The following is a 57,671-nucleotide window of genomic DNA, read 5'->3' as shown; positions in this document are numbered from 1 at the left end:
TGCCTGATCGGGCGTCAGACGGGCGATCGGCGGCATGACGCCGAAGGCATCGGCGGTCAGCATAATGATCGTCTTTGGATGCCCGGCGCGGCCGGTTTCCGAGGCGTTCGGGATGAAATCCATCGGATAGGCGCAGCGGGTGTTTTCGGTCAGCGATCCATCATCGAAATTCGGCTCGCGGCGGTCGTTGAGCACGACGTTTTCGAGCACGGTGCCGAAGCGCTGCGTCGTCGCATAGATTTCCGGCTCGGCCTCGGCCGAGAGGCGGATGGTCTTGGCGTAGCAGCCGCCTTCGAAGTTGAAGATGCCGTTTTCGCTCCAGCCATGTTCGTCATCGCCGATCAGCGTCCGGGCCGGATCGGCCGAAAGCGTCGTCTTGCCCGTGCCGGAAAGGCCGAAGAAGACGGCCGCGTCACCATCCGGGCCGACATTGGCCGAGCAGTGCATCGGCATCACGCCCTTGGCCGGCAGGAGGTAGTTGAGCACGGTGAAGACCGATTTCTTCATTTCGCCGGCATAGGAGGTGCCGCCGATGAGGACGAGGCCGTTGGTAAGGTCGCAGGCGATCACCGTTTCCGTACGGCAGCCGTGGCGGGCCGGATCGGCCTTGAAGCTCGGCAGATCGATGATCGTCAGCTTCGGCACGAAAGTCGGCAGCGCTGCCGCCTCGGGGCGGATCAGCAGATTGCGGATGAACAGCGAATGCCAGGCGAATTCGGTGACGACGCGGGTCGGCAGGGCGTGGCCTTCCTCGGCACCGCCGACGAGGTCCTGGACGAACAGCTCCTTGCCCGCGGCATGCGCCAGCATATCCTCGCGCAGCAGGGCGAAATGTTCCGGCGAGATCGGCTTGTTGTTGTCCCACCAGATTTCGCCATCGGTATTGGCGTCGCGAACGACGAACTTATCGCGCGGCGAACGGCCCGTGTGCTGGCCGGTGAGAGCCCGAAGCGCGCCCTGAGCGGTCAGTTCGGCTTCACCCCGGCGGATCGCTTCCTCATAGAGCGCTGCGGCGGAAAAGTTGTAGCGGACGCTGACTGCGCCGCCCAATCCGACCGTTGCCAGCTCTGTTGCCGGGTTATGAACTCCGAACTTTTCCATGGCTAGTTCCTTTTGCTCAGGCTCGTTGCCGTTAAAACTAAGCGCGAAAATACGGGGAGAAATTTTAAAACACAAGACGCAAAACTTGAGAAAATGCAGTAATATCAAATATTTAATCGATTTAAATTTATTGCCTCAATTTTAAATCGTTTTAGGTGGGCGCGTTGAAACATTTTACCGCACCACTTATGATTGCCGGAAAATTTTACGACAATCTTTCCCTTTATCTTTGCCACAATTTGTTCCACCTTTATCCTCCATAAGCGCATCCGGTCACTGAGACCGCCTGGGGAGAGCAAAATCCGGGAGATTGCGCACTGATGACGGAGACCAACACCATGCCGACAATCGCGCTCGTTGATGACGACCGCAACATCCTCACCTCCGTGTCGATCGCACTGGAGGCAGAAGGATATAAGGTCGAGACCTATACGGACGGTGCTTCGGCGCTCGACGGCCTGCTGGCGCGACCGCCGCAGCTGGCGATCTTCGACATCAAGATGCCGCGCATGGACGGCATGGAACTGCTGCGCCGCCTGCGGCAGAAGTCGGATATTCCCGTCATCTTCCTCACCTCCAAGGACGAGGAGATCGATGAGCTGTTCGGCCTGAAGATGGGCGCCGACGATTTCATCACCAAGCCTTTTTCGCAGCGCCTGCTGGTCGAGCGCGTCCGCGCTGTCCTGCGCCGCGCATCCAGCCGTGAAGCCGCCGCCGCCGGCACCAGCCCCGCCGGTGCGCCGAAGGCCGGCGCCGTGCAGCAGGCCCGCTCGCTGGAACGCGGCCAGCTGGTCATGGACCAGGAACGCCATACCTGCACCTGGAAGGGTGAGGCCGTGACCCTGACGGTGACCGAGTTCCTGATCCTGCATTCGCTGGCGCAGCGCCCCGGCGTCGTCAAAAGCCGCGACGCGCTGATGGACGCAGCCTATGACGAACAGGTCTATGTCGACGACCGGACCATCGACAGCCACATCAAGCGGCTGCGCAAGAAATTCAAGATGGTCGACACCGACTTTGATATGATTGAAACGCTCTACGGAGTGGGATACCGCTTCCGCGAAGCGGCCTGAGCCAAACGGCTCAGCCTTGGGAAATTAGGGGTTGCGGGCCGGTCCATCCGGCCCCACCCTTCGAAAGGGCCTGTCATTGGCACAGTTGGTGCAGGAAAGGGATCTGGACGACGCGGAGGGCGTGAGCACCCGTCGCGTCCGAGGCCGCCGTTGGTCGCATCCCTTCACCCTGATCCGCCGGATCTTCGGCAATGCCGTGTTTTCGAGCCTGACGCGGCGGATCCTGTTCTTCAATCTGGTCGCGCTGGTGGTGCTCGTCGGCGGCATCCTCTACCTCAACCAGTTTCGCGAGGGGCTGATCGACGCCCGCGCCGAAAGCCTGTTGACGCAGGGCGAGATTATCGCCGGCGCCGTTTCGGCCTCCGCCTCGGTCGATACCAACTCGATCACCATCGATCCGCAAAAACTGCTCGAGCTTCAGGCCGGCCAGAGCATCACCCCAGTGCCGAACGACGAAGACCTCGAATTCCCGATCGATCCCGAGAAGGTGGCCCCGGTGCTGCGCCGGCTGATCTCGCCGACGCGCACACGCGCCCGCATCTTCGATGCCGACGCCAATCTGCTGCTCGATTCGCGCCATCTATATTCGCGCGGCCAGGTGCTGCGCTTCGATCTGCCGCCGGTCGAGGAGGAGAAACAGACCTGGAGCGAATGGTTCGCCACCCTGTTCAACAAGGCGCTGCAGCCCGGCAATCTGCCGCTTTACAAGGAAGCGCCGGGTGGTGACGGCTCGATCTATCCCGAAGTGATGAACGCCCTCACCGGCGTGCGCGGCGCGGTGGTGCGCACCACCGAAAAGGGCGAACTCATCGTTTCCGTCGCCGTGCCGATCCAGCGCTTCCGCGCCGTGCTCGGTGTGCTGCTGCTGTCGACCCAGGCGGGCGACATCGACAATATCGTTCATGCCGAGCGGCTTGCCATCATGCGTGTCTTCGGTGTCGCGACGCTCGTCAACGTGCTGCTTTCCCTGGTGCTGTCGTCGACGATCGCCAATCCGCTGCGCCGCCTCTCGGCCGCCGCCATCCGGGTGCGGCGCGGGGCCAAGGCGCGTGAGGAGATTCCCGACTTTTCCGCCCGCCAGGATGAAATCGGCAATCTTTCCATCGCATTGCGCGAGATGACGACGGCCCTCTACGACCGCATCGACGCAATCGAAAGTTTCGCGGCCGATGTCAGCCACGAGCTCAAGAACCCGCTGACGTCGCTGCGCAGCGCCGTCGAAACGCTGCCGCTTGCCCGATCAGACGATTCCAAGAAGCGGCTGATGGACGTCATCCAGCATGATGTCCGCCGCCTCGATCGGCTGATCAGCGATATCTCCGACGCCTCGCGCCTCGATGCCGAACTCGCTCGTGTCGATGCCGGTTCCGTCGACATGGAGGTGCTGTTGCGCGACCTTATCGAGGTTTCACGCCAGGTCAGGAGCAGCAAGAAGCAGGTGGAGATCGAATACGCGATCGAACGCAAGCCGAACGTCAAGACGCGTTTCGTCGTCAACGGCCACGATCTGCGCATCGGTCAGATCATCGCCAACCTGATCGAGAACGCCCGCTCCTTCGTGCCTGAGAAGGGTGGCAAGATCACCGTGCGGCTGGTGCGGACACGTTCGCGCTGCGTTACCACGATCGAAGACAACGGCCCCGGCATCCAGGCGGAAAATATCGATCGCATCTTCGAGCGTTTCTATACGGACCGGCCGGAATCGGAGGGATTCGGACAGAATTCGGGGCTCGGCCTGTCGATCAGCCGGCAGATCGCCGAAGCCCATGGCGGTTCGCTGCGCGCAGAGAACATCACCGATGCCGAAGGCGGACAGGTGCTCGGCGCCCGCTTCATCCTCGCTTTGCCCGTCGATGCCGCGGCATGACGGCGGCTCTGAACATCCATGCGACGGCGATCGTCGTCGGCAGGACGGGGCTGTTGTTCAGCGGCCCCTCCGGCTGGGGAAAATCGATGCTGGCCTTTACCTGCATGACCGAGGCACGCCGGCTCGGGCTGTTCACGGCGCTGGTCGCCGACGACCAGGTGCTGTTGTCGGGAGAGGCCGGCACGGTAATCGCCGCATGCCCGCCGCCGATCGCCGGGCTGATCGAACTTCGCGGCACCGGCATCGTCCGGCTGGATCATATTGGCCGGGCGCCCATGCATTATGCCGTGCTTCCGGGCAGCGCCAGCGGTGAAAACCGCCTCCCCCCTGAAGGCGAAATCGTCAGCCTTGCCGCCGGTTTTTCGCTTCCCGCATTGCGGTTGCTCACAGGCGTGCCTTCACCCCTTGCAATCCTTATGGCAAAAGCACCTGATATCGGGCATTGACGCCTTCCGGATTGATCAATCTGCCTTATATAGTCGCATTTTTATCTTGCACTTCGGCTTTTCATAGCCAAGATGTGCCGCCACCGGTGGACGTAATTGCTGCATTGCGATATTGGGGCCACCGTTCGCGTATATGGGAGCAGTAATATCATGATCGGACTTGTGCTTGTCACTCATGGCAAGCTGGCTGAAGAGTTTCGTCATGCTGTCGAGCACGTCGTCGGTCCTCAGAAATTCATCGAGACGGTCTGTATTGGCCCCGAAGACGACATGGATCAAAGACGGCAGGACATTCTGCAAGCTGTTTCCGGTGCCGACGACGGCCATGGCGTCGTCATTCTGACCGACATGTTCGGCGGCACGCCGTCCAATCTCGCCATTTCAGTCATGAGCAGCGGCCATACCGAAGTCATTGCCGGCGTCAACCTGCCGATGCTGATCAAGCTTGCCGGCGTGCGCGGCGAGAACAACATGGAGAAGGCGCTGGTGGAGGCTTCCGAAGCCGGGCGGAAATATATCAATGTCGCGAGCCGAGTGCTCAGCGGAAAATAACGGCCCTTCATGACATCGCTCTCCCGGGAACTCCTCATCATCAACAAGCGCGGTCTTCACGCGCGCGCCTCCGCCAAATTCGTGCAGATGGTCGAGACCTTCGACGCCGCCATCACCGTTTCCAAGGACGGAATGACGGTCGGCGGCACCTCGATCATGGGCCTGATGATGCTTGCGGCAAGCCCCGGCTCGAGCGTCGTCGTCTCGGCGAGCGGCAGCCAGGCGCACGAAGCGCTGGAAGCTTTGGATCAGCTGATCCAGAACAAGTTCGGCGAAGAGATGTGAGCTCGGCCGAGCTCATATAAACATATAAAGACTTCTTTATATCCTTATTGCCTTCGCATGCGAAGCCTGCTAAACGGCGGGCATGCCGTGCGCTACTGCGCGTTCGCAGCGAACTTGCTTCATGTGACGCGTCTTAGCTCTCTGTTTTTGTGCATGTCGTCATTCCGGAACCGCTGCACACCTCCGGGCGACACGCATCAGCAGGCGGCCCATCCATCGCGCGGCATCTCGCGCCTGCGCCAATTTTGAGACGTTTTTCAGCCTGGAGACCTCTATGAGCACTGAAAAAGATTATGTCGTCGCCGATATCGGGCTTGCGGATTTCGGCCGCAAGGAAATTACGATCGCCGAAACCGAAATGCCGGGGCTGATGTCCTGCCGCGCCGAATTCGGCGACGCAAAGCCGCTCAAGGGCGCGCGCATCACCGGCTCGCTGCATATGACCATCCAGACGGCCGTGCTCATCGAGACGCTGGTGGCGCTCGGCGCCGAAGTTCGCTGGGCTTCGTGCAACATCTTCTCGACGCAGGATCATGCCGCTGCCGCGATCGCCGCCGCCGGCGTGCCGGTCTTCGCCATCAAGGGCGAGTCGCTCGAAGATTATTGGGTCTACACCGACAAGATCTTCCAGTGGGCCGATGGCGGTCTTTCCAACATGATCCTCGATGACGGCGGCGACGCCACCATGTACATCCTGCTCGGCGCCCGCGCCGAAGCCGGCGAGGACGTGCTGTCCCATCCGCATTCCGAGGAAGAGGAAATCCTCTTCGCACAGATCAAGAAGCGCCTTGCCGCATCTCCGGGCTGGTTCACCAAGCAGCGCGACGCGATCAAGGGCGTCACCGAGGAAACGACGACCGGCGTCAACCGCCTCTATCAGCTCAGCCAGAAGGGCCTGCTGCCCTTCCCGGCGATCAACGTCAACGACTCCGTTACCAAGTCGAAGTTCGACAACAAGTACGGCTGCAAGGAATCGCTGGTCGACGGCATCCGCCGCGGCACGGACGTGATGATGGCCGGCAAGGTTGCCGTGGTCTGCGGCTACGGCGACGTCGGCAAGGGTTCTGCCGCTTCGCTGTCGGGCGCCGGCGCCCGCGTCAAGGTCACCGAAGCCGATCCGATCTGCGCCCTGCAGGCTGCCATGGACGGTTATGAAGTGGTGCTGCTCGAGGACGTCGTTTCCTCGGCCGATATCTTCATCACCACGACCGGCAATAAGGACGTCATCCGCATCGACCATATGCGGGAGATGAAGGACATGGCGATCGTCGGCAATATCGGCCACTTCGACAACGAAATCGAAGTCGCGGCACTGCGCAATCTCAAGTGGACCAACGTCAAGCCGCAGGTCGACCTGATCGAATTCCCCAAGGGCAACCGCATCATCCTTCTCTCCGAAGGCCGCCTGCTCAACCTCGGCAATGCGACGGGCCATCCGTCCTTCGTGATGTCGGCCTCCTTCACCAACCAGACGCTGGCGCAGATCGAGCTCTTCACCAAGCCCGGCCAGTATTCCAACCAGGTCTATATCCTGCCGAAGCATCTCGACGAAAAGGTCGCACGCCTGCATCTCGACAAGCTCGGCGTGAAGCTCACTCAGCTTTCTGAGGAACAGGCTGCCTATATCGGCGTCTCGCCGAAGGGCCCGTTCAAGTCCGACCACTACAGATATTGATCTGATCATCAATATCCACAAGATGTAGAAGCCGCGGCATTGACAAATGTCGCGGCTTATTTTTTGGGCGCTCCCTTCCCGCCGATTCCCTTCCGAAGTATTGTTTTAAGACTTGATTCGTGGCGCCGGACCCCGTCCGACCGCTGCGAAAATGGGATGTCTTGTCGTAATGCGGCACATTGAAGGACGGAGACATACCGCGGATGTCGGAAATGAAACACAGCCTGCCCGGTCAGGCGGATGATGGCGCTCGCGCCGGTCGCCGCCTGATCATGGCAGGTCAAGGATATCAATCTGCAACGGCACACGAGGCCGCAAAGCAAGAGCATGGATCATTGGCGCGCTTTCTGAAAGCCTGCGCGGCCGGGACGGCGCTTGCCGCGCTGGCGCGGCCGGTTCTGGCACAGGGCGAGCAGCAGGCGGCGGCCTCGGCTCACCTCTTCACATCCTCGCAGGTCGTCGGCGTTTCCGTCGTCATCGGCGTCATATCGGCAGCACTGCTTTCGACCTTGTGGCTGGTGCGCCAGCGCGGCAATCTGGAAAACGAGAGCCGGGAAATCCGCTCGGCACTCTCCGATGCCCAGCAGCGCATTTCGCAATACCAGGCGCTGATCGCCGACAAGAACCGACGGATCGTCATCTGGGACGGCACTGCGCGCCCCGAGCTGCTCGGCCAGCTTCCGCCGGAAACCGGCGCGCCGCAGGACGGCGAATTCCTGGCCTTCGGCCTCTGGCTGAAGTCACGCTCGGCTGCCGATCTGGAAAAAGCGATCGACCGGTTGCGCGACGACGCGCAGAGCTTCGACATGGTGGTCGAAACCATCCGTGACGAAATCCTCGAGGCGCAGGGCCGGGTTTCGGGCGGACGCGCCTTCGTCCGCTTCGTGGCGCTCAATAATCTGCGCGCCGAACTCGCAGAACTCAGGATCGAGCGCGACCGGCTGATGACCTCGATCTCGGCCTTCCAGACCATGCTCGACGCGATCGACATGCCGGCCTGGCAGCGCGACCCGGCGGGTCGCCTCACCTGGGTCAACCAGGCTTACGGCGAGGCGGTCGAAGCGCGATCGCCGCAGCAGGCGATTAATGAAGGCCGCGAGATGCTGACGACCGTGGCGCGCGAACGCATTCGCGCGACGACGACGCCAGAATCACCCTTCCATGACACGATCTCGACGGTCGTACACGGCAACCGCACGTTCTTCGATGTCGTCGACGTCAGGCTTCCCGGCGGCTCGGCCGGCATCGCCATCGATGTATCCGACACAGAGGCTGTGCGCGCCGAGCTGGAACGGACGCTGAAGAGCCATGCCGAAACGCTCGACCATCTCGCCACACCTGTTGCTATCTTCGACGGCGACCGCCGGCTGCAATTCTACAACCAGGCCTTCGTCGCGCTCTGGGAGCTGGATATCGCCTTCCTTGAAGGCCGGCCCGATAATAGCGAGTTGCTCGAGCGGCTGCGGGCAGCCAAGAAGCTGCCGGACCAGCTCAACTGGAAAAGCTGGAAGGAAGCCGCCCTCTCCGTCTATCGGGCGCTCGACACGCAATCCGATCTCTGGCACTTGCCGAACGGCCAGACGCTGCGGGTCTTTGCGACCGCGCATCCGCAGGGCGGCGCCACCTGGGTGTTCGAAAACCTGACCGAGCAGGTCGATCTCGAAACGCGCTACAACACGCTGGTCAAGGTGCAGGGCGAAACGATTGACCATCTGTCCGAAGGTGTGGCAGTGTTCGGCCCTGACGGACGCATCCGCCTGTCGAACCCGGCCTTCCGCGCGCTCTGGGGGATCACTGAAACCGAAGCCAAGCCCGGCACCCATATCCGTGCGCTGGGCGAAGCCTGCGCGCCGTCCTATGACCGGCCGGACGGCTGGAAAGCTTTCGCCGAACTGATCACCAGTTTCGACGACGAACGTCGCTCGGGCCAGGGGACGCTGGAACTCTTCTCCGGCCTGGTGCTCGACTACGCCGTCATCCCGCTGCCGAACGCCCAGACCATGCTGACCTTCGTCAACATGACGGACAGCGTGCGGGCCGAGCGGGCGCTGACCGAGAAGAACGAAGCGCTTCGCAAGGCCGACGAGCTGAAGAACGATTTCGTCCAGCACGTTTCTTATGAATTGCGCTCGCCGCTGACCAATATCATCGGCTTTACCGATCTGCTGCGCACGCAGGGCGTCGGGCCGCTGAACGAGCGGCAGGCCGAATATATCGAGCACATCTCGACCTCATCCTCGGTTCTGCTGACGCTCGTCAACGATATTCTCGACCTTGCGACCGTCGATGCCGGCATCATGCGCTTGAATTACGCGGATATCGATCTCAACGACCTGCTCGACGACGTCTCGATGCAGATCGCCGATCGCCTGCACGAGAGCGGCGTAGCGCTTGAAATCACCGCCCCGGCCTATCTCGGCTCGATCGTCGCCGATCCGCAGCGGCTGAAACAGATCCTGCTGAAGCTGCTTTCCAACGCGGCGAACTTCTCGCCCGAGGGCAGCTCGATCTCGCTCGAATGCCGCCGCGAAGGCACGGATTTCGTCTTCGCCGTCAGCGACCGTGGCCCTGGCATCTCGCCTGACATGGTCGCCACCGTCTTCGACCGTTTTGCGACAGGGGCGAAAAGCGGCAAGCGCGGCGGCGCCGGCCTCGGCCTGTCGATCGTCGACAGCTTCGTCAGCCTGCACCATGGTGACGTGACGATCGACAGCGAGCCAGGCAAGGGAACCACCGTCGTCTGCCGTATCCCCTCGGTCAACGTCCCGCATACCGCGGCCGCCGAATGACGACCAGCGATGCAATCTCGCTTTTCCTGAAAGACGAGGCGGCCACCATTCGACTCGGCGAAGACCTGGCGCTGGCCTTGAAGGCCGGTGACTGTCTCGCCCTTTCCGGTGACCTCGGCGCGGGCAAATCCTCGCTCGCCCGGGCGATCCTGCGTGCCATCGCCGATGACGAGGGGCTCGAGGTCCCGAGCCCGACCTTCACGCTGGTGCAATCCTACGATCTGCGCTTGCCCGTTTCGCATTTCGATCTCTACCGACTGGGCAATCCCGCCGAACTGACGGAACTCGGCTTCGACGAAGCTCTGGAGAACGGCATCTGTCTCGTCGAATGGCCAGAGATGGCTGAGGGCGAACTGCCGGCCGAGCGCATTGCACTGACGCTGCAACACGAAGGCAGCGGCCGGCGGGCAACGATCAGGGCCTCGGGCCCGCAGGCATCGCGTATCCGCAGGGTCCTGGCCATCCGCGCTTTCCTCGACGCCGCCGGCTATCCCGGTGTCAAACGCCGGTTCCTGACCGGCGATGCGTCACTGCGCGCCTATGAAGCAATCTATCCGGACGCTGCTCCACGAAAAATACTGATGGATTGGCGCCCGCATCCCGAGGGACCGCCGGTCTATGACGGCAAGCCCTATCCCAAGGTCGCGCATCTGGCACAGGACGCCTATCCTTTCGTCGCGATCGCCGATGCATTGCGCGAACGGGGGTTTGCGACGCCGGAGATCTATAAGGTCGATTATAACAACGGCATTCTGCTGATCGAAGATCTCGGTACCGAAGGCGTGCTCGATGACGACGGGCAACCAATTGCCGAACGCTACCGGCAAAGCGTCGCCTGCCTTGCGCATCTTCATTCGATGCAGATTCCGCAGGATATCCCGGTTTCTCCAACGCATACGCATCACATTCCGGACTTCGATCGCACGGCGATGAAGATGGAAGTGCAGCTTGTGCTCGACTGGCATATTGCCTGGAAGCGCGGCACGGCCCCCACGGATGCCGAGCGCAAGGAGTATCTGGCGATCTGGGACCACTTGATCGACGAGCTGCAATCGGCTGAAACGAACCTCCTGCTGCGCGACTTCCATTCGCCGAATATCATCTGGCGCGAACATGAAAGCGGTATTGGCAAGATCGGCATCATCGACTTCCAGGACGCCATGATCGGCCCGACCGCCTATGACCTTGCTTCCATCGTGCAAGATGCCCGCGCGACAATCGAACCGAACCTCTTCCGGCAACTGATGGATGATTATCTCGGCCTTCGCCGCGCGCAAGGCGGCTTCGACGAAGCCGGATTCATGAAGGCCTGGGCGATCATGTCGGCGCAGCGCAACTGTAAGCTCGCCGGCCTCTGGGTGCGGTTGTTGCAGCGCGACGGCAAGCCCGGCTATCTCAAACACATGCCGCGCACACTCACCTATCTCAGGGTCGCGCTCGAGCACGAAGCGCTTGCCCCCTTGCGCGATTGGTGCGCAAGGGCTGGAATAGGCCTAAGCGAATCATAAGTTCCGGATCAGAATGACGATCAGACAAGCCATGGTACTGGCCGCGGGTCTCGGAACCCGCATGCGCCCGATCACCGACACGATCCCGAAGCCGCTGGTGAAAATCGACGGCAAGCCGATGATCGACTACGCGCTGGATTCGCTGGTGGCGGCCGGCGTCGAACGCGCCGTTGTCAATGTTCACCACCATGCCGGCCAGATGCTCGATCATCTCAGGAATTATCAAGGCCTCGACATCGCCATTTCCGATGAGCGGGAGGCGCTGATGAATTCCGGCGGCGGCCTGGCCAAGGGGCTGACGCTGCTGACCCGCGACAACATCTTCGTCATGAATGCCGATCTCTTCTGGATCGGCGAACAACCGGGACGGCCGACGAACCTGCAGCGTTTAGCCGGATTCTTCGATGCCGAGCGCATGGATATGGCGCTGCTTTGTGTTAGGATTGAAGATACGACGGGTCATAACGGCCGCAATGATTTCGGCATGGCGGCCGATGGCCGGCTGACGCGGTATCGCGACGATCCCTCCAATCCCGTCGTCTACGCCGGAGCGATCGTCATGAAGCCGTCACTGCTCGACGATGCGCCAAAGGATGCCTTCAACCTCAATATCTATTTCGACAAGGCGATCGCGCGCGGGCGACTGTTCGGCATGGTGCTCGAAGGCCACTGGCTGACGGTGGGAACGCCGGAGGCGATCGGCGAGGCGGAGGAAACGATCCGACGGCTGCGGGCGTTCGCGTGAGCCATGGCGGAGCGGCACCAGCCACGCATCCTGACAATCCCGGCGGGCCTCTCCTTCCTGAAAACGCTGGCGACGACGCTTTGCGACGGCCGATTGACGCCGCTTTTCCGGCATGAGGCCGATGATCCGCTGTCGCTTGCCAGGGTGACGATCTATCTGCCGACCCGGCGCGCCGTACGCGTGCTGCGTTCGGAATTCGTCGACCTGCTCGGCGGCCGTTCGGCGATCCTCCCCGTCATCCGTCCGCTCGGAGAAACCGACGACGACAGCGGTTATTTCGACGAAGCGCTGCCGGCAACGATCGATCTCGCCCAGCCGCTGTCGAATACCGCCCGACTGCTGGAGCTGGCGCGCCTCATCCTCGCCTGGCGAAACAAGCTGCCGGAGATCGTCCGCCACATTCATTCGGACTCGCCGCTCGTCGCACCGGCAAGCCCCGCGGATGCGATCTGGCTCGCCCGCAACCTGGCGGAACTGATCGATTCGATCGAAACCGAGGATCTCGACTGGTCGGAGCTGTCGAAACTCGACACCGGTGACTATGCCGCCTGGTGGCAGCTGACGGCGGAGTTCCTGCAGATCGCCAGCGCCTTCTGGCCGGAGCGGCTTTCCGAACTCGGCAAATCCTCGCCGGCGCGGCACAGAAACGCCATTCTCCGGGCGGAAGCAGGCCGGCTTTCGGCGACGCAACCCGCAGGTCCGATCATCATCGCCGGCTCGACGGGTTCGGTTCCCGCCACGGCCGATCTCATCGCCGCCGTCGCCAATCTGCCCGAAGGGGTGATCGTGCTGCCGGGCCTCGATCTCTCCATGCCTGAGAAACACTGGCAGATGGTGGCGCCGGAACCGGCACCCGGCCAACATGCCAATCCCGCAAGCCGCAGCCATCCGCAATATGGCCTGTCGTCGCTGCTCAAGCGGCTGAAGCTGACGCGTGCCGACGTGACGCTCCTCGGCGGACCGGAGGCCGATCTTGACCGGCGGGCGGAGATCCTGTCTCGGGCCCTCACCCCATCGGAGGCGACCAGCGATTGGGGGGCATGGAAGGGCGATCTGCCCGAGGGCGCTCTGTCTTCAGCCTTCGCCGATGTGTCGCTGATCGAAGCCGCCAATGAGCGGGAGGAAGCAACGGCGATCGCCATCGCGCTCCGGCTTGCCTTGGAGAGGCCGGGGCAGGACGGCGACAGCCGGGCAGCCCTCATCACGCCGGACCGCAATCTCGCCCGGCGGGTGATGGCCGAGCTGTCCCGCTTCGGCATCCTCGCCGACGATTCGGCCGGCACACCGCTTGCGGCCACGCCGCAGGGCACGCTGATGCAATTGCTGCTGGAGGCAGCGTTGCGGCCCGGCGATCCGGTGGCGATCGTCTCGCTGCTCAAACATCCGCTCGCCCGCTTCGGCCTGGAACGCCACGCATTGATTTCGGCGACCGAGGCGCTCGAACTGCTGGCACTGCGCGGCGGCGTGGCCGAGGTGGATATCAGCATGCTCGAGCCGCTGCTCACCCACCAACTTGCCGAGCAGGCGCTGGACAGGTACCCGCCGCAATGGCGAAAAGCGCTTTCATCAGATGCAGCCGACGCCGCATACGACCTTGCCCGGCGGGTCACGCAGGCGACCGAGCCGCTGGCTTCGGCCCTGAAGCGGCACCGGCCGGAAGATCGCGGAAAGACGGCAAGCTTCACATTGTCCGAATGGGCGGAGCGCACCGGCCGTTCGCTGGAAGCCGTCGCGGCCGATCCGCGCGGCAATCTCGCCGATCTCTGGTCAGGCGAAGCGGGAGATGCACTCGCCGCCCTGCTCAGCGAAGTGATCGACACGGACGGCCAGATGGAGGCCGATGGGCCGCAATGGATCGATATCATGGCGGCCCTTGCCGCCGGTCATGCGGTAAAGCCACGGGCGCTCAGCCATCCCCGCCTCTTCATCTTCGGTACGCTGGAAGCCCGTCTGCAGAGCGTCGATACCCTGATCCTCGGCGGCCTCAACGAGGGCACCTGGCCAGGGCAGACCGCCAACAATCCCTTCATTCCGCGCATGATGAAGACGGAAATCGGCCTCGAACCGCCGGAACGGCGCATCGGCCAGCTGGCGCATGATTTCGAGATGGCAAACGGCACACGCCATCTGATCTATTCCCGCGCGCTGCGCCAGGGCTCGACGCCGACCGTCGCCTCGCGCTGGCTGCAACGGCTGCTGGCGCTCGGCGGCGAGGCGTTCGAAGCGGAATTGAAGGGCCGCGGCAACCGGTTCCTGCAGTGGGCCGGTCTCATCGATCGCGGAGAGGCCCAAGCGCCGGCGCAGCGACCCTCGCCGAAGCCGCCGCTGGCACTCCAGCCGAAATCCTATTCCTTCAGCGAAGTGGGCCGGTTGCGCCGCGACCCCTATGCCATCTATGCCCGTCGTGTCCTGCGACTCGATCCCGTCGACGCATTCAACCGCGATCCGGGTGCGGCCGAACGCGGAACGCTCTACCACAAGATCATCGACCGGTTCATCCGCGAGGCCCATATCATCGGCACGCCGGATGCTGCAGGGGCGATGGAGCGTATCCTTTGCGAACTTTTCGACATGGAGAAGCTGCCGCCGCATATCGATGCCGTGTGGCGGCCGCGCTTTCGCGCCGTGGCCCGCGCCTTCCTCGAATGGGAGGCCGGACGGCGGCCGGGCATCCGCAAAACGCTAACCGAAGTGCGGGGCGGCATGGAGCTGGAGCCGATCAATATCCGGCTCACGGGTGTCGCAGACCGGATCGATGTCACCGGACCGAACGCTGCGGATATCATCGATTACAAGACCGGCTACAACCCCTCGCCGGCGCAGGCGCGCGTGCTTCTAGATCCGCAGCTTGCGCTCGAAGCAGCGGCTCTGAGTGCCGGCGCCTTCCGTGATGCCGGCAGCCTCGTGCCGCAGGACCTGCTTTATGTGCGTCTGCGGCCGGGAAGCCGCTTCCAGGTCGATACCGTCAACAATGAGAGCTCGGCGCGCAGCGACAAGGCGAAATCGGCGATGGATCTCGCCGAGGAATCGATCGATCAGCTGGTCAAGTTCGTGAGGTTGTTGCAGTCCGGCGAGAAAGGCTTCACCTCGCGGCTGATCCCGGCGCAGCAATTCGATTTCGGCGGCGACTACGATCATCTCGCCCGCGTCTCCGAATGGTCGACGGCCGAAACCGAAGAGGGCGGCGGCGATGAGTGACGTGACCGCGCTACCCACCGACGAGGATCCGGGCGCCTGGATCGGCTGGACCACGATCCAGCAGGCAATTGCCTCCGATCCCGAGCGTTCGGCATGGGTCTCGGCCAATGCCGGTTCCGGCAAGACGCATGTTCTGACCCAGCGCGTCATCCGGTTGCTGCTGGCCGGGGCGCGGCCTTCCGCCATTCTATGTCTCACCTATACCAAGGCTGCGGCCTCCGAAATGTCGAACCGCGTCTTCGAGCGGCTGGCGGACTGGGTGGTGCTCGATGATGAAGACCTGAGCCGGCGGATCATGCAGATCGAGGGGACGGCACCCGACGGACTAAAGCTTGCCGAGGCCCGGCGGCTGTTTGCCAAGGCGCTGGAGACCCCCGGCGGGTTGAAGATCCAGACGATCCACGCCTTTTGCGAGGCATTGCTGCATCAGTTCCCGCTGGAGGCCAACGTCGCCGGCCATTTCTCGGTTCTCGACGACCGCGCGGCCGCAGCGCTGCTTTCCGATGCGCGCCGGGTGCTGCTGACGGCGACCGCGCCGGAGAAAGACAGCACCCTCGCCGAGGCATTCGCCTACGTGCTCAATCTCGGCGACGAGTCCGGACTGGAGAACCTGCTCGGCGATATCGTCGCCAACCGCAACGCCATCCGTCGTTTCACCGCAACGGCCGAACAGCAGGGCGGCGTGGAGAAGGTCCTGCGCCAAAAGCTCGGCCTTGCCGCCGGCGACACGGAAAGCCGGATCGCGGCGCAATATTGGCCTTTGCCGGAGCTTTCGGGCGGCATGCTGGAGCTCTATCTCTCGCTTGCCGACCAGAAGGGTGGCGCCAAGGCGCAGGAGGTTGCCTACGGCCTCAGGCTAGCCGGGCGGGAACGCGATGACGCAAGGCGCGCTCAGTTTCTCGAGAAAATCTTTCTGACAGCGAAAGGCGAGCCGAAGGCGGACTCGCAATTCTCAGTCAAGGCCATGCTTGCCGAGGCACCGCAGTTGGCGGCCGCTATTGCCACTGCCCGCACGCATGTCGCCGCCAGCCGTGACCGGCTGAAACTGATGCGGATGTATGGCGCGACACATGCGGCACTCGTGCTCGCCGACCGGCTGGACCGCGACTATGAGGAACTGAAGAAGCAGCGCAGCCAGCTCGATTTCGAGGATCTGATCACCCGTACCGCCGACCTTTTGACGAAAAGCGGCGTCGGCCCCTGGATCCACTACAAGCTCGATCGCGGCATCGACCATATCCTCGTCGACGAGGCGCAGGACACCAGCCCGATCCAGTGGAGCGTCATCCAGTCGCTCGCCGAGGATTTCTTCTCCGGCGAAAGCGCCCGGCCGATCGTGCGCACGCTGTTTGCCGTCGGCGACGAGAAACAGTCGATCTATTCCTTCCAGGGCGCCCGGCCCGAGCGTTTTTCCGAGGAGAGCGATCGGACGCGGCGGCGTGTCTCCGACAGCGGCCAGAGCTTTTCCTCGGTCCGGCTGCCGCTCTCCTTCCGCTCGACCGCCGACGTGCTCGAAGCCGTCGACGAGATCTTCAGGACATCGGACAATGCGCGCGGTCTCAGCGCTGTCGGCGAACCGGTCGTGCATCGTTCCAGCCGCATCGGACATCCCGGCGCCGTCGATCTCTGGGACATGGTCGCGCCGGAAGCGGTGGTGAAGGAGGAGGACTGGACGGCGCCCTTCGATGCGACGCCGGAAAGCGCGCCGGCGGCAATCCTGGCACGACGGATCGCCCATTCGATCGGTACCCTCGTCGGGCGTGAAACGATCGTCGACAAGGGCAAGGAGCGCCTGATCGAAGCCGGCGACATCCTGGTGCTGGTGCGCAAGCGCGACGCCTTCGTCAATGCTTTGACGCGCGCCTTGAAGCGCCGCGGCGACATTCCGGTCGCCGGCGCCGACAGGCTGTTGCTGACCAGCCATATCGCCGTGCAGGATCTGCTGGCGCTGGGCCGTTTCCTGCTGCTGCCGGAAGACGATCTTTCGCTCGCCGCCGTGCTGAAGAGCCCGCTTTTCGATCTCTCCGAGGACGACATCTTTGCGATTGCCGGCCTGCGCGGCGACAATGAGAGCGTCTGGAGCCACCTCAAAAGCTTCGCCGCCGACGGCACCGAACGCTTCCGCGCTGCTGTCGAGAAGCTAGAGCTGTTCCTTCGGCAATCCAGGAGCCTGTCGGTTCATGATTTCTTTGCGCGTGTTCTGGGCAGCCAGGGCGGGCGACGGCAATTCCTTGCCCGGCTCGGCACAGAGGTCAGCGATATCCTCGACGAATTCCTGACCTTCACGCTCGACCACGAGAGTTCCAGTCTTCCCGGGCTGCAATCCTTCATCTCGACGCTGGAGCTCGAAGCGCCCGTGGTGAAGCGCGAGCAGGACAAGGGACGCAACGAAGTGCGGATCATGACGGTGCATGCCTCCAAGGGCCTGGAAGCACCGATCGTTTTCCTGGTCGACGGCGGTTCGAAGGCCTTCACCCATACCCATCTGCCCAAGCTTCGCCTTATCGAGACCGATGCCGACGAGCCGCCGATGCCCGCCTGGGTTCCAGTCTCGGATCTTTCCAATTCGCTGACGCAGGACGATGCGGCGCGGATCCAGATCCTGGCGGAGGAAGAATACCGCCGATTGCTCTATGTCGCCATGACGCGTGCTGCCGACCGGCTAGTCGTCTGCGGCTATCGTGGCGTGCGGGTGAACAACGACACCTGGCATATGATGATTTCGGCGGCACTCAGCCACGACCATCCGCATGTGGAAGCGACTACATTCTCCGGTCCCGACGGCGAATGGCCAGGTATCAAATGGCGCGTGCCACGGGTGGAACGGAGTTTCGAGCGGACCGACCGCAGCGAGCAGCGTGACAGCGAGGAGACGCTGCCGGACGGCCTGCTGCGGCCGTTGCCGCCGCAGGCTGAGCTGCCCCGGCCGCTCAGCCCCTCCGGCGCCGGGACGATCATCGATGAAGACGAGGGCGGCCTGCTCGTCGTCTCACCGCTGTTTACCGAGAAGGAGCGCAGCGATCGTTCGCTGGAGAAGGGCAGGCTGATCCATCGCATGCTGCAGGCGCTTCCCGAAATTCCACCTGGCGAGCGGCCCTATGCGGCGAGCCGCTATGCCGAGCGGGCGGCTCGGTTCTGGCCGGAAGCCGAACGGCGCAAACTTGTCGATTCGGTTCTGAAACTATTGGACGAGGAGGGCCTGCAGGCCGTGCTCGGGGCGCAGGCCCAGCCCGAAGTCTCGATCATGGGAACCCTGACGCTCGAAGACCGGCGCTATGCCGTCTCCGGCCGCATCGACCGGCTTGCCGTTCTTGCCGATCGCGTCGTCATTCTCGACTACAAGACCAACCGGGTACCGCCGGCAACGGAAGAGGCCATCCCCTTCGCGCACCGGGCGCAGCTGGCGATCTATCGCGAAATCCTGACGCCGCTCTATCCCGACAAGCGGATCGATTGCATGCTTGTCTATACGGAAAATGGCTCGCTCTACACGCTGAGCGAAGCAGCGCTCGGTTTGGCGCTTGCAGCAGTCAAGACAAAGTGAAATACCGGACATTGAAAATTCGGCACCGCACCATCACATGTGGTTCAACACCCGAGGTAAAGGAGCAGCCCATGGCTACCGTGAAAGTCGATATCAATAACTTCCAGTCGGAAGTTCTGGAATCCGCAGAACCCGTCGTCGTCGATTTCTGGGCTGAATGGTGCGGCCCGTGCAAGATGATTGCTCCGAGCCTGGAAGAAATCGCCGTCGAGCTGGAAGGCAAGGTCAAGGTTGCCAAGCTGAATATCGATGAGAACCCGGAACTCGCCGCCCAGTTCGGTGTTCGTTCCATCCCGACGCTTGCAATCTTCAAGGGTGGCGAAGTGGCCGATATTTCGGTCGGCGCCAAGCCGAAGACCGCTCTTTCGAACTGGATTTCGAACGCTGCCTGATTGATATCGCCCTTGCTGATATCCCATTGATGAAAAAGCCCGGCTTCGACCGGGCTTTTTTCATTTCGCAGCCTTCATTTCGGGGGCGTGCCGTTGTCGGACAGCACATCGCCGACGAGATAGAGCGAGCCGCCGACGAGGATGCGCGGCGGCAATGCCTCCGGATCGAGGACGGCTTTGATGGCTTCCAGCGCGTCGCCGACCGTCGACATCGGTTCGGCAACGAGGCCGGCATCATAGGCGGCATTCGACAATATCACCGGGTCGATCGTCGCTTCGCTGCCGCGGATCGGCACGCAGAAGACCTTCTCGACCAGACCGGCAAAGGCCTTGAAATAGCCGACCGGATCCTTGGTGTTGATCATACCGATGATCAGGAAAAGCGGCCGCGGCTGGCGTTCCTCGAAATTGGCCATGGCTTCGGCGATCACCTCGCCGGCGCCGGGATTATGCCCGCCATCGATCCAGATTTCAGCGCCGGCTGGCGCATGCGAGAGCAGCCGGCCTTCGCTCAGCCGCTGCAGCCGGCCCGGCCACTCCACAGAACTCATCGCCTTTTCCATCATCGTCTCGGTGACGGTGAAACCCGCCGCCTTGACGGCCCGAATGGCGGCGGCGGCATTGGCATATTGGTGGCGGCCGGGAAGGCGCGGCAGCGGCAGGTCGGCAAGGCCGAATTCGTCCTGATAGACGAGCCGGCCATATTCCTCATGCGCCATGAAATCCTGCCCGAAGACGGCGCTCGGGCAATGCAGCCGCTCGGCTGTCGACATCAGGACGTCGAGGGCTGCATCATATTCCTGATGGCCGATGACGACGGGAAATCCCGGCTTCATGATGCCGGCCTTTTCGGCGGCGATCAGTTCGACCCTGTCGCCGAGATAGGGCTGGTGATCCAGCGAGATCGGCATGATCACCGAGACGGCCGGATCGGAAATGACATTGGTGGCATCGAACCGGCCACCGAGACCGACTTCGATGATGGCGGCATCGGCCGGATGTTCGGAAAACAGGATGAAGGTGACCGCCGTCAGGATTTCGAAGACAGTGATATGCTGTCCGGCATTGGCATCGGCCACACGACGCAGGGCCTCGGCAAAGACGGCGTCATCGACAAGCTGCCCGCGCCCGCCCGCCACACCGATGCGATAACGCTCGTGCCAATTGACGAGATGCGGCGAGGTATGGACGTGAGCGCTGTAGCCGCCGGCTTCGAGCAGTGCGCGGCAGAAAGCGGTGACCGACCCCTTGCCGTTGGTGCCGGCGACATGGATCACCGGCGGCAATCTCCTGTGCGGATTGCCGAGTTGATCGAGAAGACGGGTGATGCGATCGAGAGACAGGTCGAAGCCCTTGGGATGCAATCCCATGAGCTTGTCGATCTCCTGTGCTGCCTCACTCACCGCGGTTTGGCCCCTGGGTATCAATTCGGCACCCCGCCTGCTTGTCGGTTATCAGGCGCTCGCCGCCAGAGCGATCGCGCCGCTATTCATATCATTCGCCGCCGAAACCGGCTTCTTCGTCAGGATCTTCAGCAGACGCGCCAGCGTTTCCGGAATGTCGTGCCGTTTGACGACCATGTCGACCATACCATGCTCCAGCAGATATTCGGAGGTCTGGAAGCCTTCAGGCAGTTTTTCACGCAGCGTCTGCTCGATCACCCGCTTGCCGGCAAAGCCGATTTCAGCGCCCGGTTCGGCCAGGTGAATATCGCCGAGCATGGCGTAGGAGGCGGTGACGCCGCCCGTCGTCGGGTTGGTCAGGACGACGATATAGGGCTGGCCGGATTCTTTGAGCAAGTCGACGGCAACGGTCGTGCGCGGCAGCTGCATCAGCGACAGGATGCCTTCCTGCATGCGCGCGCCGCCGGACGCCGGGAACATCACCAGCGGGCACTTTTCGGACGTCGCACGTTCGAAAGCTTTGACGATCGCCTCGCCGGCGGCCATGCCGAGCGAACCGCCGATGAAGTTGAATTCATGCACGACCGCCACGAGCTTCAGACCCTGCACCTTTCCGAGCCCGGCGAGGATCGTATCCTCCTGTTCGGTCTTCAGGCGGCTGTCGCGCAGGCGATCGCTATATTTCTTCGAATCGCGGAATTTCAGCGGGTCCTGGGCGACCTTCGGCTGCGGCAGCGATTCGAACTCGCCATTGTCGAAAAGATCGGCCAGGCGGGCCTTCGCCGGCATCTTCATGTGATAACCGGAGGCCGGGATGACCCATTTGTTGCCTTCCAGGTCCTTATGGAAGACCATCTCGCCGGTCTCCGGGCACTTGATCCAGAGGTTCTCCGGCACTTCGCGACGGCCCAGCATGGAATTGATCCGCGGGCGAACGTAGTTGGTGATCCAGTTCAACTCGAATACTCCTGATTGACTAAGCGCTTCCCGAGCCTTCAGATTCGCGTACCACGCTTGAGGTCTTTGTTTCCCGCATGTCGTTGCCGCAAAACCGCTGCACGCCTTTGGGCGACATGCTCCAATGCCAATGTGGGCAAACTATTCGGCAGCAACAAGGCGCGCCGAACGGGTTCCCGAGGAAAGGCCGCGCACCAGCGTTGCAACCGCCTGAACCGTGTCCGCCGTTGCCTTGCCGTCGGCCGTCAGACTGGTTGCGACCTGATTGACGATCGCCGTGCCGACGACGACGCCATCAGCCGAAGCGCCGATGACCTTCGCATGTTCCGCCGTCTTGACGCCGAAGCCGACGCAGACGGGCAGTTTAGTATGCTGCTTGATGCGTTCGACCGCGCCGGACACCAGCGACGGATCGGGCAGTGCCGAACCGGTGATGCCGTTCATGGAGACGTAATAGACGAAACCGGAGGTGTTCTTCAAAACCTTCGGCAGGCGCTTCTCATCCGTCGTCGGTGTCGCCAGGCGGATGAAATTGATGCCCTTGCGGATCGCCGGGATGCAGAGTTCGTCATCCATCTCGGGTGGCAGATCCACAACGATCAGGCCGTCGATGCCGGCCGCAATCGCATCGTCGAGGAATTTCTCAACGCCATAAATATAGATCGGGTTGTAGTAGCCCATCATCACGATCGGCGTCGCGTCATTCGTCTGGCGGAAATCGGCCGCCAGCTGCAGCGTCTTCTTCAGCGTCTGGCCGCCTTTCAGCGCACGCTGACCGGCGAGTTGGATCGCCGGGCCGTCGGCCATCGGATCGGAAAAAGGCATGCCGAGCTCGATGATGTCGGAGCCCGCCTCCGGCAGCGCCTTCATGATGCCGAGCGAGGTATCGTAATCAGGATCGCCGCCCATGAAATAGGTCACAAGCGCCGGACGGCCCTCGGCCTTCAGCTCGGCAAAGCGTTTGTCCATGCGTGCGGTCATGTCTTACAGTCCCATTCCCAGAATCTTGCCGACGGTAAAGATATCCTTGTCGCCGCGGCCGGAGAGGTTCATCAGGATAATCTCGTCCTTGCCCATCTTCGGGGCGCGCTTGATCACCTCGGCAATCGCGTGCGAGGGCTCGAGCGCCGGGATGATGCCTTCCAGACGGGTCAGGATCTGGAACGCCTCGAGCGCTTCGTGATCCATGATCGGCACATAGTCGACGCGGCCGGTATCGTTCAGCCAGGAATGTTCCGGGCCGATGCCGGGATAATCGAGACCGGCCGAAATCGAATGGCCTTCCTTGATCTGGCCGTCGCCATCCTGCAGCAGATAAGTGCGGTTGCCGTGCAGCACACCCGGCGAGCCGGCGGTGATCGAAGCGCAATGTTCGTCGCCCTGCAGGCCCTTGCCGCCGGCTTCGACGCCGACAATCTTGACGGTGGGATCATCGAGGAAGGGATGGAAAATGCCGATCGCGTTCGAACCGCCGCCGACGGCAGCAATGACGAGATCCGGCAGGCGGCCCTCGGCTGCCAGCATCTGCTGTTTCGCTTCGGTTCCGATCACCGATTGGAAATCGCGGACCATTTCCGGATAGGGATGCGGACCAGCCGCCGTGCCGATCAGGTAATAGGTATCCTCGACATTGGTGACCCAGTCGCGAAGCGCCTCGTTCATGGCGTCCTTCAGCGTGCCGCTGCCGGCCGTGATCGGTTTGACTTCCGCGCCGAGCAGCTTCATGCGGAAAACATTCGGCGCCTGACGCTCGACGTCGGTGGCGCCCATATAGACGACGCAGGGAAGGCCGAAGCGGGCGGCAACGGTGGCGGAGGCGACGCCATGCTGGCCGGCGCCGGTTTCGGCAATGATGCGGGTCTTGCCCATACGCTTGGCGAGCAGGATCTGGCCGATGCAATTGTTGATCTTGTGCGAGCCGGTGTGGTTCAGCTCCTCGCGCTTGAAATAGATCTTCGCGCCGCCGAGTTCGGCCGTCAGCCGCTCGGCGAAATAGAGCGGACTCGGGCGACCGATATAATGCGCGCCGAGATGCTTCAATTCGGCCTGGAATGCCGGGTCGTTCTTCGCCTTGTTCCACTCGTCCTGAAGATCGAGAATCAAAGGCATCAACGTTTCGGCAACGAAACGACCGCCATAGATGCCGAAACGGCCGTCTTCATCAGGCCCGGAACGGAAGGAATTCGGTTTAGGCGTTTCGTTCACTCTCAACTCCCTGAGGCCATGACAGGCGCATCCGCCTCTTCGACCGCATCGAAAAATTCATCGATCATTGCGACGCTCTTCACGCCAGGCGCGCTTTCGACTCCCGAGGAGACGTCGATACCACGTGCCTTGGTGTTCGCCAGCGCATCCGCGACATTGTCCTTGTTCAGCCCGCCGGAAAGCATGTAGTCGATGCTGCCGTCAAGCCAGCTGAGGAGGCTCCAATCGAAAGAAATGCCGTTGCCGCCCGGCAATTCGGAGCCCTTCGGCGCTTTTGCATCGAAGAGGAAGCGATCGGCGATACCGATATAGGCCTCTACGCGCTTCAGATCATCGGCCGTGCGCACCGAAAAAACCTTCATGACAGGCAGACCATAGAGCGCCTTTATGGTCAGCACATGTTCGGGGCTCTCATTACCGTGGAGCTGCAGAATATCGGGCTTCAGCAGCGAGACGATCTCATCCAGTTCGTCATTGGTGGGATCGACGACGACGGCGACGATCTTTGCCTTGCCGCGCGCGGGCTCGGCAAGTTTACCCGCCAGGTCCGGCTCGATGTAGCGCGGGCTCTTTTCGAAAAAGATAAAACCGATGTGGGTCGCGCCGCGTTTCAGCGCGCGATCGACAGCTTCAGGCGTCTTCAAGCCACAGATCTTGATATCCGGTTTCATGGCAGCGAAGTGACACGAAATGCGGCAAGAGTCGAGCCAATTTGCATGGAAAGCTGTATTTAGAGCGGCTTTCGTTTTGCCTATAACCGCGAAAATCGGTTCCGATTTTCGCGGTTATAGGCAGACTTGAAATGATAGAGCGTCCTTGGCGCGTCCATGGGACACGCGGCGCTCTAATCGAAATCGATGGCATGCAGCTGGCTGCCATGCCGCTTCAGCCAGGACTTTGCCTCGTCCATACCGGGGCAAAGCTTCCGGCAAAGCGCCCAGAAGTGCGGACCATGGTTCATTTCCTTGAGATGGGCAACTTCGTGGGCGGCGAGATAATCGATCACCGAGGGCGGCGCCATGACGATGCGCCAGGAAAAACTCAGATTTCCCTCCGACGAGCAAGAGCCCCAGCGGCTGCGGGTATCCTTCATCGCGATCGAGCGGATCGGCGCTCGGATCGTTCCGGCATGCATGGTTGCCAGTCTTGCGAGGTCGGCGCGCGCTTCCTTCTTGAGAAAGGCCGCGATGCGCCGTCCGACATGTTCCGGCATGCCGCTGACCCGCAGCACCGGCCTGCCGTCTATCAAAACCGCCTCCGTCAGGCCGCGCAGGCTGCCGCTATGCTGGATCCGATGGGAAACGCCGCGAAAAAGGATTTCGCCGCCGTCGCGCAGGCCGGCATCGGTCGAAAACTTGGCGAGTTTGGTGAGCAGCCAGCCCTGGTGGCGATCGAGAAATGCATTGACCTCGCGCGCAGCAAGACCTTTCGGCACCGTCATCTTCAAGGCCCGGCCGCCCGGCTCGATGCGCAAGGTGATGCGCGTCGCCCGGTCGTGCTGCTTGATGGTCAGCGGCATGAGCCGGCCGGCCACGTCAAGCGTCCGCGTTTCGGGCGGAGCCGGTTTGCGGGCTTTCGGCCGTGTTTTCAGAAGCGAGAACATGGGTGTTTTCTATCCGATTCGCGGGGGGAACGGACATAGAAAAACCGGCATCGGAAGATGCCGGTGATTTTCAGCGTTCAGGCCTTCACGGCGTCTGGTATTCAGCGACCGGGCCATTGTCGTCACGCTTGGCGTTCCTGCGGTCACGCATGAAGCGATCGAACTCTTCCTGGTCCTTGGCGCGGCGAAGTTCGCGCATGTAAGCGTCGAATTCCTCGCGCATTTCGTCGAGCTTGCGGCGCTCTTCCTCGATCCGATCGATCTCGGCCTTGCGCCAGTCGTCGAAGGCGACGTTGCCGGTCGAGAAGTGCGGGCGGTGACGGCCGTTCGAACGGCGGCAGGAGGCAAAGAAGCCATCGGTCGCCTCATTGACGTCACGCTTGAAGCCGCGCAGACGGTCGCCGAAGATGATGTAGGCAAGCATGGCAAGACCCAGAGGCCAGAAAACCATGAAGCCGAGAATCATCAGGGCAATGGTAGCCGGAGTCCAATCCGGTCGAAGCAATGCTGACTGGTTCATCGTGCGGGTATCCCTCGCTTTCCGCGCCCGGCAGAATACCGAACGCTGAAATCGATGTGGTTACCGCAACAACCGCCTTCAAGACGATTGCCCGCGAAATCGGACAAAGCCTTGAATCCGTTTTGCTAATTCAGATACCCCTAAATCAGGCGGTGCGACCGCCCTTGATGACACGCGGCACCCGAGGCTTGACGGCGGAACGGGAATGCTCTCGGACAAAATTGATGATGCGCGGCGCGATCTCGCGGCGGAACCGCGAGCCGTTGAAAACACCATAATGGCCGACATCCGGCTGAAGATAGTGCATGCGCATATCTTCAGGAATGTTCACGCAGATGGTCTGCGCCGCCTTTGTCTGGCCGACGCCGGAGATGTCGTCATTCTCGCCCTCGACGGTCAGCAGCGCCACCTTGCGGATCGCTGCCGGGTCGACGCGTTTGCCGCGATGCATCAACTCGCCCTTCGGCAGCGCATGCTTGATGAAGACCTGCTCCACCGTCTGCAGGTAGAATTCGGCGGTCAGATCCATGACGGCGAGATATTCGTCGTAGAAATCGCGATGTTTTTCCGGTTCGCCGTCGTTCTTCACGAGATGCATGAAGAATTCCTTGTGGGCGACGACATGGCGATCGAGATTCATCGACATGAAGCCCGAAAGCTGCAGGAATCCCGGATAGACAGGGCGCATGAAGCCCGGCTGCGGCCAGGGCACGTTCATGATGACATTGTCGGAGAACCACTGCAGCGAGCGCTCCTGGGCAAGCTTGTTGACCGCCGTCGGATTGATGCGCGTATCGATCGGACCACCCATCAGCGTCATCGACGACGGTGAAAGCGGATCATTGGCTTCCTCCATCACCGCGGCGGCGGCCAGCACCGGAACGGAGGGCTGGCAGACGGCGATGACATGCGTGTCCTGACCGAGGAAATGCAGCATCTCGATGACATAGTCGACGTAATCGTCGAAATCGAACCTGCCTTCCGTCATCGGCACCATACGAGCGTCGATCCAGTCGGTGATGTAGACATCGGCATTCGGCAGCAGCGCCTCCACCGTGCCGCGCAGCAGCGTGGCATAGTGGCCGGACATCGGCGCGACGATCAGGATGCGCGGGTCATTACCGCGGGCGGGCGGAACATTGCGGGAGAAATGCAGGAGGTTGCAGAAGGGGCGCGACCAGACGACCTCTTCACGGACAGACACCGGCTGGTCACCGATCGTCGTCTGATTCAGTCCGAATTCGGGCTTGCCGTAGCGGCGCGTCGTGCGTTCGAACATTTCGAGACTTGCCGTCATCGTCCGGCCGAACGGCGTATGGGAAAACGGGTTCAGCGGATTGGCATAGGCAAATCGCATGATATCGGCCGCGGCGCGAAACGGCGCCATGGCGGCATGGTTCAATTCATAAAGCTGATAAAACATGGACGGCGCCACCTTTCTCCATCGAAAAGATGACGCCGATTGAAAGGCATCGCCTCTTTCCGTTACGCGGGCACGTCACGCAGACTAACAGTTTTTTGTTGCACAGCAACATGGACGAACCAGACCCGCACAAGAAATGCCGGAGAAGTGACTCTCCGGCATCATTATCGACTGGAAAACCTAAGTTTCTCAGCAGAAAGCGTCGTTAACGATCCGCTACGAAGCTCTGCTTCTGCGTGCCGAGACCTTCGATGCCGAGTTCGACGACGTCGCCATCCTTGAGATATTGTGGCGGTTTCATGCCCATGCCGACGCCGGGCGGCGTTCCGGTGGAGATCACGTCGCCTGGATGCAGCGACATGAACTGGCTGAGATAGGAAACGATGTGGGCGACACCATAGACCATGGTCTTGGACGAACCGTTCTGCATCGTCTGGCCGTTGACCTTCAGCCACATTCCGAGGTTTTGCGGATCGGCGATCTCGTCCTTCGTGACCAGCCAGGGACCGATCGGTCCGAAAGTGTCGCAGGATTTGCCCTTGGTCCACTGACCGGCGCGTTCCGTCTGGAAGGCGCGCTCGGAAACATCGTGAGAAACACAGTAGCCGGCGACGTAGTCGAGCGCGTCGGCCTCGCTGACATATTTCGCGGTCTTGCCGATGACGACGCCGAGTTCGACTTCCCAATCAGTCTTTTCCGAACCGCGCGGAATCCGCACGGTGTCGTTCGGGCCAACGATGGCCGAGGTCGCCTTCATGAAGATCACCGGCTCGGGCGGCACGGTGGCGCCGGTTTCGGCGGCGTGGTCGGAGAAATTGAGGCCGATGCAGATGAATTTGCCGGTGCCGGCAACGCAGGCGCCGATGCGGCCGGGGGCAAGCTCCGGAAGGCTCTGTGGATCGATCGCCGCAATCTTTGCAAGACCTGCCGGCGTGATGGCTTCACCGCCGATATCGGCGACATGGCCGGAGAGATCGCGGATCTTGCCATCGGCATCGAGAAGCGCGGGTTTTTCATTGCCTGCTTCGCCAACACGCATCAGCTTCATGGAATTTCCTCCTCATCGAAAACGGATTTGCAGCCACCTATGAACGAATTATTCACCGGTGTCATTACGGCTTTGCCGCCAAGCGGTACGGCTTTCTGCGATTCGGATGATTTTCTGCCAAAGCTGCCACCATCCCTTCGGCGTCACGCTTCAAAAAACCTCCGCCAGTTCAGGGCCGGCAGGAACGATCTTTGTCGGGTTGAGGCTTTCGATCGAATAATAACCGCGCTTGATGTGGTCGAGATTTACCGTTTCCGCGATGCCCGGCCAATCCAGCATGCGGCGGCAAAAGGCGCGCAGGCTGGCATAGTCGGAAAGCCGGCGCAGATTGCATTTGAAGAGGCCGTGATAGGCGACGTCGAAGCGCACAAGGGTTACGAAGAGCCGGATATCACTTTCGGTGGGATGATCGGCGAAGAGAAAGGACCGATCCTCCAGCTGCGGCTCGACCCAGTCGAGGCAGGCAAAGACATCGGCGAAAGCTTCTTCGTAGGCAAGCTGCGTGGTGGCGAAACCGGCGCGGTAGACGCCATTGTTCAGGGCCGAATAGATGCGGTCGTTGAAAGCATCGATCTCGATGCGTTTTTCCGCCGGGTAAAGATCAATCGGGTTTTTTGCCAGGTCGCCGAAGCCGCCGTTCAGCATGCGCAGGATATCGGCGGATTCATTGTTGACGATGGTCTTTCGCTGCTTGTCCCAGAGAACCGGTACGGTGGCCCGGCCGGTAAAATCGACGCACGCTCTCGTATAGATTTCATGCAGATAGGTCGTGCCGTTGACGTGATCCTCGGTTGCGCCGGGATAATCGCCGAAGCGCCAACCCTCTCTGCTCAGCAGCGGTTCGACGACGGAGACGGAAATGACATCGTCGAGGCCCTTGAGCTTGCGGCCGATCAGGGTGCGTGACGCCCAGGGGCAGATATAGGCGACATAGAGATGATAACGGCCGGCGCCGGCTTCGAAGCCGCCCTCGCCCGTCGGCCCGGCGCTGCCATCCGGGGTCACCCAGTTGCGGAAACTCGAGGTCTGCCTGATAAAGCCGCCCTTTTCATCCTTGGCCTGAACGGGCTGCCAGTCTTCCGTCCATTTTCCATTCACCAGCATGCGCAACTCTCCGATCGATTGACTGAAGCGCTCATTATCCTGCTTCGGCGCCGGCGTAAGGCCGCTTTTAGGAAGACACTCTGTACACCCAAACTGCGACGATGCCGCGCTTGCCAAGCCGAGGACGCAGGAAATATGACTCCGGGATACAAGATGAAGTGGAGTTCGTCGAAAATGCATCTCTCCAAAGCCGTCGTGCGGACCGAACATGCGAGCCGCTACCTGCAGCAACTCTGCAAACACTGGAGCCACAAGTTCAGCGTCGATTTCGATCCCGTGAAGGGCCGGGTGCCGTTCAGCGATACAGCCGAGGTGACGTTTTCCGCCGACGATGCGGCGCTGACCATGACACTTTCCGTCACCGATCCCTCGCAACAGCGAAGAATGCATGATGTCATCGACGATCATCTGAAGCGCTTCGCCTTTCGCGAGGAACTCGACATCACCTGGACGAACTGACCCGCACCCCGATTCGAATTTCTGCCCCCAACCTCCGGAACAGCCATGACGAAGAGCAATAACCGCGAATCTCAATATCCGATCGATCCGATGTTTCTCGACCGTTGGTCACCGCGCGCCTTCACCGGCGAAATCATCGAGGAGGCACAGTTGCTCAGCCTGCTCGACGCTGCCCATTGGGCGCCGTCTTCGTCCAATCAACAGCCCTGGCGCTTCATCTATGCCCTGAAAGGCTCGAAGCATTGGGAGAAATTCGTCGCATTGCTCGTCGATGCCAACCAAGAGTGGGCTAAGAATGCGTCAGCACTGATCTTCGTCGTGTCGCGCGCCTTTACCGGGGTCGCCGGTTCCGGCGAGGAAAAGCCGAGCTATACCCATTCCTTCGACGCCGGCACGGCCTGGGGATATTTGGCGCTTCAAGCCCGCCTCTCCGGGTTCTATGCCCATGGCATGGGCGGCATCAAACACGAGGAAATCAGTAAGACGTTCGCCATTCCCGAGGGTTATCGGGTCGAAGCCGGCATTGCCCTCGGCCGTCTCGCCGACAAGAGTGTCCTGTCCGAACGCAATCAGGCGCGCGAATTCCCCAGTCAGCGCAAACCGCTCTCCGAGGTCGCCTTCAACGGCCGTTTCGTTGCGAACTGAGCGAAGCCGAATTCAAGCCAATCGCGCAAACAAAAGCCCCGCCATCCAGGGATGGCGGGGCTTTTGTTTCGAAACATCAATCAGATGTCGAGGTTTGCGACGCTCAGCGCGTTGTCCTGGATGAATTCGCGCCGCGGTTCGACTTCGTCACCCATCAGCCGGGCGAAGAGGCCGTCGGCATCGGTGGCGTCGTTGACCTTGACCTGCAGCAGCGAGCGCACATTCGGATCGAGCGTCGTTTCCCAGAGCTGCTCGGCATTCATCTCGCCGAGGCCCTTGTATCGCTGCATGGTCAGGCCCTTGCGGCCGGTGGCAAAGATTGCGTCGAGCAAGGCCCGCGGGCCTGCGATCTCGACATCGCCTTCACGGCGATGCAGCGACGGCGGCGTCTGATAGATTTCCTTGAGGCGCGCGGTCAGCTGGTCGATGTGACGGGCATCCGAAGAGCCGATCAACGCCATGTCGAGCACGACGATTTCCCTGACGCCGCGGACCATGCGTTCGAGGCGCAGGCCGCCGTCGCTGGTCAGATCGCCCTGCCAGCCGCGCTCGGTCTCCTCGGCAATAATATCGAGACGGCTTGCGACCTCTGTCGTCAATGCCTGCGCTCTTGCCGGATCGCTGACGAGATCGGCATTGAGGGCACCGGCGATTGCCGCCTGTTCGACGACGGCACGGTTGTAGCGCGAATGAAGATTGTCGAGCAAAGCGCGCATGCGCAGTGCATCCAGGATGACCTCACGCAGATCCTGGCCGGTGCGAACCTCGCCGCTGCCGAGCTTCAGCGCGGCATCTTCCAGGCCCTGGCTGATGAGATATTCCTCAAGCGCCTTTTCGTCCTTCAGATACTGCACCGACTTGCCGCGCGACACCTTATAGAGCGGCGGCTGAGCGATGTAGAGGTGGCCGCGCTCGATCAGTTCCGGCATCTGCCGGAAGAAGAAAGTGAGCAGCAGTGTGCGGATGTGGGCGCCGTCGACGTCGGCATCCGTCATGATGATGATCTTGTGATAGCGCAGCTTTTCGACATTGAACTCGTCCTTGCCGATGCCGGTGCCGAGCGCGGTGATCAGCGTGCCGATTTCCTGGCTCGACAGCATCTTGTCGAAACGGGCGCGTTCGACGTTCAGGATCTTGCCGCGCAGGGGCAGGATCGCCTGATTTTCGCGCGAGCGGCCCTGCTTGGCCGAGCCGCCGGCCGAATCACCCTCGACGAGAAAGACTTCGGATTTTGCCGGGTCGCGCTCGGAGCAGTCGGCGAGCTTGCCCGGCAGCGAAGCGATATCGAGTGCGCCCTTGCGGCGGGTCAATTCACGCGCCTTGCGGGCCGCTTCGCGAGCGGCCGCTGCCTCGACGACCTTGCCGACGAGAATCTTGGCTTCGCTCGGATGTTCTTCGAACCAGGTGTTCAGCGCCTCGTTGACGAGGCTTTCGACGACGGGGCGGACTTCCGAGGAAACCAGCTTATCCTTGGTCTGCGAGGAGAATTTCGGATCGGGCACCTTGACCGACAGCACCGCCGTCAGGCCTTCGCGGCAATCTTCGCCCTGCAGCGTCACTTTTTCCTTTTTGGTAATGCCGGAATTGTCGGCATAGGACACCACCTGGCGCGTCAACGCCGCGCGGAAGCCGGCCATATGCGTGCCGCCGTCGCGCTGGGGAATGTTGTTGGTGAAGCAGAGCACGTTCTCATGATAGCTGTCGTTCCACCACATCGCCACTTCGACGGTGATGCCGTCCTTTTCGCCGCGGATGGCGACCGGCTTGTCGACGAGCGACTTCTTGGCACGGTCGAGATAGGCGACGAAAGCCTCGAGGCCGCCGTCATAACGCAGCTCTTCCTGCTTGATATCGGAATGGCGCTTGTCGGTCAGCAGGATGCGGACGCCGGAGTTCAGGAAGGCGAGTTCGCGCAGGCGATGCTCCAGCGTGCCGTAATCGAACTCCGTCATGGTGAAAGTGTCGGTGCTCGGCATGAAGCTCACTTCCGTGCCGGTCTCATTCGGCGCGTCGCCGGTGACCTTCAGCGGCGCATCGGCCACGCCGTGGGTGAAGCTCATTTCATGGATCTTGCCCTGGCGGCGGATCTTCAACTTCAGCCAGACGGACAGCGCGTTGACGACGGAGACGCCGACGCCGTGCAGGCCGCCAGAAACCTTGTAGGAATTCTGGTCGAACTTACCGCCGGCATGAAGCTGGGTCATGATGACTTCGGCCGCCGACACGCCTTCGCCGGTGTGGATGTCCGTCGGGATGCCGCGGCCGTTGTCGGTGACCGTCACCGAGCCATCCGGATTGAGGGTGACGGTGACGATGTCGGCATGGCCGGCGAGCGCTTCGTCGATCGCGTTGTCGACGACTTCATAAACCATGTGATGAAGGCCGGAACCATCGTCGGTATCGCCGATATACATGCCGGGACGCTTGCGCACGGCATCGAGGCCCTTCAGAACCTTGATGGAATCTGCGCCATATTCGGTGCTTACGCCGTTTTCCGTCGCGGATGTATCGCTCATTCTGTCGAGATTTTCCCTGTTGCCGTAAAGCTGCGGCGCGCCTTGCGAATCACCGGCTTTCTTCACTCTCGTATATAGGTTTTTTGAACCCGGTTCCCAATGGCAAGTCCCCTGAACAAGGCATAAAACAGGGGATTATGACGCTTTTCCGTCGCCTTTGCCGTCATTTTCGAGAAGAGCGGATAACCGGCCGATCTCGGCGCTGTCAAGGTTGCGAATCTGGCGCGCCAGCCGATTGGCAAATTCGGTATATTCGGGGGGCAGGCCGGAGGTGTCGATCACGACTCGCGGGTCGGACGAGCGGGCGAGCAGGAACAGTTCCTCGGCCTCATCCCAGATGATGTTGAAATAACCGGCGATGCGCTGCAGCAGATCGAATGTCGGCACGCCGCGCTTGCCATGTTCGAGCGCCGAGAGATAGGCGGGAGAGACGTTCAGCGCTTCCGCCATCTCCTTCTGCGACACACCTTTGCGCGCTCTCAGCCGGCGAACCGCCTCTCCGAACGGAGTCATGACCTCTCCCCATGCCGCCGCGACAGACGGATATAGAGAGCGCCCTCACCGCCATGATGCTGTGCGGCCGCTTCATAGGAGGAGATCAGGTAGCGAAATTCCGGCTTCGAGAACCAGAGGGGCACGGCCCGCTTCAGCGCGCCGTCGCTGCCCATCGAGCTGCCTTTGCCGGTTATCACAAGCACATGGCGCATGCCGCGCTCGTGGGCGCGGATCAGGAAATCGAGAAGGATCGCGTGAGCCTCGCTCTGCACCAGCCCGTGCAGGTCGATCCGCGCTTCGAGCGCCAGCCGGCCCTTGGCGATCTTCCGCTTGACCGGTTTTTCCAGCGGATGATGCACCCCGGCGGACGGTTTCGCCGTCGCCGGTGCTGTCGGCTGCAGCGGCATGGGTGATACCGGCGCCTGTTTTTCGGCCTTCTCCTGCTCGGCCGCCGCTTCGGCGAGAAAAGCGTCCAGTTCGGTCAACTCACCCGCCTTGCCGGGCATCGGCCGCGTGCTGCGGGCAACCTTGCCCCAGAGGATCCTCTCATCCGCACTGAGTTTGCGATCCCTAGCCATCAGTCGAATCTTCCGGCGGCGGCCTTGGGAATGAGAATGGTGAAATCGGCGTCGTTGCGGACGGTGCCGGCACTTTCTCCGGCCATATCCCCCGAGCCGGTAAAGATATCACCCCGCGCCGGGCCGACGATTGCCGAGCCGGTATCGAGCGCCAGCATCAGCCGGCGAAAGGGCCGGCCGTGATCGAGATGGACAAGACTTTCGGCGCGGATGAAAAAGGGAAAGCCGAACGTATGGATCATCCGGTCGACCGCAAGGGAACGGCCGGCGAGAAGCGGCACCTTGGCCGCGGCGATCGGACCTGCCTCAGGATCGTCGGTTCGCAGGCTGAAAGCCTGCGAGGGCGCTTCACGGAAGAAAATATAAGAGCGGTTATGCCATAGCACGTCGTCCACCCGCTCGGGATTGCGCGCCAGCCAGGCACGGATCGTCTGCATCGAGATGTCGGCACGATCAATCTCGCCTCGGTCGATCAGCAGCTTGCCGATCGCCGAAAAAGCGTGGCCGGCTTTCGCCGCATAGGTGATGCGGCCGATGCGGCCATCGCTGTAACGCAGGCGGGCCGCACCCTGCACATGCACGAAGAAGACATCGACCTTCGATTTCGCCCAGGCGATTTCGAGGCCCCGGCCTTCGAGAAAGCCCTGATCGATGGCGCGGCGATCCGGATAGGCGCCGATGCGGCCGTCATGCAGACGCCCGAAAGCATAGGACCCATCGAGCCCGGCGGGACGATTGTCGTCGTCGAGATCGATCAGATCGTCCGGGCGACGGTAGAAAGGGAAACGGAAAGTTTCGTCCGGCCGCTCCGACACCTCGATATCAGGTTCGTAGAAAGCGGTGACGAAGCCGGAATTGCCATCCTTGCGGCGGATCAGGAAGGGCCGACAATGCGTCTCGAAAAAGGCGCGCGCCAATGCCGGAGATGACGGCGTGAAATCTTCGGCGGCCGTGAGAAGCGGCAGCAGATCTTCCGCGCTCAGGCCAAGCGATCCGGTGCGGTAGGGTTTGACATCGGTGATCTGCCGCCGGCAGCGCCGCATGACCTCAAAAAGGCCGGAGGGATCATCATCCTTCCAGCCTTCCAAATTGTCAAAGCTTATGGCCTGCAGGACGAAGTCCGATGCGTGGTCACTCATGTTCCGATTCGGTCGCCACGAGTTTCCAGTTCGGATCGCGCGAGCGGGTGTCGCGGGCGAAGGTCCAGAGATCGTTGACCTCGGCGACGTTTTCGGCGTCGCCTTCGATCAGCACATCCGCTTTGTCGTAGGTGGCCGAAATCAGCTGGCTGATGATGCGCACGGTGATCTGCGCTTCGCTGCCCTTCGTCTCGGCGTGGGTGATTTCGGCCTTGTCGATGCCGACGAAGGTGGACTTCACCTTCTCGCCCCGGGCTTCGCGCTCGCCGATCGCCGCATCGAAGCCGTCATAGACTTCGCGGGACAGCAAGTTCTTCAGGGTTTTCCGGTCGCCATCGGCATAGGCCATCACGATCATCTCGTAAGCCATGCGGGCGCCGTTCAGAAACTCCTTCGGGCTGAAGGCGGGATCAGCCTTGTTCAGCGCGCGCAGCGATTCATTGAGGGGCGTTCCCGGCGCGGCGACGGCATCGATGGCGGCGAAGCGATCCTCGTCCTCCGTCGTCGCATCGCGGCGCGGCAGCGTCACGACCTTGCCGCCATCGGCGGCCTCGGCCGGTGCTGCGTCCCGTGGCGTATAGAGATCGCGCGGCGGCTTCTCATTTCCTGTGCGACGCCCGAGCACGGAGCGCAACTGAAAGAAAATCAGCACAGCCGCCACCAGGAAGAATAATGTGATGAAGTCGTTCGAACTCATATCGTATCGCAGCCGCCGTTAACATCTCTGATTTGTACTCCCATATAGTCTGCCTATACAGATGATTCAAATGATGGCTGGCATCTTCGCCGGCGCCCAAGAGGAGACCGGCAAGCCCGGGACATGACGACCATGCGTTTTTCGATCCTGCCAGCTTTCATTCTGCTGCTGCCGCTCGCCGAAATCGCCGGTTTCGTCGTCGTCGGCCGGGCAATCGGATTGGGGCTGACGCTTGCTCTCGTCATGCTGGGCTTCGTTGCCGGGGTGGTTCTGCTGCGCCGGCAGGGCATCGGTATTTTGCGCCGCATGTCGAGTGAAGGACGAAACGGGGTGATGCCGGGCCGCGACCTGTTGCGGCCGGCGATGAACGTCATCGCCTCGCTGCTCCTGATCATTCCCGGCTTCCTCACCGATCTGATCGCGATCCTCATTCTCATTCCACCGGTGCGCGATCTCGTCTGGCGGGCAATCGCCAAACGCTTCGTCGTCGTCAATGCCAAGGGCGGCTTTTCCTCCGGCCCGCAACCCGATTTCCGCGACCGCAAACCAAACTCGAAGGTGGTGGATCTCGACGACGAGGACTATCATAGGGAACCGGACCGCAACTCGCCGTGGTCCGGCAAACATCTCGGCGATTGAGGCGCTTCGACCGATCAACCGCGCCAAGCCCCGGTCAGGCGCTCAGACCAAGCGCTCAGGCCAAGCGCCCAGGGTTGTAAGCCCTTCCCTGAAATGTTAGATGGCGGCACCATTCCCATGCCCCTCGAGGAAAAGCCAATGGCAGACGATAACAACAGCAACGGTGCGGCCAGCCCCACCCTTTCGATCCTTGCGCAATATACCAAGGATCTCTCCTTCGAAAATCCGGGTGCGCCGCGTTCGCTGCAGGCCCGCGACAAGGCGCCGACGATCAATATCAATGTGAACGTCAACGCCAATCCGCTTTCGGACACGGATTTCGATGTCGTGCTATCGCTGAATGCCGAAGCCAAGGACGGCGACAAGACGGTTTTCCATACCGAGCTCGCCTATGGCGGCGTCTTCCGCGTTGCCGGTTTCCCGCAGGAACACATGCTGCCGGTTCTCTTCATCGAGTGCCCGCGCATGCTCTTCCCCTTCGCCCGTCAGATCATCGCCGACGTCACCCGCAACGGTGGTTTCCCGCCGCTGATGATCGACCCGATCGACTTCACGCAGATGTTCGCTCAGCGCGTTGCCGAAGAACAGGCCCGCGCCAAGGTTCAGGCCGTTCCGAACTGAGCGGATCTTTTCTGTTCTGACATGCGGATGCCCGGGCAAGTCCCGGGCATTTTCAATTGAGGGCTGGTTTAATCGAGGTTGGCGTATTTGGCCCAGATGCCTTTATCGCCGAGCTTGGCGACGAGCGCCTCATGGGCCTGCGCCTCGGACTGGCTGAGGCGCGGGGCGAGCGGCCGGGGCCGCTCGAGCACTGATGCGATCACCACATCGTCTTCTTCTACCCTATCGCCGCGACCGTTCTGGCCTGACGTAGCAGTGCTCAGGCCGAAGGCTGCCTGTCTGCCGCCGATCATCTCGATATAGACTTCGGCAAGCAATTCGGAGTCGAGCAGTGCGCCGTGTTTAGTGCGGTGCGAATTGTCGATGCCGTAGCGCCGGCAGAGCGCGTCGAGCGAATTCGGCCCCATCGGATGTTTGCGCCGCGCCATCGACAGGGTATCGACCACCCTCTCCGGCAGGATCGGCGGCAAACCGATCCGCGCGAATTCGGCATTGATGAAGCCCATATCGAAGGTGGCGTTGTGGGCGATCCACTTGGCATCGCCGAAGAAGGTCAGGATTTCTTCGGCAACGTCGGCGAAAGGCTTCTTGTCCTTCAGGAACTCGTCGGTGATGCCGTGCACGGCGAGCGCATCCGGATGAACCTTCTGATCTCCCGGATTGATGAAGATATGGATCACGTTGCCTGTGGGGAAATGGTTGAAGAGCTCGATGCCGCCGATTTCGATGATGCGGTCGGCGCGGTTGTCGAGGCCGGTGGTTTCCGTATCGAAGATGATCTCACGCATTCCGGAAATCTCCCTTGGCAATCCGCGTTTTCAGGTCGGCGACGATCTCGAGCACTCGTTTTCTCGTGACTGCGATCTTCTGGCTGGTGTCGATCAGATAATCGGCCCGGCGGCGCTTTTCGGCGTCCGGCGTCTGACGGGAGAGAATCATATCGAATTTTTCCTCGGTCATCCCTGGTCGCGCAAGCACCCTCTGGCGCTGAATCTGTGGATCGGCGCTGACAACGACGATGACGTCGACTCTTTCCTCGGCGCCGGTTTCGAAGAGCAAAGGAATATCGAGCAATACCATCTCGGCGCCAGCGGCGCGCTGTCGCGCCAGAAATTCCGTCTCGCGTTTGCGAACCAGCGGATGGACGATCGCCTCCAGCCGTTTGAAGCCGTCGGGATCAAGAGCAAGCTGGCGGCCGAGCTCATGCCGGTCGACCGCACCATCCTTCATTGTGCCGGGAAAAGCAGCATCCACCAGGGGTGCAGCCTCACCGGTATAGAGATCGTGGACCACGGCATCGGAATCGTTCAACGGAATTCCCGCCTCGGCGAAGAGCTTTGCCGCCGTCGATTTTCCCATGGCGATGGAGCCGGTGAGGCCGATCGTCAGCATCAGTGCCCGTCCATATCGGCGATGATAAGCTCGCGCAGTGCCGCGTCGACGACCGGACGCTGGCCGAACCATTTCTCGAAGCCCGGCGCGGCCTGGTGCAGAAGCATGCCGAGACCATCGACGACGGGAAATCCCTGCGCTTCCGCCTGCACCAGGATCGGCGTCTTCAGCGGGATATAGACGATATCGGTAACGACGGCATCGGCTGCAAGCGGCGTGAAATCGAGGTGCGGTGCGGCCTCGCCGTCCATGCCGAGCGAGGTGGTGTTGATGAAGAGACCGGCGCCTTTCATGACTTCGGCAAGTGCGCCGGCCGGGTGGGCCCGAACTTTCGGGCCAAAGCGGTCCGCCAGCTCACGCGCCCGTTCGACGGTGCGATTGACGACGTGGATCTCCCTGAAACCGCGATCGCGGACCGCCTGGATAATCGCCCGGCTGGCACCGCCGGCGCCAAAGACGACCGCCGTGTCATGCCGGTCCCAGCCCGGATGACGTTCGTCGAGATTGGCAGTGAAGCCGCGACCGTCGGTATTCGTCGCATGCAGGACGCCATCCTCCAGCCAGAGCGTATTCGAAGCACCGAGTTCACGCGACAAGGCATCCGGCTTATCGGCGAGCGTGAAAGCCAGTTCCTTGTGGGGAATGGTGACATTGCCGCCGACGAAGCCGGAGCTGCCATCTTTCAGCGTGGCGATGAAATCGGCAAAGGCCTCGGGTGCCACTTCATGGGCGCGGTAGCTGCCTGGCAAGCCGAGCGTCTTCAACCAATATCCGTGGATCAACGGCGAGCGCGAGTGTTTGATAGGAAAGCCCGTGACAAACGCTTCCGGTCCGAATGTTTCACGTGAATCACCCATCGATCGCTCCGAGATCTCGCAATTTTTTCAAGAGCGGCAGCATCGGCAGGCCGAGAATGGTGAAATAATCACCCTCGATTTTCTCGAAAAGCTGAATGCCCTCACCCTCCAACTGATAGGCGCCGACGCTGGAAAGCGCCCTGTCGCCGACGCGTGCCAGGTGCCTGGCGATGAAATCCGCCGTCAACGGCCGCATCGTCAGTTCCGCATGGGCGAGATGCTGCCACAGAACCACGCCATTGCTGACGATTGCGACAGCGCTGTTCAGTCGGTGGGTCGTTCCCGAAAGGGCTTGAAGGTGATTCGCCGCGTCGACCATGTCTTTCGGCTTATGAAAGACCCGGTCGCCAAGCGACATCGTCTGATCCGAACCGATAACCAAGCTGTCCGGAAAACGGCTGCCGACATCCTCGGCCTTGGCCTTGGCCAGGACAAGGGCGACGGCATCCGGCGTTGCGCCGGCGTTTTCCAGCGGGGCTTCGACCGCTCTTTCATCGATGTTGGCGGCATGCGCCTCGAAGGATAGACCGGCATTTTCCATCAGCATCCGTCGAAAGGGGCTCGATGACGCAAGGATGAGTTTGGGTATCATGGCTTCCTCGGGCTGCCGGCTTCGGTCAGCGCTTAGCGCAGCTTCGGGCGCAGGGCAACGATTGCCGCGGCGGTTTCCTCGATTGAGCGGCGCGTAACGTCGATCAGCGGCCAGTTGTGGCGGGCGCAGAGCGAGCGGGCATATTTCAGCTCCTCGGAGATCGCGGCGCGGTCGGTATAATGTTCGCGATCAAAACCCTGCGTCGCCCCGAGCACACGGTTTTCCCGCACCTGGGAAATACGGTCGGTGGTGGCGATCAGGCAGACGATCAACGGTTTGCTCGCGATGAACAGGCTCTCCGGCAAGGGCACGCCATAGACGATCGGAATGTTCGCCGTCTTGATGCCGCGGTTGGCGAGGTAGATGCTGGTCGGTGTTTTCGACGTGCGGCTGATGCCGATGATAACGACGTCGGCATCGTTGTAGTCGTCCGGCATCTGACCGTCGTCGTGATCCATGGTGAAATTCAGCGCTTCGATCCGCGCGAAGTAGCCGGCATTCATCACATGCTGGGCGCCGACCCGGCGGCGCGACGGGGCGCCCAGATAGATCTGGAAGGCATTCATCACCGGCTCCAGCACGTTCACCGAGGCGACACCCATTTCGACGCAGCGCTCGTCGATCAGGCTCGCAAGCTCCCGGTCGACGATCGTGTAGAGCACGATGCCCGGCGCCTCGTCGATCGCCTGCAGAACCGGCAGCAGCTGTTTGCGGTTGCGGATCAGCGGATAGACATGTTCGATCGGCTGAGCCGATCGGAACTGTGCCGATGCGGCGCGGCCGGCGGAGATCAGAGTCTCTCCCGTTGAGTCAGAAATCAGATGCAGATGAAAGAAGTTCGTTCTGTTCTCCACGCTATTTTCCGCTGCCTGTTGAAAAGACTGGATGAAACAGAGCTACGGCGGCGAGGCCGTCTCGGGCAAGGGAAAACATGCCGGCTTATCCACATTTCGAATTTTGCAGATCGGTTTCAGCAGGCTCTGTGGATGACGGGGAACAGGTTGAGTTTGCCGGAACTGGTCCACAGCTTATCCACAAGCGCTGGGAAAATCGGCCGCCCAGAAGGATTTGGAATCATTTTCAGATTCGGCTTCTCCCCGGAATTTCGGCAGAATGAGGAAAATCGCTGCGATGTTTTTTGCCGGCACGCGACAAATGGCATCGGCGGTGGATGGATTTTAATCCTTGATAGACACCGACTCTAAGAAATAGAAACCTTTTAAAATATCTTTGATTTTTTATAGGGAAGAAGCGCTTGAGCGACACGCGCCGAAAGATCATGAGGGTTCTGGATGGCGAAAGCCTCTCCCCTCCTCCTCTCTGGCTGATGAGACAGGCGGGACGTTATCTCCCGGAATATCGAGAGACACGGGCAAAGGCCGGAAGTTTCCTCGATCTCTGCTACACGCCCGATCATGCCGTCGAAGTGACATTGCAGCCGATCCGCCGCTACGGCTTCGATGCCGCCATTCTGTTTTCCGATATCCTGGTCATCCCCGACGCGATGAAACGGAATGTCCGGTTTACCGAAGGCCACGGCCCGGAGATGGATCCGATCGATGAAGAGGGTATCGGCAGATTGAATGGCGAAGAGGTTGTCGATTATCTCAGGCCGGTTCTGGAGACGGTGCGGCGGCTGCGTGGGGAACTGCCTGATGAGACGACGCTGCTCGGCTTCTGCGGCGCGCCCTGGACGGTTGCGACCTATATGATCGCCGGTCACGGCACGCCGGATCAGGCGCCTGCCCGCCTCTTCGCCTACAGGTATCCCCGCGCCTTCGAGCATCTCCTGATGCTGCTGGCCGACGTCTCGGCCGATTATCTTGTCGCTCAGATCGATGCCGGCGCCGATGCCGTGCAGATCTTCGATTCCTGGGCCGGCGTTCTCGGTGAGAAGGAATTCGAGTCCTTCGCGCTCCGGCCGGTCGCGCGAATGATCGCTTCGGTCAAATCGCGGCGGCCTAAGGCGCGCATCATTGCCTTTGCCAAGGGCGCCGGTTACCAGCTGAAGTCCTATCGCCAGAGGACCGGCGCCGATGCGATCGGCCTCGACTGGTCGGTACCGCTGGCCTTTGCCGCTGAGCTTCAGAAAGACGGGCCGGTGCAGGGCAACCTCGATCCGATGCGCGTCGTTGCCGGCGGCCGGGCGCTGGAAGAGGGTATCGACGATATTCTGCAGCATCTCGGCAATGGGCCGCTGATCTTCAATCTCGGTCACGGCATCACGCCGCAGGCCGATCCCGAGCATGTGCGGCTGCTGGTCGATCGCGTGCGGGGTGGGTGGATGCGTGGGGGCGCGTGACGATGGAAAGGCAGACGGACCGGAGACCCGGCGCGTACGCCCGGCGCCGAGCCCATTTTGCGTTGGCCTTCTTCGCGCTGATGGCGGTCGGGCTTTTCGCCTGGAATCCCGACAATCTCTATCTCTGGATCAAGGCGCTGCATATCATTGCGGTCATTTCCTGGATGGCCGGCTTGTTCTATATGCCGCGGCTGTTCATCTACCACACCGATGCCGAACCGGGTTCGGTGCAATCGGAAACCTTCAAGGTGATGGAGCGCAGGCTGCTTCGAATCATCATGACGCCGGCAATGATGCTGACCTGGATTTTCGGCCTCTATCTCGCCTGGTCGGTCTATGGATTCCAGGGTGGCTGGCTGCATGCGAAGATCGGTCTCGTCGTATTGTTGACCGGCGTTCATATGTTTTTCAGCCGCGCGGTCGGAGCGTTCGAGCGGGATGAAAATCGCCGTTCCGCCCGTTATTGGCGGTTCATGAACGAGGCGCCGACAGTGCTGATGATCGTCATCGTGATCCTCGTCGTGGTGAAGCCATTCTGAGGCAAAATCACCCTCAGGTTAAATTTGCTTCATTTTAAGCAGCCCTCTTGCGGCAGCGATCACGAGTCGCTATTTTCCGCGCATCTCATCTACGTGGCATGTGTGTAGAGTTCAGTCGTCTGCGAGCCCTTCGCAGTACCGAATACGACCCAACATCGCCTTTCCCCTTTGAAATTGAAAAGAGTATTGGTCACTTCATGGCTGAAATGAAGCTTCAGGAACTTAAGAGCAAATCCCCGACGGATCTTCTGGCTTTCGCCGAATCGCTCGAGGTCGAGAATGCCAGCACGATGCGCAAGCAGGAGCTGATGTTTGCCATCCTCAAAATGCTCGCCAGCCAGGATGTCGAAATTATCGGCGAAGGTGTCGTCGAGGTGCTGCAGGACGGGTTTGGTTTCCTGCGTTCCGCCAATGCAAACTATCTGCCGGGTCCCGACGATATTTATATCTCGCCGTCGCAGATTCGCCGTTTCTCCCTGAAAACCGGCGATACGGTCGAGGGACCGATCCGTGGACCGAAGGAAGGCGAGCGTTATTTCGCGCTGCTCAAGGTCAACACCATCAATTTCGACGATCCGGAAAAGATCCGTCACAAGGTTCACTTCGACAATCTGACGCCGCTCTATCCGAACGAGCGTTTCAAGATGGAACTCGATATTCCCACTTCCAAGGATCTGTCGCCGCGTGTGATCGATCTGGTGGCGCCGCTTGGCAAGGGCCAGCGCGGATTGATCGTGGCGCCTCCCCGCACCGGTAAGACCGTGCTGTTGCAGAACATTGCGCACTCGATCACGGCAAACCATCCGGAATGCTACCTCATCGTCCTGCTGATCGACGAACGCCCCGAGGAAGTGACCGACATGCAGCGCTCCGTCCGGGGCGAAGTCATCTCCTCGACCTTCGACGAACCGGCTGTGCGCCACGTCCAGGTGGCGGAAATGGTTATCGAAAAGGCGAAGCGCCTGGTCGAGCATGGGCGCGATGTCGTCATCCTGCTCGATTCGATCACCCGCCTCGGCCGCGCCTACAACACCGTCGTTCCCTCTTCCGGCAAGGTCCTGACCGGCGGTGTCGATGCCAACGCCCTGCAGCGGCCGAAGCGCTTCTTCGGCGCGGCACGTAATATCGAAGAAGGCGGCTCACTGACCATCATCGCCACGGCGCTGATCGATACCGGCAGCCGTATGGATGAAGTCATCTTCGAAGAGTTCAAGGGTACCGGCAACTCGGAAATCGTTCTCGACCGCAAGGTCGCCGACAAGCGCATCTTCCCGGCGATGGACATCCTGAAGTCCGGCACCCGCAAGGAGGACCTCCTTGTTCCACGCCAGGATCTGCAGAAGATCTTCGTGCTTCGCCGTATCCTGGCGCCGATGGGCACGACGGATGCGATCGAATTCCTGATCGACAAGCTCAAGCAGACGAAGAACAATTCCGACTTCTTCGACTCGATGAATACGTAATCCTTAGCCGGATTCAGCTTAAGCGCCTGGCGTTGACTCGATCGATGCGATGCGCTTTGGCTCCTTGTTTTACGCATGTCGTGCGGAACTGCTGCCCACTGCCGGGGCGGCACGCAATGATCAGAGCTGGAGACATCGTCACGATGTCGCCAGCTTTTTCCATTTGAGAGGGATCAATTCGGATTCCAACCGACGGACCAGTGATATGGCCATGTTGACTGATACGATATTTGCGCTCTCGAGTGGTTCCCCGCCCTCGGGCGTTTCGATCGTTCGCATCAGTGGCCCGGCGACCCGGGAACTGTTGACCAGGCTGGTCGGATCGGTGCCGGTTGACCGGCATGCTTCTTACAGAACGATTCGGACTCGTAACAACCAGCCGATCGACAATGGCCTCGTACTGTTTTTTCCGGCCCCGAATTCCTTTACCGGCGAGGATGTCGCCGAGCTGCAGATCCATGGCAGCCGAGCCGTGCTGGCGGCGCTGTTTCACGCGCTTGGCGCGGTTCCAGGTGTGCGGATGGCGGTCGAGGGCGAGTTCTCGCGCCGGGCTTTTGAAAATGGCAAGCTTGATCTCGTCGAGGTCGAAGGCTTGGCCGATCTGATCGGCGCCGAGACCGAGATGCAGCGACGCCTTGCGATCGAGCATAGCGCCGGCGGGCTTTCCGCCATTTACGATTCGTGGGCGGAACGGTTGACGCGAGCCCGGGCGCTGATCGAAGCGGAACTCGATTTTCCCGATGAGGACGATGTTCCCGGCTCGGTGTCGGACATGGTCTGGGCCAATATGGCAAAGCTTCGCACCGAGATCACAGAACACTTGGCTGCGGCGTCGGCGGGCGAGGTCATCAGGGATGGCTTCAAGGTCGTCATCGCCGGCGCGCCGAATGCGGGGAAATCCAGCCTGCTGAACGCTCTGGCACGCCGCGACGTGGCGATCGTCACGGAGCTCGCCGGAACGACGCGCGATGTTCTGCAGGTTGATCTCGACATTGACGGTTACCTGATCAAGCTCTACGACACTGCGGGCCTTCGGGAGGCGGAAGACAGGGTCGAAATGGAAGGCGTACGCCGCGCCCGCGTTGCGCTGCGTGATGCCGATCTCGTTCTGTTGCTGGTCGACATGGCAAATCCCCTGATCCCCGACGACTTGGACCAGGCCTTGCCGCATGTTACTGTCGGTACGAAAAAGGATCTCATCGATGTCGGCACAGGTCGATATGACCTCCAGATCTCGACGGCGACGGGCGATGGTCTGCCGGAGTTGCGGCGGTTGATCGGCACTCTAGTCGCCGAACGTTTCGGCGGCCTGCCCATGGCGATCCCGAGCCGGCAACGGCATAAGGATTCGCTAGCGAAATGTTTATTGGCGCTGGACGCGGCGATTTCAGAAACAGGCGTGGATCTTGAATTGCGGACCGAACAGCTGCGAACCGCGGCGGAATATCTGGGTAGGATTACCGGAAGAGTTGATGTCGAGCAGCTGCTCGGGGTGATCTTTTCGGAGTTTTGTATCGGCAAATGATTCACGTGAAACCTTGAGCCCTCGGGTTTCACGTGAAACGTCTGCTGGAATGGAGTTTGAGATGAGCGACAATGTCTACGATGTGATCGTCATCGGTGGCGGCCATGCGGGTTCGGAGGCTGCCAATGCGGCTGCGCGCCTCGGTGCTAAAACCGCTCTGGTGACCCATAGGCGGGATACGATTGGCGTGATGTCCTGCAATCCGGCGATTGGCGGGCTCGGCAAAGGCCACCTGGTGCGTGAGATCGATGCCATGGATGGTCTGATGGGTCGCGTTGCCGACGCCGCAGGCATTCAATTCCGGATGTTGAACAAGAAGAAAGGCGCCGCAGTCCGCGGTCCACGGACGCAGGCCGATCGGAAACTCTATCGTCTGGCGATGCTGGCGGCGATCGAAGCGACGCCCGGCCTAGATATCGTCGAGGGTGACGCGTTTGATCTGGACATTGCCGATGGACGGGTCACCGGCGTTGTCATGAAGGATGGCCGGACCTTCAGGACGCCCGCAGTGGTTTTGACCACCGGCACCTTCTTGCGCGGGCTCATTCATATCGGTTCGGAGAAAACACCGGCCGGCCGCGTCGGTGAAGCCCCTTCGATTGGATTGTCCGCCACCCTAGCCAGGCTCGGGCTGCAGTTGGGGCGGTTGAAAACCGGAACGCCGGCGCGGCTGGATGGAAAGACGATCGACTGGCAAGCGGTGGGCCGTCAGGCGGCTGATGCAGACCTTATCCCCTTCTCGTTTATGACCGACGCAATCACCACCCCGCAGATCGAGTGTGGGGTCACCAGGACAACTGACGCAACGCACCGCGTCATTGTCGACAACATCATGCGATCGGCGATGTATTCCGGTCAGATCGAGGGTGTCGGTCCGCGCTATTGCCCGTCTATCGAAGACAAGCTGGTAAAGTTCGGCGAACGCGATGGACATCAGGTCTTTCTGGAACCCGAAGGGCTCGATGACGATACCGTCTATCCGAATGGGATCTCGACCTCTCTTCCGGCGGAGGTCCAAGCCGAATTTATCAAGACGATTCCCGGTCTCGAAAAAGCTCGGATTCTCCAACCGGGTTATGCGATCGAATATGACCATGTCGATCCGCGAGAGCTGACACCGTCGCTGGAGGTCAAGCGGCTGAAAGGTCTCTTCCTCGCCGGCCAGATCAACGGCACCACTGGCTATGAGGAAGCAGCGGCGCAGGGCTTGGCGGCGGGACTGAATGCTGCGTTGCGAAGCAACGATTCGGAGCCGTTCCATTTTAGCCGAACCAGCTCCTATATCGGCGTGATGATCGACGATCTGACATCCCGTGGCGTTACGGAACCGTATCGAATGTTCACCTCCCGGGCGGAGTACCGCCTGACGCTTCGCGCTGACAATGCCGATATGCGCCTGACCCCGTTGGCAATGCAGCTGGGCTGCGTCAGCAGCGAGCGCCAGCGGCGATTTACCGCCTATCAGACGGATATCGGCGCCGGCCGAGCACTGCTGCAATCGCTGGCGGTGACGCCGAACGAGGCGCGACGCGCCGGCTTGAATATCAATCTAGATGGCCAGCGCCGAACGGCGTATGATCTTCTATCTTATCCAAATTATGATTTTGCCGCGCTTCGGCATGTCTGGCCGGAGGCCCTTGCCGGAATCGCACCAAAGATTGCGGAAGCATTGGAAATCGAAGCGGGTTATTCAGTATACCTGGATAGGCAGGCATCCGCCATTGCCGATCAGCAGCGCGACGAGGAACGGCAGATCCCCGCCGATTTTGACTACGGCGCCCTCGCCGGCCTGTCGAACGAACTCAAGCTGAAGCTGAATGCAGTGCGGCCTTTCAACATTGCCCAGGCTGCCATTGTCGAGGGTATGACGCCGGCAGCCATCGCGTTGCTGCTTGTGCACCTGCGTCGACTGCATTCTTCGACACGTCAGACTGCCTGATTACCAGATTGAGAGTCTTTCAGAATGGAATTAAACGGCTTGCGTGTTTCACGTGAAACACAGGAACGGCTCCAGCACTTCGCAACGCTCTTTCAGAAGTGGGCTAAAACCATCAATCTGGTGGCGCCGTCGACGCTTGATGATCTATGGCATCGGCATATCGCCGATAGCAGCCAGATTTTTCAGATCCATCCGCAACCGACCACTTGGGTCGATCTTGGAAGCGGCGGCGGTTTCCCCGGGGTGATTACCGCGATCTACTTGGCTGAATTGCGGGACGGGTGGGTCCACCTGGTCGAGAGCAACCACAAAAAAGCAGCGTTTCTGCGGACGGCGCTGCGGGAGACGGATGCGCGCGGGAGCGTGCATCCTATCCGAATCGAGGATGCGGCTGTCGAAATCCGCGATTGCGGCGCAATTTCCGCCCGAGCTCTCGCCGATCTCGACGGACTGATCGGATATTCGGCCCCCTGGATGCTAGGCAATGACAATTGTCGTGGCTTTTTTCATAAAGGCCGGGATTACCTGAGGGAAATCGACAAAGCACGTGGTCGGTGGGAATTCGATCTGTTAGAACATAAGAGCGCCGTCGAGCAGGAATCTGTTATTTTGGAAATATCAAATCTCCGGCGCTTGGTTTAACAGATCGGATATTGCTGCAATGGCTGGCGAACGACACCGAATAATCACCATCGCAAATCAGAAGGGCGGCGTTGGTAAAACCACCACCGCGATCAATCTGGCAACGGCCCTTGCCGCTATCGGTGAGCGTGTCTTGATCGTCGATCTCGATCCGCAGGGTAATGCCAGCACCGGCCTCGGCATCGATCGCCGCGACCGGAAACTCTCCTCCTATGACCTTATGGTGGGGGAGCGTAGCATCACTGACGTCACCCTCGAAACAGCAGTGCCGAACCTTTTCATTGTTCCTTCGACGATGGATCTGCTTGGTATCGAGATGGAGATTTCGCAGCAGAGCGACCGGGTGTTCAAATTGCGCAAGGCGCTGTCGTCGCCCGAGGCAATGGCGTTTTCCTATATTCTTCTGGATTGCCCGCCGTCGTTCAATCTGCTGACGATGAATGCCATGGCGGCAGCGCATTCCGTGCTAGTGCCGCTGCAGTGTGAATTCTTCGCGCTGGAGGGGTTGAGCCAGTTGCTTGAGACCGTCAGCCAGGTTCGTCGGACGGTTAATCCGCGCCTGGATATTCAAGGGATCGTCCTGACGATGTTCGATGCGCGCAACAATCTTGCCCAGCAAGTGGTCAATGATGTTCGCACGCATCTCGGCGAAAAGGTTTATCACACGTTAATTCCGCGCAATGTCCGGGTTTCCGAGGCGCCCTCCTACGGCAAGCCGGCTATTCTTTATGATCTGAAATGCGCGGGCAGTCAGGCCTATCTGCAGCTGGCCTCCGAGGTCATCCAAAGGGAACGTCAAAGGCTGGCCGCCTAATATCATATCAGGAGCGTAGGTGAGTGTAGATCATGAATGACGACGTATCGAAGAGGCGATTGGGCCGTGGCCTTGCAGCGCTGATTGGGGAAATGGATCAGCCTGTCCCGGTGGAAGCTGAGCGGACTGTCAGTGCCGACAGAATGATCCCGATCGAGTTTGTCAGCCGCAATCCCCGCAATCCCCGTCGTTTTTTTGATGACGCTGAACTGCATGATCTTGCAAGTTCTATTCGCCAGCACGGGATCGTGCAGCCGATCGTCGTGCGAACGATGGACCGGGACCGATACGAAATCATTGCCGGCGAACGCCGTTGGCGAGCAGCCCAGCTGGCCGGGTTGATTGAGATCCCGGTGATTATCCGGGATGTCGACGACAAGACGGCGTTGGAGATCGCCATTGTCGAAAACGTACAACGAGCGGATCTCAATGCGCTTGAAGAAGCCCTGGGTTATGAGCAGCTTATTGCCGAGTATGGCTATACCCAGAATGATCTCGGCGAAATCATCGGCAAAAGCCGCAGCCATGTCGCCAACTCCCTGCGCCTGTTGAAACTGCCCGATCCCGTGCGCGACATGCTTGCCGCCGGCAGCCTGTCGGCTGGTCATGCCCGCGCGCTGGTTTCTACCCCCGACCCGGCAAGCCTTGCCCGCACGATCGTCGCCAAGGGCATGTCGGTCCGTGACGCGGAAAAGCTGGCGCAAAACAATATCAAGGCGCAATCGGAGCCGCAGCAGCCGGCGTTGCGGCGAGATCAGAAGGATTCCGACACGCTGGCCTTGGAGCGAACGCTTTCCGATGCGCTCGGCCTTGATGTCTCGATCAATCACAAGACCAGCGGTGGCCAGATTAAAATTTCCTACAAGTCGCTTGAGCAGCTCGAGGAAATCTGCCGCTTGCTTGAGAGGCGGTAGTCAAAGCGCGTCGCATCAAACTTCATGCGACGCGGTTTTTTCCACGCATGTCTTTATTCCAGAACCCTGCCCACTCCGAGCGACACGCATAGAGCGGGCCGCCGTCGAGCTGATTTAGGCGGCCCCGCACTCCCGGTCGCTAGGCGGATTTGCGAACGGATTGAAGGGTGGTGGAGAGAAGCGTCTGCATCGCAACGCTGTCTTCAAGAACCTGCCGCCGCCGGCTTTGCAGAATCGCGGCCTGCAGACGACTGGATTCACGAGCGATGTTCTCCGCGGTCCAATGCCGTAGGGCCTGTTCTATGATCGGCTTGCGGCGGAAATGCAGATGACGACCCAGCGTCTGCATGACCTGAGGCGCCTGCAGGCGTTTTTCTTCCATTTCGGCGCGCATGGTGTCGAGAAGCTGAAACTGCTTGAGGCAGGCCTGCAGCACCAGAAAGATCGCGGTTTTCGAGCTGCTGATCTTCTGCATGGCGTGCAGAAAGGCGTTGAGATCGCCACTCAGGATGGCATCGACGGCATCGTCTACCGAGATCGCGCTCGCATCGCCGATTATTTCGGTAACGTGATGTTCTTCGATCGTGGGGAAGCCGCGACAATAGAGGGCAAGTTTACGCACCTCGTTGCGGGAAGCGATACGGTCGCCGCCGATCAATGCGATCAGCGCCTGGCGCGCAGCCGGCGTGATGCCGAGCTTTTCTGCGCCAAGTTCCATGTCGATCAAGGCATTCAGGGCGCGGCTGTCATCGGCGTAAGACGGGATCATCATGATCGATCGCGCCGTCTCGGCTGTCTTGCGAAGCAGGGAGCCCTTCTTCAAGTCTCCGGCTTCCACGATCAGATGGGCGGCTTCAAGTGGTTTTTCGGCGAGCAGCGCCAAGGGATCGACTAGATATTTTTCATTGGCGGCGCCGCGGATCCAGATCAGTTTCTCGCCACCGAACAATCCGATAGATTGAACCTCGTCGACCAATCGTCCGGGATCCTTCTGCAGGTCGCCGATATCGAGTTTGGTCAGCGAGAAGGGATCATCAAGCGCGACACCAGTCTTGCCGGCAAGCTGACCAGCACGTTCGGAAACGAGGCCGCGATCCGGCCCGTAAATGACGAAGATCCGATAATTCCCGGCTGATTTCTGCAGGAAGGTCTCAAATTCGTGGGATTTTATCTCCGCCACATCTCAGCCCTCAGCGGCTGAGCGCAGCGGCGATATCGGCTCCCACAAATTCCGCCACCTGATCCGCCGCGCGGTTCTGGGCATCACGGATTGCCCGCTGCTTGGCGAATTCCTGGTCCGGGAAATCCACCAGCGCCGTGGTCGCGCGGCTGCCCGCCTTGATGACATGATTGTCGGTCGTCGCACGCAGCGTGTAGGTGACGGTGACGGTCACACGACCGGCTTTCGACGTGTCGGAGGATTCGGCGAGCAGCGTATCGGCAACCGCCGCTGTGGCGTGTAGTTCGACCTGGTATTGCGGGTTTACCGCTTCGCCGGCACCACGTGACGCCAGGAAGATCAGGCGATTTCGAACCTGCTGCTCGACCCGGCTGCCTGCCTCGGAAAAGCCGACGGAAGACAGTTTCTCAACCACACCTGAGTTCTCGGAGTAAAGCGGCCGGACCTGGCAGGCAGAGAGAAAAGCCGCGGCGGCAAGGATCATGGCGACGCCGGCCTTGCGGGTGATATCAGACGACAATGTTCACAATCCTTTGGGGAACCACGATGATCTTCTTCGGTGCCTGTCCGTTCAGCGCGTTCTTCACCGCATCCAGTTCCAGCACGGCGTCGGTGACGGCATTCTGATCTGCATCGCGAGAAATTGTCAATTCAGCGCGTTTCTTGCCGTTGATCTGTACGGGCAGGACGACATCATTTTCGGTGACGAGTGTTTCGTCGTATCGCGGCCAGCCGGTCCGGGCAAGCAGCCCTTCATTGCCGAGTGCCTTCCAGCATTCCTCAGCCAGATGCGGCGTCATCGGCGCGACCAGCTGGATCAGGATCTCGGCGGCATCGCGCACCGCCGCGCGATAGGCGACATCACCCTCGCCCGCCGCAACCCTGGTCATCGGCGCGGCCAGCGCGTTCACCAGTTCATAGATTCGGGCGACGGCCTTGTTGAACCAGAGCTTGTCATAATCGTTCTCGACGGCCTTCAGGGTCTTGTGGGCAGCCTGCGAGATCGACAGCGCTTCCCCCTCGGTTGCCGGCCTCGGGGCGACGGCGGAGAGCGCCTCTGCGGCTTCGGAAATCAACCGCCACAGACGTTGGGTGAAACGATGGGCGCCTTCGACGCCGGCCTCGGACCAGATGACGTCGCGCTCCGGCGGGGAGTCGGACAGAACGAAGAAACGGGCGGTATCGGCGCCGTAGGAGGCAATGATATCATCGGGATCGACGACGTTCTTTTTTGACTTCGACATTTTCTCGATCGAGCCGATCGCAACTTCTTCATTGCTCTTCAGCAGGAAGGCCCGACGTTTGCCGTCGAGCTCATCGATGCGGATATCGGCCGGCGCCACCCATTCGCGGCTAGCTCCGGTGCCGCGGCTGTAGGTTTCATGGACCACCATGCCCTGGGTGAAGAGACCCTTGAAGGGTTCGGTGGCAGCGACATGGCCGGTCTCGCGCATGGCGCGGGTGAAGAAGCGGGAATAGAGCAGGTGCAGGATCGCGTGCTCGATGCCGCCGATATACTGATCGACCGGCAGCCAACGGTTTGCCGCCTCGGGATCGGTCGGCTTTCCTTCCCAGGGGGCAGTGAAGCGGGTGAAATACCAGCTCGAATCGACGAAGGTGTCCATCGTATCCGTCTCGCGGCGCGCATCCTTGCCGCAGGTCGGGCAGGAGACGTGACGCCAGGTCGGATGCCGATCAAGCGGATTGCCGGGCTGGTCGAAGGTGACGTCGTCGGGCAGCTTGACCGGAAGGTCTTTCTTCGGCACCGGCACAACGCCGCAATCATCGCAATGGATGACCGGGATCGGGCAGCCCCAATAACGCTGCCGGGAAATGCCCCAGTCGCGCAGACGGAAATTGACCTTGCGCTCACCCTGCGGCGCATTGCCGAGCGAAGTGGCCGACAGCCGGTCGGCAACGATATTGAAGGCCTCTTCCGTCGTCTTGCCGTCGAGGAAGCGTGAATTGATCATCACGCCATCACCATCATAGGCTGTATCGGCGATGGAGAAGCTTGCGGCATCCCCATCTCTCGGCATGACGACGGCCACAACAGGCAGTCCATATTTGCGGGCAAAATCAAGGTCGCGCTGGTCGCCCGAAGGGCAGCCGAAGATCGCGCCCGTGCCGTAGTCCATCAGAACGAAATTGGCGATATAGACAGGCAGTTCCCAGGAGGGATCAAGCGGATGCCTGACGCGGATGCCGGTGTCCATGCCCTTCTTTTCCGCGGTTTCGAGCGCTGCGAGCGAGGTGCCGGCACGGCGGCACTCCTCGCAGAAGGCTTCGATCGCCGGATCTTTCGCGGCGGCATCCTTCGCCAGCGGATGATCGGCTGAGATCGCCAGGAAGGAGGCGCCGAACAGCGTGTCCGGGCGGGTCGTATAGACGGTGATTTCACTCTCGCCGGCAGGCGCCGTTTCCGGCACGATCTCCCAGCGGATGGTCAGGCCTTCCGAGCGGCCGATCCAGTTCTTCTGCATCAGCCGCACTTTTTCCGGCCACTGGTCGAGCGTATCCAGCGCGTCGAGCAGATCCTGGCTGAAATCGGTGATCTTGAAGAACCATTGCGTCAGTTCACGCTGTTCGACCAGCGCGCCGGAGCGCCAGCCGCGACCGTCGATCACCTGCTCGTTGGCGAGCACGGTATTGTCGACCGGGTCCCAGTTGACCTTCGACTGCTTGCGGTAGACCAGCCCCTTCTCGAGGAAATCCAGGAACAGATGCTGCTGGTGCTGGTAATACTCGACGTCGCAGGTGGCGAATTCGCGGCTCCAGTCCAGCGAAAGCCCCATGGCCTTCAGCTGCGCCTTCATCGAGCCGATGTTCTGATAGGTCCAGGAGGCAGGATGCACGCCGCGTTCCATGGCGGCGTTCTCCGCCGGCATGCCGAAGGCGTCCCAGCCCATCGGATGCAGCACGTTGTAGCCGCGGGCGCGTTTGTAGCGGGCGACGACATCGCCCATGGCGTAATTGCGGACATGGCCCATATGGATGCGCCCCGATGGATAGGGGAACATTTCGAGGACGTAATATTTTTCGCGCGGATCGGCATTGTCGGTCTCGAAGACCTTGTCTTCATTCCATTTCTGCTGCCAGCGGGGCTCGGCATCGCGCGGATTATAACGTTCGGTGGCCATTGTATTCGATATTCCGGAAAATCAGGGGAGGTTGGTCGAGACCTTCACCATGAAACCACCGTAGCGTCAAGTTTTGCAGGCGCTGCAAGCGCCCGATCTTGATCCTGGCCGGGCGATTTCGCGGTAGCGGGTCTTGGCAAGCACAGAATGGCTGGCTAGTTCATTGCCATCACTCTCATGCGGAAATGTCGAGGCAGAACGATGGAACTTCAACAGCGCTTGAACGACGTGCGGACGCGGATTGCCGCCGGGGAACGCCAGGCGGGTCGTCCAGCCGGTTCCGTTCGGCTCGTCGCGGTGTCGAAAACCTTCGAGGCGGAAGCGATCCGTCCAGCCATCGAAGCCGGCCAGCGCCTTTTCGGGGAGAACCGGGTGCAGGAGAGCCAGGGCAAGTGGCCGGCGCTGAAAGCCGAGCAGCAGGATATCGAATTGCATCTGATCGGACCGCTGCAATCGAACAAGGCGGCCGACGCGGTAGCGCTTTTCGATGTCATCGAGACGGTGGACCGGGAAAAGATCGCCCGCGCGCTTGCTGAGGAGATGAAGCGGCAAGGCAAAAAGACGCGGCTCTACATCCAGGTCAATACCGGGCTCGAGCCGCAGAAGGCCGGCATCGCTCCTGACGACACGCCAGCCTTCGTCTCTCTCTGCCGCGACGAGCTTGGCCTTTCTATCGAAGGTTTGATGTGCATTCCGCCGGCGGAGGAAAATCCCGGGCCGCATTTCGCCCTGCTGGCCAGGCTCGCGCTCAAATGCGGCGTCGAAAAACTTTCGATGGGCATGTCGGGCGATTACGAGACGGCGATCGCCTTTGGCGCCACCAGCGTGCGGGTCGGATCGGCTATTTTCGGCGCACGCTAATACGCTGCTTTGGTCGGGCTTCCTGTTCCCTTCCCCTCTGCCTAGATTAACACTTGCATATCCTGGGGAGGAGCAGATGCAGAACGGCTATCATCAGGTCTACGCGGCCTGGAAACGCGATCCCGAAGCCTTCTGGCGCGAAGCAGCCGCCGAGATCGACTGGTTCAAACCGCCGGAGCGGGTTTTTTCGCCGGATGCCGGGGTCTATGGCCGCTGGTTCGAAGGGGCGGAAACCAACACCTGCCACAATTGTCTGGACCGGCATGTCATCGCCGGACGCGGCGGCGAGACAGCTGTTATTTTCGACAGCGCGATGACCGGTGACAAACGCCGTTTCAGCTATGGCGAGGTGCTTGACGAGGTAAAGGCCATCGCCGCGACACTGGTCAACCTCGGCATCGGCAGAGGTGATCGCGTGATCCTCTATATGCCGATGGTCCCGCAGGCGGTGTTTTCGATGCTCGCCTGCGCCCGCATCGGTGCGGTTCACTCCGTCGTCTTCGGAGGCTTTGCCGCGAGCGAGCTTGCCGCCCGCATCGACGATTGCAGTGCGAAGCTGGTGATCACCGCAAGCTGCGGGCTCGAGCCCGGCCGCATCGTCGCCTACAAGCCTCTGGTCGACCAGGCGATCGAGATCGCGCGTTCGAAGCCGGGGCGCTGTCTTGTGTTGCAGCGGCCGGAGCTTCCGGCAGATCTCATTGACGGACGCGATGAGGATTTCGAGGCCGCGGTGGCGCGGCATCGCGGCGCCGAGGTCACCTGCGTCTCCGTCAAGGCGACCGATCCGCTCTACATCCTCTATACCTCCGGCACCACGGGCCAGCCGAAGGGAGTCGTGCGCGACAATGGCGGCCATTTGGTCGCGCTCAACTGGTCGATGCGCAATATCTACGGTTTGAAGCCGGGCGAGGTTTTCTGGACGGCTTCGGATATCGGCTGGGTCGTCGGACATTCCTATATCGTCTATGCCCCGCTGATTTCAGGCGTAACCACCGTGATCTTCGAAGGAAAACCGGTGGGCACACCGGATGCCGGCGCCTTCTGGCGGGTCGTTTCGGAGCATCATGTGCGGGTGCTCTTCACGGCGCCGACGGCATTCCGCGCCATCCGCCGGGACGATGGCGACGGGGAACTGATGCGTCAGTATCCGATGCCGGATTTGCGGGGGCTGTTTCTCGCCGGCGAGAGGGCGGACCCGGAGACGCTGAAATGGGCGGAGCGCATGCTCGCCATACCCGTCATCGATCACTGGTGGCAGACGGAGACCGGCTGGCCGATCGCCGCCAATCCGCTCGGCCTCGGCGCCCTTCCCGTCAAGCATGGTTCGCCGGCGCTGCCGATGCCAGGCTATGAGATCGGGGTGCTCGACGATGCCGGCCATCCGATCGAGGCGGGAACGCTCGGCAATATCGTCGTGAAATTGCCCTTGCCGCCCGGCTGCCTGCCGACCCTCTGGAACGCCGACGACCGTTTCCGATCGGCCTATCTCGACGAGTTTCCGGGTTACTACAAGACGGCCGACGCCGGCTATGTCGACGAGGACGGTTATCTCTTCATCATGTCGCGTACCGATGACATCATCAATTGCGCCGGTCATCGCCTCTCGACCGGGGCGATGGAGGAGGTCTGCGCCCGCCATCCCGACGTCGCCGAATGCGCGGTCATCGGTGTGATCGATGCGCTGAAGGGCCAGGCGCCGTGCGGTTTCCTGGTGCTGAAGCGGAATGTATCGCGTGACACGACAGCAATCGAATCAGAGGTCGTGACGATGATTCGCGAATCGATCGGGCCTGTCGCCGCCTTCAAGACGGCCATCATCGTTAACCGGTTGCCGAAGACACGCTCCGGCAAAATCCTGCGCGGCACGATGCAGAAGATCGCCGACGGCATGCCCTGGAAAATGCCCGCAACCATCGATGATCCAACGATTTTGGAGGAAATCGCCGAGGCGCTGCGCCGGCGCGGTCTGGGCTCCCTGCCGATGTGAAATTAAACTTTCGCTAAGGCTAATTGAGGAATTGTTAACTATATCAATGCAAGCATTTGTTAACGGCGATGGCTTGCATAGCAGGCTTTGCATGACGCGCTCGCCGTTACCGGCCTACTGCATAATTCCTTAAATCGGGATCGATCTAAGGAAAATTATGCGGCAGTTGAAGTGCTACAGCGCCCTTTGCGCGTCTGAAGACGCACGGCGCTGGAGTCCGGAATGCCCTTTCTCCAAGAGTGTGGAACGGATCATGACAAGCATCCTTACCAACAACGCTGCCATGGCAGCGCTGCA

General features: G+C 60.9%; 51 protein-coding genes (2 of these 51 running past the window's edge). 27 read left to right on the top strand and 24 right to left on the bottom strand.

What is annotated here, in order from left to right:
• Positions 1-1,101, bottom strand: the 5' portion of a protein-coding gene (locus tag QMO82_RS22995) for a phosphoenolpyruvate carboxykinase (protein WP_183608394.1). 510 nt of this gene lie to the left of the window's left edge; 1,101 of the gene's 1,611 nt are visible here — the first part of the coding sequence; the start codon lies at positions 1,099-1,101; its stop codon lies beyond the left edge, outside the window.
• Positions 1,102-1,439: 338 nt separating this feature from the next.
• Between QMO82_RS22995 and QMO82_RS22990 the strand changes: the two genes are divergently transcribed.
• From QMO82_RS22990 to trxA, 12 genes are all read left to right on the top strand, one after another.
• Complete coding sequence (locus QMO82_RS22990) at positions 1,440-2,174, top strand: response regulator transcription factor (protein WP_188947094.1); 735 nt, start codon at positions 1,440-1,442, stop codon at positions 2,172-2,174.
• Between the two features lie 76 nt (positions 2,175-2,250).
• Positions 2,251-4,041 (top strand): sensor histidine kinase, encoded by a 1,791-nt coding sequence (locus QMO82_RS22985; protein WP_183608395.1) that lies wholly within the window; start codon positions 2,251-2,253, stop codon positions 4,039-4,041.
• Positions 4,038-4,487 (top strand): HPr kinase/phosphorylase, encoded by a 450-nt coding sequence (locus tag QMO82_RS22980; protein ID WP_183608396.1) that lies wholly within the window; start codon positions 4,038-4,040, stop codon positions 4,485-4,487. The genes QMO82_RS22985 and QMO82_RS22980 overlap by 4 nt, the downstream gene beginning before the upstream one ends.
• Before the next feature lie 150 nt (positions 4,488-4,637).
• Positions 4,638-5,039 (top strand): PTS sugar transporter subunit IIA, encoded by a 402-nt coding sequence (locus tag QMO82_RS22975; protein ID WP_004672623.1) that lies wholly within the window; start codon positions 4,638-4,640, stop codon positions 5,037-5,039.
• A gap of 9 nt (positions 5,040-5,048) precedes the next feature.
• Positions 5,049-5,324, top strand: coding sequence for an HPr family phosphocarrier protein (locus tag QMO82_RS22970; RefSeq protein WP_183608397.1), 276 nt, complete (start codon positions 5,049-5,051; stop codon positions 5,322-5,324).
• A gap of 274 nt (positions 5,325-5,598) precedes the next feature.
• Positions 5,599-6,999 (top strand): adenosylhomocysteinase, encoded by a 1,401-nt coding sequence (gene ahcY, locus QMO82_RS22965; RefSeq protein ID WP_183608398.1) that lies wholly within the window; start codon positions 5,599-5,601, stop codon positions 6,997-6,999.
• Positions 7,000-7,202: 203 nt separating this feature from the next.
• On the top strand, positions 7,203-9,788 hold the full coding sequence (locus QMO82_RS22960) for a PAS domain-containing sensor histidine kinase (RefSeq protein ID WP_183608399.1): 2,586 nt from the start codon (positions 7,203-7,205) through the stop codon (positions 9,786-9,788).
• Positions 9,785-11,296, top strand: a complete 1,512-nt coding sequence (gene tsaE / locus QMO82_RS22955) for a tRNA (adenosine(37)-N6)-threonylcarbamoyltransferase complex ATPase subunit type 1 TsaE (RefSeq protein WP_183608400.1) — start codon at positions 9,785-9,787, stop codon at positions 11,294-11,296. Before QMO82_RS22960 ends, tsaE begins: the two co-directional genes overlap by 4 nt.
• Before the next feature lie 13 nt (positions 11,297-11,309).
• Positions 11,310-12,041, top strand: coding sequence for a nucleotidyltransferase family protein (locus QMO82_RS22950; RefSeq protein ID WP_183608401.1), 732 nt, complete (start codon positions 11,310-11,312; stop codon positions 12,039-12,041).
• A gap of 3 nt (positions 12,042-12,044) precedes the next feature.
• A complete protein-coding gene (gene addB / locus QMO82_RS22945; RefSeq protein ID WP_183608402.1) occupies positions 12,045-15,239 on the top strand; it encodes a double-strand break repair protein AddB in 3,195 nt (1,064 codons plus the stop codon).
• Positions 15,232-18,783, top strand: coding sequence for a double-strand break repair helicase AddA (gene addA / locus QMO82_RS22940; RefSeq protein ID WP_183608403.1), 3,552 nt, complete (start codon positions 15,232-15,234; stop codon positions 18,781-18,783). The genes addB and addA overlap by 8 nt, the downstream gene beginning before the upstream one ends.
• A gap of 71 nt (positions 18,784-18,854) precedes the next feature.
• Complete coding sequence (gene trxA / locus QMO82_RS22935; protein ID WP_063473894.1) at positions 18,855-19,175, top strand: thioredoxin; 321 nt, start codon at positions 18,855-18,857, stop codon at positions 19,173-19,175.
• A gap of 74 nt (positions 19,176-19,249) precedes the next feature.
• On the opposite strand, the gene QMO82_RS22930 is transcribed toward trxA, so the two are convergent.
• From QMO82_RS22930 to QMO82_RS22885, 10 genes are all read right to left on the bottom strand, one after another.
• A complete protein-coding gene (locus tag QMO82_RS22930) occupies positions 19,250-20,602 on the bottom strand; it encodes a folylpolyglutamate synthase/dihydrofolate synthase family protein (RefSeq protein ID WP_183608404.1) in 1,353 nt (450 codons plus the stop codon).
• A 27-nt stretch (positions 20,603-20,629) separates the two neighbouring features.
• Complete coding sequence (gene accD, locus QMO82_RS22925; RefSeq protein ID WP_183608405.1) at positions 20,630-21,535, bottom strand: acetyl-CoA carboxylase, carboxyltransferase subunit beta; 906 nt, start codon at positions 21,533-21,535, stop codon at positions 20,630-20,632.
• Between the two features lie 141 nt (positions 21,536-21,676).
• Positions 21,677-22,516 (bottom strand): tryptophan synthase subunit alpha, encoded by an 840-nt coding sequence (gene trpA / locus QMO82_RS22920; protein ID WP_183608406.1) that lies wholly within the window; start codon positions 22,514-22,516, stop codon positions 21,677-21,679.
• A gap of 3 nt (positions 22,517-22,519) precedes the next feature.
• Entirely contained in the window at positions 22,520-23,740 is a 1,221-nt protein-coding gene (gene trpB, locus QMO82_RS22915) for a tryptophan synthase subunit beta (protein ID WP_183608407.1), read from the bottom strand.
• Positions 23,741-23,742: 2 nt separating this feature from the next.
• Entirely contained in the window at positions 23,743-24,411 is a 669-nt protein-coding gene (locus QMO82_RS22910; protein WP_183608408.1) for a phosphoribosylanthranilate isomerase, read from the bottom strand.
• 173 nt (positions 24,412-24,584) lie between these two features.
• Positions 24,585-25,343, bottom strand: coding sequence for a M48 family metallopeptidase (locus tag QMO82_RS22905; protein ID WP_183608409.1), 759 nt, complete (start codon positions 25,341-25,343; stop codon positions 24,585-24,587).
• An 85-nt stretch (positions 25,344-25,428) separates the two neighbouring features.
• A complete protein-coding gene (locus QMO82_RS22900; protein WP_183608410.1) occupies positions 25,429-25,863 on the bottom strand; it encodes a DUF2852 domain-containing protein in 435 nt (144 codons plus the stop codon).
• A 145-nt stretch (positions 25,864-26,008) separates the two neighbouring features.
• Positions 26,009-27,286 carry a polyhydroxyalkanoate depolymerase gene (locus QMO82_RS22895; RefSeq protein ID WP_183608411.1) on the bottom strand — a complete coding sequence of 426 codons (1,278 nt, stop codon included), beginning with the start codon at positions 27,284-27,286 and terminating at the stop codon, positions 26,009-26,011.
• A gap of 205 nt (positions 27,287-27,491) precedes the next feature.
• Complete coding sequence (locus QMO82_RS22890) at positions 27,492-28,334, bottom strand: fumarylacetoacetate hydrolase family protein (RefSeq protein WP_183608412.1); 843 nt, start codon at positions 28,332-28,334, stop codon at positions 27,492-27,494.
• Between the two features lie 150 nt (positions 28,335-28,484).
• The gene (locus QMO82_RS22885) at positions 28,485-29,438 is read right to left on the bottom strand and encodes a glutathione S-transferase family protein (protein ID WP_183608413.1); all 954 of its coding nucleotides are present in this window, start codon (positions 29,436-29,438) and stop codon (positions 28,485-28,487) included.
• A gap of 174 nt (positions 29,439-29,612) precedes the next feature.
• Between QMO82_RS22885 and QMO82_RS22880 the strand changes: the two genes are divergently transcribed.
• Together QMO82_RS22880 and QMO82_RS22875 are read left to right on the top strand one after the other, a co-directional pair.
• Entirely contained in the window at positions 29,613-29,897 is a 285-nt protein-coding gene (locus QMO82_RS22880; RefSeq protein WP_183608734.1) for a DUF2218 domain-containing protein, read from the top strand.
• A gap of 45 nt (positions 29,898-29,942) precedes the next feature.
• The gene (locus tag QMO82_RS22875; RefSeq protein ID WP_183608414.1) at positions 29,943-30,542 is read left to right on the top strand and encodes a nitroreductase family protein; all 600 of its coding nucleotides are present in this window, start codon (positions 29,943-29,945) and stop codon (positions 30,540-30,542) included.
• 80 nt (positions 30,543-30,622) lie between these two features.
• Here QMO82_RS22875 and gyrB read toward each other — a convergent pair whose 3' ends face one another.
• The 5 genes from gyrB to QMO82_RS22850 all read right to left on the bottom strand — a co-directional run bounded on the left by gyrB (position 30,623) and on the right by QMO82_RS22850 (position 35,967).
• Entirely contained in the window at positions 30,623-33,058 is a 2,436-nt protein-coding gene (gene gyrB, locus QMO82_RS22870; RefSeq protein WP_183608415.1) for a DNA topoisomerase (ATP-hydrolyzing) subunit B, read from the bottom strand.
• Positions 33,059-33,193: 135 nt separating this feature from the next.
• On the bottom strand, positions 33,194-33,571 hold the full coding sequence (locus QMO82_RS22865) for a helix-turn-helix domain-containing protein (RefSeq protein WP_183608416.1): 378 nt from the start codon (positions 33,569-33,571) through the stop codon (positions 33,194-33,196).
• Positions 33,568-34,131 carry a Smr/MutS family protein gene (locus tag QMO82_RS22860; protein WP_183608417.1) on the bottom strand — a complete coding sequence of 188 codons (564 nt, stop codon included), beginning with the start codon at positions 34,129-34,131 and terminating at the stop codon, positions 33,568-33,570. Before QMO82_RS22860 ends, QMO82_RS22865 begins: the two co-directional genes overlap by 4 nt.
• Positions 34,131-35,270 carry a murein transglycosylase A gene (locus tag QMO82_RS22855; RefSeq protein ID WP_183608418.1) on the bottom strand — a complete coding sequence of 380 codons (1,140 nt, stop codon included), beginning with the start codon at positions 35,268-35,270 and terminating at the stop codon, positions 34,131-34,133. The genes QMO82_RS22860 and QMO82_RS22855 overlap by 1 nt, the downstream gene beginning before the upstream one ends.
• Positions 35,263-35,967, bottom strand: a complete 705-nt coding sequence (locus tag QMO82_RS22850; RefSeq protein WP_183608419.1) for a Tim44/TimA family putative adaptor protein — start codon at positions 35,965-35,967, stop codon at positions 35,263-35,265. The genes QMO82_RS22855 and QMO82_RS22850 overlap by 8 nt, the downstream gene beginning before the upstream one ends.
• A 132-nt stretch (positions 35,968-36,099) precedes the next feature.
• Between QMO82_RS22850 and QMO82_RS22845 the strand changes: the two genes are divergently transcribed.
• Both QMO82_RS22845 and secB read left to right on the top strand, forming a co-directional pair.
• A complete protein-coding gene (locus QMO82_RS22845) occupies positions 36,100-36,606 on the top strand; it encodes an FxsA family protein (protein WP_283196657.1) in 507 nt (168 codons plus the stop codon).
• Between the two features lie 138 nt (positions 36,607-36,744).
• Positions 36,745-37,227: a protein-export chaperone SecB gene (secB, locus tag QMO82_RS22840; RefSeq protein WP_097617769.1), complete on the top strand. Its 483-nt coding sequence runs from the start codon at positions 36,745-36,747 to the stop codon at positions 37,225-37,227.
• A gap of 68 nt (positions 37,228-37,295) precedes the next feature.
• Here secB and dnaQ read toward each other — a convergent pair whose 3' ends face one another.
• From dnaQ to QMO82_RS22815, 5 genes are read right to left on the bottom strand one after another with little or no spacing between them, the layout of a single operon-like run.
• On the bottom strand, positions 37,296-38,015 hold the full coding sequence (gene dnaQ / locus QMO82_RS22835; protein WP_183608421.1) for a DNA polymerase III subunit epsilon: 720 nt from the start codon (positions 38,013-38,015) through the stop codon (positions 37,296-37,298).
• A complete protein-coding gene (coaE, locus tag QMO82_RS22830) occupies positions 38,008-38,619 on the bottom strand; it encodes a dephospho-CoA kinase (RefSeq protein ID WP_183608422.1) in 612 nt (203 codons plus the stop codon). The genes dnaQ and coaE overlap by 8 nt, the downstream gene beginning before the upstream one ends.
• A complete protein-coding gene (locus QMO82_RS22825) occupies positions 38,619-39,476 on the bottom strand; it encodes a shikimate dehydrogenase (protein ID WP_183608423.1) in 858 nt (285 codons plus the stop codon). The genes coaE and QMO82_RS22825 overlap by 1 nt, the downstream gene beginning before the upstream one ends.
• Positions 39,469-40,068 carry a Maf-like protein gene (locus QMO82_RS22820; protein ID WP_183608424.1) on the bottom strand — a complete coding sequence of 200 codons (600 nt, stop codon included), beginning with the start codon at positions 40,066-40,068 and terminating at the stop codon, positions 39,469-39,471. The genes QMO82_RS22825 and QMO82_RS22820 overlap by 8 nt, the downstream gene beginning before the upstream one ends.
• Positions 40,069-40,100: 32 nt before the next feature.
• Complete coding sequence (locus QMO82_RS22815) at positions 40,101-40,922, bottom strand: pyruvate, water dikinase regulatory protein (protein ID WP_183608425.1); 822 nt, start codon at positions 40,920-40,922, stop codon at positions 40,101-40,103.
• A gap of 401 nt (positions 40,923-41,323) precedes the next feature.
• Here QMO82_RS22815 and hemE point away from each other — a divergent pair, with 401 nt between their 5' ends.
• From hemE to QMO82_RS22775, 8 genes are all read left to right on the top strand, one after another.
• Positions 41,324-42,370 (top strand): uroporphyrinogen decarboxylase, encoded by a 1,047-nt coding sequence (gene hemE / locus QMO82_RS22810; protein ID WP_183608426.1) that lies wholly within the window; start codon positions 41,324-41,326, stop codon positions 42,368-42,370.
• 2 nt (positions 42,371-42,372) lie between these two features.
• Complete coding sequence (gene hemJ / locus QMO82_RS22805; protein ID WP_183608427.1) at positions 42,373-42,909, top strand: protoporphyrinogen oxidase HemJ; 537 nt, start codon at positions 42,373-42,375, stop codon at positions 42,907-42,909.
• 197 nt (positions 42,910-43,106) lie between these two features.
• Positions 43,107-44,372: a transcription termination factor Rho gene (gene rho, locus QMO82_RS22800; protein WP_003571435.1), complete on the top strand. Its 1,266-nt coding sequence runs from the start codon at positions 43,107-43,109 to the stop codon at positions 44,370-44,372.
• Between the two features lie 205 nt (positions 44,373-44,577).
• Positions 44,578-45,897, top strand: coding sequence for a tRNA uridine-5-carboxymethylaminomethyl(34) synthesis GTPase MnmE (gene mnmE, locus QMO82_RS22795; protein ID WP_183608428.1), 1,320 nt, complete (start codon positions 44,578-44,580; stop codon positions 45,895-45,897).
• A 61-nt stretch (positions 45,898-45,958) separates the two neighbouring features.
• Positions 45,959-47,836: a tRNA uridine-5-carboxymethylaminomethyl(34) synthesis enzyme MnmG gene (gene mnmG, locus QMO82_RS22790; protein WP_183608429.1), complete on the top strand. Its 1,878-nt coding sequence runs from the start codon at positions 45,959-45,961 to the stop codon at positions 47,834-47,836.
• A 24-nt stretch (positions 47,837-47,860) separates the two neighbouring features.
• A complete protein-coding gene (gene rsmG, locus QMO82_RS22785) occupies positions 47,861-48,478 on the top strand; it encodes a 16S rRNA (guanine(527)-N(7))-methyltransferase RsmG (RefSeq protein ID WP_183608430.1) in 618 nt (205 codons plus the stop codon).
• Between the two features lie 19 nt (positions 48,479-48,497).
• Positions 48,498-49,292 carry a ParA family protein gene (locus tag QMO82_RS22780; protein ID WP_183608431.1) on the top strand — a complete coding sequence of 265 codons (795 nt, stop codon included), beginning with the start codon at positions 48,498-48,500 and terminating at the stop codon, positions 49,290-49,292.
• 32 nt (positions 49,293-49,324) lie between these two features.
• Positions 49,325-50,206: a ParB/RepB/Spo0J family partition protein gene (locus tag QMO82_RS22775; RefSeq protein WP_183608432.1), complete on the top strand. Its 882-nt coding sequence runs from the start codon at positions 49,325-49,327 to the stop codon at positions 50,204-50,206.
• Positions 50,207-50,345: 139 nt separating this feature from the next.
• On the opposite strand, the gene holA is transcribed toward QMO82_RS22775, so the two are convergent.
• From holA to leuS, 3 genes are read right to left on the bottom strand one after another with little or no spacing between them, the layout of a single operon-like run.
• Complete coding sequence (gene holA, locus QMO82_RS22770; RefSeq protein ID WP_183608433.1) at positions 50,346-51,386, bottom strand: DNA polymerase III subunit delta; 1,041 nt, start codon at positions 51,384-51,386, stop codon at positions 50,346-50,348.
• A 10-nt stretch (positions 51,387-51,396) separates the two neighbouring features.
• Complete coding sequence (gene lptE / locus QMO82_RS22765; protein ID WP_183608434.1) at positions 51,397-51,906, bottom strand: LPS assembly lipoprotein LptE; 510 nt, start codon at positions 51,904-51,906, stop codon at positions 51,397-51,399.
• Positions 51,896-54,526, bottom strand: a complete 2,631-nt coding sequence (gene leuS / locus QMO82_RS22760; RefSeq protein WP_183608435.1) for a leucine--tRNA ligase — start codon at positions 54,524-54,526, stop codon at positions 51,896-51,898. Before leuS ends, lptE begins: the two co-directional genes overlap by 11 nt.
• 201 nt (positions 54,527-54,727) lie before the next feature.
• Between leuS and QMO82_RS22755 the strand changes: the two genes are divergently transcribed.
• The 3 genes from QMO82_RS22755 to QMO82_RS22745 all read left to right on the top strand — a co-directional run.
• Positions 54,728-55,387: a YggS family pyridoxal phosphate-dependent enzyme gene (locus QMO82_RS22755; protein ID WP_183608436.1), complete on the top strand. Its 660-nt coding sequence runs from the start codon at positions 54,728-54,730 to the stop codon at positions 55,385-55,387.
• A 76-nt stretch (positions 55,388-55,463) separates the two neighbouring features.
• A complete protein-coding gene (locus QMO82_RS22750; RefSeq protein WP_183608437.1) occupies positions 55,464-57,374 on the top strand; it encodes a propionyl-CoA synthetase in 1,911 nt (636 codons plus the stop codon).
• A 253-nt stretch (positions 57,375-57,627) separates the two neighbouring features.
• Positions 57,628-57,671 carry the start of a flagellin gene (locus tag QMO82_RS22745; RefSeq protein WP_183608438.1) on the top strand. The gene runs 892 nt beyond the window's last position, so the window shows 44 of its 936 coding nt (coding positions 1-44); the start codon lies at positions 57,628-57,630; its stop codon lies beyond the right edge, outside the window.

Source organism: Rhizobium sp. BT04 (assembly GCF_030053135.1).
Classification (GTDB): Bacteria; Pseudomonadota; Alphaproteobacteria; order Rhizobiales; family Rhizobiaceae; genus Rhizobium; species Rhizobium binxianense.
Note: the sequence above shows the minus strand (reverse complement) of the source record. Positions and strands in the feature narration are given on the sequence as shown.

What these genes read in the sequence shown, in the direction of transcription:
- QMO82_RS22990 (WP_188947094.1), top strand. Translation starts at nt 1,440, where the DNA reads ATGCCGACAATCGCGCTCGTTGATGACGACCGCAACATCCTCACCTCC.
- QMO82_RS22980 (WP_183608396.1), top strand. Translation starts at nt 4,038, where the DNA reads ATGACGGCGGCTCTGAACATCCATGCGACGGCGATCGTCGTCGGCAGG.
- QMO82_RS22975 (WP_004672623.1), top strand. Translation starts at nt 4,638, where the DNA reads ATGATCGGACTTGTGCTTGTCACTCATGGCAAGCTGGCTGAAGAGTTT.
- QMO82_RS22970 (WP_183608397.1), top strand. Translation starts at nt 5,049, where the DNA reads ATGACATCGCTCTCCCGGGAACTCCTCATCATCAACAAGCGCGGTCTT.
- ahcY (WP_183608398.1), top strand. Translation starts at nt 5,599, where the DNA reads ATGAGCACTGAAAAAGATTATGTCGTCGCCGATATCGGGCTTGCGGAT.
- QMO82_RS22960 (WP_183608399.1), top strand. Translation starts at nt 7,203, where the DNA reads ATGTCGGAAATGAAACACAGCCTGCCCGGTCAGGCGGATGATGGCGCT.
- tsaE (WP_183608400.1), top strand. Translation starts at nt 9,785, where the DNA reads ATGACGACCAGCGATGCAATCTCGCTTTTCCTGAAAGACGAGGCGGCC.
- QMO82_RS22950 (WP_183608401.1), top strand. Translation starts at nt 11,310, where the DNA reads ATGACGATCAGACAAGCCATGGTACTGGCCGCGGGTCTCGGAACCCGC.
- addB (WP_183608402.1), top strand. Translation starts at nt 12,045, where the DNA reads ATGGCGGAGCGGCACCAGCCACGCATCCTGACAATCCCGGCGGGCCTC.
- addA (WP_183608403.1), top strand. Translation starts at nt 15,232, where the DNA reads ATGAGTGACGTGACCGCGCTACCCACCGACGAGGATCCGGGCGCCTGG.
- trxA (WP_063473894.1), top strand. Translation starts at nt 18,855, where the DNA reads ATGGCTACCGTGAAAGTCGATATCAATAACTTCCAGTCGGAAGTTCTG.
- trpA (WP_183608406.1), bottom strand. Translation starts at nt 22,516, where the DNA reads ATGACCGCACGCATGGACAAACGCTTTGCCGAGCTGAAGGCCGAGGGC.
- QMO82_RS22910 (WP_183608408.1), bottom strand. Translation starts at nt 24,411, where the DNA reads ATGAAACCGGATATCAAGATCTGTGGCTTGAAGACGCCTGAAGCTGTC.
- QMO82_RS22905 (WP_183608409.1), bottom strand. Translation starts at nt 25,343, where the DNA reads ATGTTCTCGCTTCTGAAAACACGGCCGAAAGCCCGCAAACCGGCTCCG.
- QMO82_RS22900 (WP_183608410.1), bottom strand. Translation starts at nt 25,863, where the DNA reads ATGAACCAGTCAGCATTGCTTCGACCGGATTGGACTCCGGCTACCATT.
- QMO82_RS22895 (WP_183608411.1), bottom strand. Translation starts at nt 27,286, where the DNA reads ATGTTTTATCAGCTTTATGAATTGAACCATGCCGCCATGGCGCCGTTT.
- QMO82_RS22890 (WP_183608412.1), bottom strand. Translation starts at nt 28,334, where the DNA reads ATGAAGCTGATGCGTGTTGGCGAAGCAGGCAATGAAAAACCCGCGCTT.
- QMO82_RS22885 (WP_183608413.1), bottom strand. Translation starts at nt 29,438, where the DNA reads ATGCTGGTGAATGGAAAATGGACGGAAGACTGGCAGCCCGTTCAGGCC.
- QMO82_RS22880 (WP_183608734.1), top strand. Translation starts at nt 29,613, where the DNA reads ATGCATCTCTCCAAAGCCGTCGTGCGGACCGAACATGCGAGCCGCTAC.
- QMO82_RS22875 (WP_183608414.1), top strand. Translation starts at nt 29,943, where the DNA reads ATGACGAAGAGCAATAACCGCGAATCTCAATATCCGATCGATCCGATG.
- gyrB (WP_183608415.1), bottom strand. Translation starts at nt 33,058, where the DNA reads ATGAGCGATACATCCGCGACGGAAAACGGCGTAAGCACCGAATATGGC.
- QMO82_RS22865 (WP_183608416.1), bottom strand. Translation starts at nt 33,571, where the DNA reads ATGACTCCGTTCGGAGAGGCGGTTCGCCGGCTGAGAGCGCGCAAAGGT.
- QMO82_RS22860 (WP_183608417.1), bottom strand. Translation starts at nt 34,131, where the DNA reads ATGGCTAGGGATCGCAAACTCAGTGCGGATGAGAGGATCCTCTGGGGC.
- QMO82_RS22855 (WP_183608418.1), bottom strand. Translation starts at nt 35,270, where the DNA reads ATGAGTGACCACGCATCGGACTTCGTCCTGCAGGCCATAAGCTTTGAC.
- QMO82_RS22850 (WP_183608419.1), bottom strand. Translation starts at nt 35,967, where the DNA reads ATGAGTTCGAACGACTTCATCACATTATTCTTCCTGGTGGCGGCTGTG.
- QMO82_RS22845 (WP_283196657.1), top strand. Translation starts at nt 36,100, where the DNA reads ATGCGTTTTTCGATCCTGCCAGCTTTCATTCTGCTGCTGCCGCTCGCC.
- secB (WP_097617769.1), top strand. Translation starts at nt 36,745, where the DNA reads ATGGCAGACGATAACAACAGCAACGGTGCGGCCAGCCCCACCCTTTCG.
- dnaQ (WP_183608421.1), bottom strand. Translation starts at nt 38,015, where the DNA reads ATGCGTGAGATCATCTTCGATACGGAAACCACCGGCCTCGACAACCGC.
- coaE (WP_183608422.1), bottom strand. Translation starts at nt 38,619, where the DNA reads ATGCTGACGATCGGCCTCACCGGCTCCATCGCCATGGGAAAATCGACG.
- QMO82_RS22825 (WP_183608423.1), bottom strand. Translation starts at nt 39,476, where the DNA reads ATGGGTGATTCACGTGAAACATTCGGACCGGAAGCGTTTGTCACGGGC.
- QMO82_RS22820 (WP_183608424.1), bottom strand. Translation starts at nt 40,068, where the DNA reads ATGATACCCAAACTCATCCTTGCGTCATCGAGCCCCTTTCGACGGATG.
- hemJ (WP_183608427.1), top strand. Translation starts at nt 42,373, where the DNA reads ATGGAAAGGCAGACGGACCGGAGACCCGGCGCGTACGCCCGGCGCCGA.
- rho (WP_003571435.1), top strand. Translation starts at nt 43,107, where the DNA reads ATGGCTGAAATGAAGCTTCAGGAACTTAAGAGCAAATCCCCGACGGAT.
- mnmE (WP_183608428.1), top strand. Translation starts at nt 44,578, where the DNA reads ATGGCCATGTTGACTGATACGATATTTGCGCTCTCGAGTGGTTCCCCG.
- mnmG (WP_183608429.1), top strand. Translation starts at nt 45,959, where the DNA reads ATGAGCGACAATGTCTACGATGTGATCGTCATCGGTGGCGGCCATGCG.
- rsmG (WP_183608430.1), top strand. Translation starts at nt 47,861, where the DNA reads ATGGAATTAAACGGCTTGCGTGTTTCACGTGAAACACAGGAACGGCTC.
- QMO82_RS22780 (WP_183608431.1), top strand. Translation starts at nt 48,498, where the DNA reads ATGGCTGGCGAACGACACCGAATAATCACCATCGCAAATCAGAAGGGC.
- QMO82_RS22775 (WP_183608432.1), top strand. Translation starts at nt 49,325, where the DNA reads ATGAATGACGACGTATCGAAGAGGCGATTGGGCCGTGGCCTTGCAGCG.
- leuS (WP_183608435.1), bottom strand. Translation starts at nt 54,526, where the DNA reads ATGGCCACCGAACGTTATAATCCGCGCGATGCCGAGCCCCGCTGGCAG.
- QMO82_RS22755 (WP_183608436.1), top strand. Translation starts at nt 54,728, where the DNA reads ATGGAACTTCAACAGCGCTTGAACGACGTGCGGACGCGGATTGCCGCC.
- QMO82_RS22750 (WP_183608437.1), top strand. Translation starts at nt 55,464, where the DNA reads ATGCAGAACGGCTATCATCAGGTCTACGCGGCCTGGAAACGCGATCCC.